The 57,671-nt window shown below is 41.4% G+C and carries 54 protein-coding genes (1 of these 54 running past the window's edge); 46 read left to right on the top strand and 8 right to left on the bottom strand.

Annotation, left to right across the window (positions count from 1 at the left end):
* From BW961_RS23170 to BW961_RS23105, 14 genes are all read left to right on the top strand, one after another.
* Positions 1 to 140, top strand: the final stretch of a protein-coding gene (locus tag BW961_RS23170; protein ID WP_068592563.1) for an HAD family hydrolase. Its footprint begins 448 nt before the window's first position; the window shows 140 of its 588 coding nt (coding positions 449-588); its start codon lies off the left edge, out of view; its stop codon occupies positions 138 to 140.
* A 72-nt stretch (positions 141 to 212) separates the two neighbouring features.
* On the top strand, positions 213 to 740 hold the full coding sequence (locus BW961_RS23165) for a nucleoside/nucleotide kinase family protein (RefSeq protein WP_244556035.1): 528 nt from the start codon (positions 213 to 215) through the stop codon (positions 738 to 740).
* A 33-nt stretch (positions 741 to 773) separates the two neighbouring features.
* The gene (locus BW961_RS23160; protein ID WP_068592567.1) at positions 774 to 962 is read left to right on the top strand and encodes a hypothetical protein; all 189 of its coding nucleotides are present in this window, start codon (positions 774 to 776) and stop codon (positions 960 to 962) included.
* 51 nt (positions 963 to 1,013) lie between these two features.
* Positions 1,014 to 1,637 carry an HAD family hydrolase gene (locus tag BW961_RS23155; protein ID WP_068592568.1) on the top strand — a complete coding sequence of 208 codons (624 nt, stop codon included), beginning with the start codon at positions 1,014 to 1,016 and terminating at the stop codon, positions 1,635 to 1,637.
* A gap of 270 nt (positions 1,638 to 1,907) precedes the next feature.
* Complete coding sequence (locus tag BW961_RS23150; protein ID WP_068592645.1) at positions 1,908 to 2,237, top strand: metal-sensitive transcriptional regulator; 330 nt, start codon at positions 1,908 to 1,910, stop codon at positions 2,235 to 2,237.
* A 220-nt stretch (positions 2,238 to 2,457) separates the two neighbouring features.
* Positions 2,458 to 4,890, top strand: coding sequence for a heavy metal translocating P-type ATPase (locus tag BW961_RS23145; protein ID WP_068592570.1), 2,433 nt, complete (start codon positions 2,458 to 2,460; stop codon positions 4,888 to 4,890).
* Between the two features lie 78 nt (positions 4,891 to 4,968).
* The gene (locus BW961_RS23140; protein WP_068592572.1) at positions 4,969 to 5,169 is read left to right on the top strand and encodes a cation transporter; all 201 of its coding nucleotides are present in this window, start codon (positions 4,969 to 4,971) and stop codon (positions 5,167 to 5,169) included.
* Between the two features lie 97 nt (positions 5,170 to 5,266).
* On the top strand, positions 5,267 to 5,899 hold the full coding sequence (locus BW961_RS23135) for a nitrite reductase (protein WP_425298703.1): 633 nt from the start codon (positions 5,267 to 5,269) through the stop codon (positions 5,897 to 5,899).
* Positions 5,900 to 6,188: 289 nt separating this feature from the next.
* Positions 6,189 to 6,758 carry a nucleotidyltransferase family protein gene (locus BW961_RS23130; protein ID WP_139331725.1) on the top strand — a complete coding sequence of 190 codons (570 nt, stop codon included), beginning with the start codon at positions 6,189 to 6,191 and terminating at the stop codon, positions 6,756 to 6,758.
* Between the two features lie 14 nt (positions 6,759 to 6,772).
* A complete protein-coding gene (locus tag BW961_RS23125; RefSeq protein WP_068592578.1) occupies positions 6,773 to 7,666 on the top strand; it encodes a TIGR01777 family oxidoreductase in 894 nt (297 codons plus the stop codon).
* Positions 7,667 to 7,773: 107 nt separating this feature from the next.
* A complete protein-coding gene (locus BW961_RS23120; protein WP_068592579.1) occupies positions 7,774 to 8,421 on the top strand; it encodes a response regulator transcription factor in 648 nt (215 codons plus the stop codon).
* Complete coding sequence (locus BW961_RS23115) at positions 8,414 to 9,799, top strand: sensor histidine kinase (protein WP_068592580.1); 1,386 nt, start codon at positions 8,414 to 8,416, stop codon at positions 9,797 to 9,799. The genes BW961_RS23120 and BW961_RS23115 overlap by 8 nt, the downstream gene beginning before the upstream one ends.
* 463 nt (positions 9,800 to 10,262) lie before the next feature.
* On the top strand, positions 10,263 to 11,408 hold the full coding sequence (locus BW961_RS23110; RefSeq protein ID WP_244556040.1) for a glycoside hydrolase family 5 protein: 1,146 nt from the start codon (positions 10,263 to 10,265) through the stop codon (positions 11,406 to 11,408).
* Positions 11,409 to 11,416: 8 nt separating this feature from the next.
* Entirely contained in the window at positions 11,417 to 12,259 is an 843-nt protein-coding gene (locus tag BW961_RS23105) for a metallophosphoesterase (protein WP_068592648.1), read from the top strand.
* A 234-nt stretch (positions 12,260 to 12,493) separates the two neighbouring features.
* Here BW961_RS23105 and BW961_RS23100 read toward each other — a convergent pair whose 3' ends face one another.
* On the bottom strand, positions 12,494 to 13,375 hold the full coding sequence (locus BW961_RS23100; protein WP_068592650.1) for a LysR family transcriptional regulator: 882 nt from the start codon (positions 13,373 to 13,375) through the stop codon (positions 12,494 to 12,496).
* Between the two features lie 188 nt (positions 13,376 to 13,563).
* Here BW961_RS23100 and BW961_RS23095 point away from each other — a divergent pair, with 188 nt between their 5' ends.
* The 6 genes from BW961_RS23095 to BW961_RS30685 all read left to right on the top strand — a co-directional run bounded on the left by BW961_RS23095 (position 13,564) and on the right by BW961_RS30685 (position 19,587).
* Positions 13,564 to 14,541: an ABC transporter ATP-binding protein gene (locus BW961_RS23095; protein WP_068592582.1), complete on the top strand. Its 978-nt coding sequence runs from the start codon at positions 13,564 to 13,566 to the stop codon at positions 14,539 to 14,541.
* A 16-nt stretch (positions 14,542 to 14,557) separates the two neighbouring features.
* Positions 14,558 to 15,631: an ABC transporter substrate-binding protein gene (locus BW961_RS23090; protein WP_068592583.1), complete on the top strand. Its 1,074-nt coding sequence runs from the start codon at positions 14,558 to 14,560 to the stop codon at positions 15,629 to 15,631.
* A 2-nt stretch (positions 15,632 to 15,633) separates the two neighbouring features.
* Entirely contained in the window at positions 15,634 to 17,310 is a 1,677-nt protein-coding gene (locus BW961_RS23085; protein WP_068592584.1) for an ABC transporter permease, read from the top strand.
* Positions 17,310 to 18,587, top strand: a complete 1,278-nt coding sequence (locus BW961_RS23080; RefSeq protein ID WP_068592586.1) for an MBL fold metallo-hydrolase — start codon at positions 17,310 to 17,312, stop codon at positions 18,585 to 18,587. The genes BW961_RS23085 and BW961_RS23080 overlap by 1 nt, the downstream gene beginning before the upstream one ends.
* A gap of 185 nt (positions 18,588 to 18,772) precedes the next feature.
* The gene (locus BW961_RS23075; RefSeq protein WP_068592588.1) at positions 18,773 to 19,381 is read left to right on the top strand and encodes a DUF4241 domain-containing protein; all 609 of its coding nucleotides are present in this window, start codon (positions 18,773 to 18,775) and stop codon (positions 19,379 to 19,381) included.
* A 56-nt stretch (positions 19,382 to 19,437) separates the two neighbouring features.
* Entirely contained in the window at positions 19,438 to 19,587 is a 150-nt protein-coding gene (locus BW961_RS30685) for a hypothetical protein (RefSeq protein ID WP_169810374.1), read from the top strand.
* An 83-nt stretch (positions 19,588 to 19,670) separates the two neighbouring features.
* Here BW961_RS30685 and BW961_RS23070 read toward each other — a convergent pair whose 3' ends face one another.
* Complete coding sequence (locus BW961_RS23070; RefSeq protein ID WP_068592590.1) at positions 19,671 to 20,420, bottom strand: SDR family NAD(P)-dependent oxidoreductase; 750 nt, start codon at positions 20,418 to 20,420, stop codon at positions 19,671 to 19,673.
* 162 nt (positions 20,421 to 20,582) lie between these two features.
* Between BW961_RS23070 and BW961_RS23065 the strand changes: the two genes are divergently transcribed.
* The 3 genes from BW961_RS23065 to BW961_RS23055 all read left to right on the top strand — a co-directional run bounded on the left by BW961_RS23065 (position 20,583) and on the right by BW961_RS23055 (position 23,436).
* Positions 20,583 to 21,500, top strand: coding sequence for a LysR family transcriptional regulator (locus BW961_RS23065; protein ID WP_068592594.1), 918 nt, complete (start codon positions 20,583 to 20,585; stop codon positions 21,498 to 21,500).
* Positions 21,501 to 21,671: 171 nt separating this feature from the next.
* On the top strand, positions 21,672 to 22,553 hold the full coding sequence (locus BW961_RS23060; protein WP_082867731.1) for a GNAT family N-acetyltransferase: 882 nt from the start codon (positions 21,672 to 21,674) through the stop codon (positions 22,551 to 22,553).
* Between the two features lie 64 nt (positions 22,554 to 22,617).
* On the top strand, positions 22,618 to 23,436 hold the full coding sequence (locus BW961_RS23055; RefSeq protein WP_068592595.1) for a GNAT family N-acetyltransferase: 819 nt from the start codon (positions 22,618 to 22,620) through the stop codon (positions 23,434 to 23,436).
* Between the two features lie 102 nt (positions 23,437 to 23,538).
* Here BW961_RS23055 and BW961_RS23050 read toward each other — a convergent pair whose 3' ends face one another.
* Entirely contained in the window at positions 23,539 to 24,324 is a 786-nt protein-coding gene (locus BW961_RS23050) for a hypothetical protein (RefSeq protein WP_082867726.1), read from the bottom strand.
* Positions 24,325 to 24,616: 292 nt separating this feature from the next.
* Here BW961_RS23050 and BW961_RS23045 point away from each other — a divergent pair, with 292 nt between their 5' ends.
* The 5 genes from BW961_RS23045 to BW961_RS23025 all read left to right on the top strand — a co-directional run bounded on the left by BW961_RS23045 (position 24,617) and on the right by BW961_RS23025 (position 28,886).
* Positions 24,617 to 25,435 carry a DUF2935 domain-containing protein gene (locus BW961_RS23045; protein WP_068592596.1) on the top strand — a complete coding sequence of 273 codons (819 nt, stop codon included), beginning with the start codon at positions 24,617 to 24,619 and terminating at the stop codon, positions 25,433 to 25,435.
* Between the two features lie 162 nt (positions 25,436 to 25,597).
* Positions 25,598 to 26,299 carry a response regulator transcription factor gene (locus BW961_RS23040; protein ID WP_068592597.1) on the top strand — a complete coding sequence of 234 codons (702 nt, stop codon included), beginning with the start codon at positions 25,598 to 25,600 and terminating at the stop codon, positions 26,297 to 26,299.
* Positions 26,292 to 27,377: a HAMP domain-containing sensor histidine kinase gene (locus BW961_RS23035; protein WP_068592599.1), complete on the top strand. Its 1,086-nt coding sequence runs from the start codon at positions 26,292 to 26,294 to the stop codon at positions 27,375 to 27,377. Before BW961_RS23040 ends, BW961_RS23035 begins: the two co-directional genes overlap by 8 nt.
* 94 nt (positions 27,378 to 27,471) lie before the next feature.
* Positions 27,472 to 28,338, top strand: a complete 867-nt coding sequence (locus BW961_RS23030) for a M15 family metallopeptidase (protein ID WP_068592601.1) — start codon at positions 27,472 to 27,474, stop codon at positions 28,336 to 28,338.
* 38 nt (positions 28,339 to 28,376) lie between these two features.
* Positions 28,377 to 28,886 (top strand): VanZ family protein, encoded by a 510-nt coding sequence (locus BW961_RS23025; RefSeq protein WP_244556034.1) that lies wholly within the window; start codon positions 28,377 to 28,379, stop codon positions 28,884 to 28,886.
* Positions 28,887 to 29,000: 114 nt separating this feature from the next.
* Here the strand turns inward: BW961_RS23025 and BW961_RS23020 are convergent, their stop codons facing one another.
* On the bottom strand, positions 29,001 to 29,576 hold the full coding sequence (locus BW961_RS23020; RefSeq protein WP_068592602.1) for a GbsR/MarR family transcriptional regulator: 576 nt from the start codon (positions 29,574 to 29,576) through the stop codon (positions 29,001 to 29,003).
* A 216-nt stretch (positions 29,577 to 29,792) separates the two neighbouring features.
* Between BW961_RS23020 and BW961_RS23015 the strand changes: the two genes are divergently transcribed.
* From BW961_RS23015 to BW961_RS22990, 6 genes are all read left to right on the top strand, one after another.
* Positions 29,793 to 30,671 carry a carbohydrate ABC transporter permease gene (locus BW961_RS23015; RefSeq protein ID WP_068592603.1) on the top strand — a complete coding sequence of 293 codons (879 nt, stop codon included), beginning with the start codon at positions 29,793 to 29,795 and terminating at the stop codon, positions 30,669 to 30,671.
* A gap of 28 nt (positions 30,672 to 30,699) precedes the next feature.
* On the top strand, positions 30,700 to 31,542 hold the full coding sequence (locus BW961_RS23010) for a carbohydrate ABC transporter permease (RefSeq protein WP_068592605.1): 843 nt from the start codon (positions 30,700 to 30,702) through the stop codon (positions 31,540 to 31,542).
* 103 nt (positions 31,543 to 31,645) lie between these two features.
* Positions 31,646 to 32,992: an ABC transporter substrate-binding protein gene (locus BW961_RS23005; RefSeq protein WP_139331724.1), complete on the top strand. Its 1,347-nt coding sequence runs from the start codon at positions 31,646 to 31,648 to the stop codon at positions 32,990 to 32,992.
* Positions 32,993 to 33,006: 14 nt separating this feature from the next.
* Complete coding sequence (locus tag BW961_RS23000; protein ID WP_068592609.1) at positions 33,007 to 33,795, top strand: HAD family hydrolase; 789 nt, start codon at positions 33,007 to 33,009, stop codon at positions 33,793 to 33,795.
* A complete protein-coding gene (locus BW961_RS22995; protein ID WP_076576997.1) occupies positions 33,792 to 34,133 on the top strand; it encodes a DMT family transporter in 342 nt (113 codons plus the stop codon). The genes BW961_RS23000 and BW961_RS22995 overlap by 4 nt, the downstream gene beginning before the upstream one ends.
* 51 nt (positions 34,134 to 34,184) lie before the next feature.
* Positions 34,185 to 35,054 carry a metallophosphoesterase family protein gene (locus BW961_RS22990; RefSeq protein WP_139331723.1) on the top strand — a complete coding sequence of 290 codons (870 nt, stop codon included), beginning with the start codon at positions 34,185 to 34,187 and terminating at the stop codon, positions 35,052 to 35,054.
* Between the two features lie 118 nt (positions 35,055 to 35,172).
* Here the strand turns inward: BW961_RS22990 and BW961_RS22985 are convergent, their stop codons facing one another.
* Positions 35,173 to 36,291 carry a GNAT family N-acetyltransferase gene (locus tag BW961_RS22985; RefSeq protein ID WP_068592610.1) on the bottom strand — a complete coding sequence of 373 codons (1,119 nt, stop codon included), beginning with the start codon at positions 36,289 to 36,291 and terminating at the stop codon, positions 35,173 to 35,175.
* A 250-nt stretch (positions 36,292 to 36,541) separates the two neighbouring features.
* Between BW961_RS22985 and BW961_RS22980 the strand changes: the two genes are divergently transcribed.
* The 7 genes from BW961_RS22980 to BW961_RS22950 all read left to right on the top strand — a co-directional run bounded on the left by BW961_RS22980 (position 36,542) and on the right by BW961_RS22950 (position 46,053).
* Positions 36,542 to 38,092, top strand: a complete 1,551-nt coding sequence (locus tag BW961_RS22980) for a sensor histidine kinase (RefSeq protein WP_068592613.1) — start codon at positions 36,542 to 36,544, stop codon at positions 38,090 to 38,092.
* Positions 38,093 to 38,350: 258 nt separating this feature from the next.
* Positions 38,351 to 38,770 carry an NUDIX hydrolase gene (locus BW961_RS22975; RefSeq protein ID WP_068592615.1) on the top strand — a complete coding sequence of 140 codons (420 nt, stop codon included), beginning with the start codon at positions 38,351 to 38,353 and terminating at the stop codon, positions 38,768 to 38,770.
* A gap of 85 nt (positions 38,771 to 38,855) precedes the next feature.
* Positions 38,856 to 39,473 carry a hypothetical protein gene (locus BW961_RS22970; RefSeq protein ID WP_068592616.1) on the top strand — a complete coding sequence of 206 codons (618 nt, stop codon included), beginning with the start codon at positions 38,856 to 38,858 and terminating at the stop codon, positions 39,471 to 39,473.
* 66 nt (positions 39,474 to 39,539) lie between these two features.
* Positions 39,540 to 40,214, top strand: coding sequence for a VOC family protein (locus BW961_RS22965; protein WP_068592617.1), 675 nt, complete (start codon positions 39,540 to 39,542; stop codon positions 40,212 to 40,214).
* Between the two features lie 162 nt (positions 40,215 to 40,376).
* The gene (locus tag BW961_RS22960; protein ID WP_068592619.1) at positions 40,377 to 41,396 is read left to right on the top strand and encodes a LacI family DNA-binding transcriptional regulator; all 1,020 of its coding nucleotides are present in this window, start codon (positions 40,377 to 40,379) and stop codon (positions 41,394 to 41,396) included.
* A gap of 83 nt (positions 41,397 to 41,479) precedes the next feature.
* Positions 41,480 to 42,820, top strand: coding sequence for a glycoside hydrolase family 30 protein (locus BW961_RS22955; RefSeq protein WP_068592620.1), 1,341 nt, complete (start codon positions 41,480 to 41,482; stop codon positions 42,818 to 42,820).
* A gap of 11 nt (positions 42,821 to 42,831) precedes the next feature.
* Positions 42,832 to 46,053, top strand: a complete 3,222-nt coding sequence (locus BW961_RS22950) for a cellobiose phosphorylase (protein ID WP_068592622.1) — start codon at positions 42,832 to 42,834, stop codon at positions 46,051 to 46,053.
* A gap of 103 nt (positions 46,054 to 46,156) precedes the next feature.
* Here the strand turns inward: BW961_RS22950 and BW961_RS22945 are convergent, their stop codons facing one another.
* A complete protein-coding gene (locus BW961_RS22945) occupies positions 46,157 to 47,818 on the bottom strand; it encodes a sensor histidine kinase (RefSeq protein WP_169810375.1) in 1,662 nt (553 codons plus the stop codon).
* A gap of 40 nt (positions 47,819 to 47,858) precedes the next feature.
* Positions 47,859 to 49,403: a response regulator gene (locus tag BW961_RS22940; RefSeq protein ID WP_068592626.1), complete on the bottom strand. Its 1,545-nt coding sequence runs from the start codon at positions 49,401 to 49,403 to the stop codon at positions 47,859 to 47,861.
* A 347-nt stretch (positions 49,404 to 49,750) separates the two neighbouring features.
* Here BW961_RS22940 and BW961_RS22935 point away from each other — a divergent pair, with 347 nt between their 5' ends.
* From BW961_RS22935 to BW961_RS22915, 5 genes are all read left to right on the top strand, one after another.
* Positions 49,751 to 51,463 carry a type 2 periplasmic-binding domain-containing protein gene (locus tag BW961_RS22935; protein WP_068592629.1) on the top strand — a complete coding sequence of 571 codons (1,713 nt, stop codon included), beginning with the start codon at positions 49,751 to 49,753 and terminating at the stop codon, positions 51,461 to 51,463.
* A 21-nt stretch (positions 51,464 to 51,484) separates the two neighbouring features.
* Complete coding sequence (locus BW961_RS22930; RefSeq protein WP_068592631.1) at positions 51,485 to 52,375, top strand: ABC transporter permease; 891 nt, start codon at positions 51,485 to 51,487, stop codon at positions 52,373 to 52,375.
* 239 nt (positions 52,376 to 52,614) lie between these two features.
* Positions 52,615 to 53,271, top strand: coding sequence for a carbohydrate ABC transporter permease (locus tag BW961_RS22925; protein WP_342190493.1), 657 nt, complete (start codon positions 52,615 to 52,617; stop codon positions 53,269 to 53,271).
* Between the two features lie 125 nt (positions 53,272 to 53,396).
* Positions 53,397 to 55,064 carry a glycoside hydrolase family 13 protein gene (locus BW961_RS22920; RefSeq protein ID WP_068592633.1) on the top strand — a complete coding sequence of 556 codons (1,668 nt, stop codon included), beginning with the start codon at positions 53,397 to 53,399 and terminating at the stop codon, positions 55,062 to 55,064.
* A 26-nt stretch (positions 55,065 to 55,090) separates the two neighbouring features.
* Positions 55,091 to 57,316 (top strand): amylo-alpha-1,6-glucosidase, encoded by a 2,226-nt coding sequence (locus BW961_RS22915; RefSeq protein WP_068592635.1) that lies wholly within the window; start codon positions 55,091 to 55,093, stop codon positions 57,314 to 57,316.
* Between the two features lie 84 nt (positions 57,317 to 57,400).
* On the opposite strand, the gene BW961_RS22910 is transcribed toward BW961_RS22915, so the two are convergent.
* Positions 57,401 to 57,671, bottom strand: a 271-nt coding sequence (locus BW961_RS22910; RefSeq protein ID WP_139331722.1) for an IS3 family transposase, incomplete at its 5' end; no start/stop codon positions are given.

The raw sequence follows: 57,671 nt of genomic DNA, 5'->3' as shown, positions 1-57,671 counted from the left end.
ACCCTATGTTACAGGTGATGTACATAGATGATCAGGACAAGAATATGAAACCTGCGAAGGAACTCTCTTGGAATACGTTAACCGCAGATATAGAGGGTAAGTGGCTGGAACAAGTAAAACAAATGTTGTATTCCAATTGAAGGATATTATGTATCTGGTGAGCGGATGAGCACCTTAGAATTTCTCGGATTTGAAAAAAGGGAGAGATAATCATGTCCAATATAATTCTAATCGGCCCAATTGGAACAGGTAAATCAACGTTAGCAGATATCATATCCACAAGACTAGAATATCCTCGATGTTGTGTGGATGATGTGCGATGGAAATTTTATGAGGAACTTGGATATAGCAAGGATAAAGAAGGAGTCATTAGAAGTAACTTTGGTTTTGATGGTGTATATAAGTATTGGAAACCATTCGAGGCGCATGCTGTTGTAAGGATTTTTCAAGAATACAAAGATCATGTCATTGATTTCGGTGGTGGACATTCTGTATATAAAGATCCAAGACTATTCTCGATCGTAGAGAATGTATTACATGATGAGAAGAACATATTCTTAATTTTACCTTCTCAAGATCAGGCTGAGTCACTAAGAATTCTAAATGAAAGAGAAAGCCTCGACATCAACACTCATTTTGTAGAGCATGAATCTAATTACATACTGGCTAAACATATTATTTATACCAAAGATAAGACTCCTCATGAGAGTGCAGAAGAAATTATTTCAATTGTCTGCTAATGATCATAATATTTGAAAAGAGGTAGTCTCGTTATGGATACTGAAAAGGAAATTGAAGAAATTAAAGATAGATTAATGGTACTAGAAATGAAAGCAAGAAGTAGTAGAAATTATTATATAAGGTTTGCTGTTATTATTCTTATATGTGTTCTTGTATATTTCGTAGTAGGGATTTATGGTATGAATTTTAAAAATGCTCCGGAGTTAAATTGGTTCTCTTAAAAAGAACATTATAATTTGGTATATAAACTAAGTCATAAGGAGAGGGTTTATATGTATAATACGATTATTTTGGATGTTGATGGAACATTAATAGACACAGAGAAAGCGGTACTCAAATCACTTCAGAAAATGCTAGCGATAGAATACAACATAACAAAGGATGTAGAGGAATTAGAATTTGTATGGGGAATTCCAGGTTCTAGTTCACTACCTTTATTAGGAATTGAAGATACTGAAAAAGGAGACATCCTTTGGAATGTGTACATGAAGGAGTTCGTGGACTCCATAAGTGTCTTTTCAGGAATTAGAGAATTGCTAAGCACACTTCATGAACGAAATATTCAAGTCGGAATTGTAACCTCTAAGACTAAGATTGAATTAGAAGATGACTTCGTGCCTTTTGGCTTGATGAAATATCTATCTTTTGTCGTGTGTGCAGATGATACTTTACTACATAAACCAAATCCTGAACCGATTCAGAAGTTTCTAGAGATCTCGGGCGCAGACCCAAGGAGTTCCATTTATATCGGAGATACGACATATGATTATCAGTGTGCTAGAGATGCCGGTGTATCGTTTGGATTAGCCGTATGGGGTGCAAAGAAAGATCATGGAATCGATGCTAAACATTTATTCAATAATCCTAATGAAGTGCTAGAATTTGTTGCTGAATGAAGTAGACATTCGGGAGAGTAATGGTGTCCATTTGCGATTGGAAACTCCCCGGTGTGGATTATTCTACTTGTAGGTATTTTGAAGGGACAGGTAGATAAGAATAACAATATTGTAGAAATCGTGATTCGCTAAAAAGTTAGTATCGGATAACAGTATCTACTCTTTTTTCTTGCATATGCATAAACAGTGATAAGTAAATTACCTAACTGGAGTTGTATAGGGTAGGGGGCTATTGTTACAATGGATATAAGAAGAGAAGGAGTGATCCGTATGGAGGAACAAATTCACGAGTCTACGTCACATGAGTCATGCGGCACCGATGGGAGAAAGAGTCACCATTCCGATAAAACAAAAAGTAATATCATTAGCAGACTTAACCGGATTGAAGGTCAAATTCGTGGCGTTAAGGGATTAATCGAAAAGGATACCTATTGCGATGACGTTCTGAATCAGATTTCTTCGGTCCAGTCGGCCTTAAATGGTGTAGGAAAGCTACTTCTTGAACACCATATGAAGAGCTGTGTCATGGATCGTATCCAAGAAGGCGACGATGAAGTGATCGATGAACTGTTGAAGACGATTAATAAACTAATGAAATAAGTGATGAATGAAGGATTCGAAAGAATCCTTTTTTTGTTTGGAATTTAATACGGTAATCGAGGAAATAATACATCTAAGTGTTGACACATTATAGGGTAGGGGGGTATACTAATATCAAGAAGTTAAACAAACGACTTTATGTATGACCTGAATACGTCGATAATGGCAATCGGCTATAGATTAATCGATCATATTCGATATAGAAAATGAGGTGTGCATCATGGAAACAGCCCAGTTGAAAACAGAGCAAACATCTTTAGATATTACAGGCATGACGTGTGCTGCTTGTGCTAATCGAATCGAAAAGGGTCTGAATAAATTGGATGGCGTAACAGAAGCAAATGTGAACTTTGCAATGGAACGCGCAACCGTAACATACGATCCAAGTAAGATCAATGTTACGCAAATGGAACAGAATGTTCAGAAGCTCGGTTACGGTGTGGCGAAAGAAGTCGTTGATTTAGATCTCGTAGGTATGTTCTGCGCCGCTTGTGCGGTTAAGATTGAAAAAGTACTGAACAAAACACCTGGTGTCACAAACGCCGTCGTTAACTTCGCGATGGAGACAGCCCGAGTGGAATACAACAAGTCGGATGTATCCATTACCGACATTCAACAGCGAGTAGAAAAGCTGGGTTACAAAGCGGTTACCAAGCAAGAAGATGGAGATCCTTCGGAACATCGAGAGAAAGCGATCAAGGAGCAAAAGCGTAAGTTAGTCATTTCCGCGATCCTCTCTCTTCCGTTATTGTGGTCTATGGTTAGTCACTTTTCCTTCTTATCTTGGATCTGGATGCCAGATTTATTCATGAATCCTTGGTTCCAGCTAGCTCTTGCGACACCTGTTCAATTCTACATCGGTAAGCAGTTCTACGTCGGGGCATTTAAATCCCTTCGTAACAAAAGCGGTAATATGGATGTACTTATCTCGCTTGGAACGTCCGCGGCCTACTTCTATAGTCTCTACTTAACCATTGAATGGGCTTTGAATGGCGGAAGTGTTCATCATGGTCCAGCGATGTACTACGAAACAAGTGCCGTGTTGATTACATTGGTCATTCTCGGCAAGTTGTTTGAGTCATTAGCCAAAGGTCGTACGTCTGAAGCGATCAAAACGCTGATGGGTCTGCAAGCGAAGACAGCGTTGGTCATCCGTGACGGGCAGGAAATAACGATCCCAGTTGAAGAAGTACTCGCAGGTGATGTGGTGGTTGTGAAACCGGGTGAGAAGATTCCGGTGGATGGTGAAGTGCTTGAAGGAACTTCAGCTGTGGATGAGTCTATGCTGACGGGTGAGAGTATTCCTGTCGATAAAAAGGCAGGAGACAACGTTATTGGCGCTACGATTAATAAGAACGGTAGATTGAAAGTAAAAGCGACCAAGGTCGGTAAGGAAACGGCGCTTGCGCAGATTATTAAAGTCGTAGAAGAAGCACAAGGCTCGAAAGCTCCTATTCAACGTGTAGCTGATGTGATTTCTGGTATATTCGTCCCAATCGTAGTAGGGATAGCAGTCTTGGCCTTCGTCGTGTGGTTCTTCTGGGTAACACCTGGTGATTTCGCAAATGCATTGGAAAAAGCGATTGCTATTCTGGTTATTGCCTGCCCATGTGCGCTTGGACTTGCAACACCTACATCCATTATGGCAGGATCGGGTCGTGCAGCTGAACTTGGGGTATTATTTAAAGGTGGGGAACATCTGGAATCTACACATAAAATCAATACAATCATTCTAGATAAAACAGGTACAGTTACCAACGGTAAGCCAGTGCTTACAGACGTAGTAGTTGAAAATAATATCGACGAAGGCACGTTCCTCCGCTTTGTTGGAGCTGCTGAGAAGGACTCAGAACATCCACTCGCAGAAGCGATTGTTTCTGGTATTGTAGCCAAAGGCATTGAGGTTCCTGCTACGGAACAATTCGAAGCCATTCCAGGGTTTGGGATCCGTGCAGTCGTTGAAGGTAAAGAAGTTCTAGCAGGGACACGCAAGCTGATGGCAAGATTCAACGTCCAAGTGGAGCACGCTTTAGAGCGTATGACGCAGATGGAGTTGGATGGGAAGACAGCGATGTTGATCGCGGTTGACGGCCAGTATGCTGGATTGGTCGCAGTTGCCGATACGATCAAAGAAACGTCCAAAGAGGCAGTTACTCGCTTGAAACAAATGGGCATCGAGGTCATTATGATTACAGGTGACAACGAACGCACAGCCATGGCGATTGCTAAAGAAGTAGGAATTGAACACGTTCGGGCCGAAGTACTTCCAGAAGGCAAGGCAGAGGAAGTGAAGAAGCTGCAAGCGCAAGGTAAGAAAGTAGCAATGGTTGGGGATGGCATCAATGATGCACCAGCACTAGCTATGGCGGATATCGGAATGGCTATCGGAACAGGAACAGATGTGGCGATGGAAGCGGCGGATGTAACCTTGATGCGTGGCGATTTGAACAGCATCCCTGATGCGATATACATGAGCCGCAAGACGATGACTAATATCCGACAGAACTTATTCTGGGCACTTGGTTATAACACTTTAGGTATTCCAATTGCAGCACTTGGGTTATTAGCACCTTGGGTTGCGGGAGCGGCTATGGCACTCAGTTCCGTATCCGTCGTACTGAATGCACTTCGTCTTCAGCGGATGAAGGTTTAGTCAATAGACCCATCAGAAGCTAATGAAATAACAACACAATTATATTAAAAATGAGAGTTCAAAAGGAGAATGATTATTATGACAAACGTAACATTAAAAGTAGAAGGTATGTCCTGTGGACACTGTGTCAATTCCGTTGAAGGTGCTATGAAAACTCTAGGTGCAGAAGGAAAAGTGGATTTGAAAGACAAGTCCGTAGCGATTTCCTATGATGAGAATAAGCTGACGCTAGAAGCGATTAAGGAAGCGATTGAAGAACAAGGATACGATGTAGTTTAACGAAACAACGAAAAACGAACCCGCATATTCATGATTCTCTTTAGAAATGATTGAACTTGTGAGCGCAAAAGGTAGTTCAATCTATATAGATGGGAGAGTGAGTCAATTGGGCTTAAAGAAATTTGCCGTAACACCTGGATTTGAGGTGGGAGGTACCTTGTTTAAACCAGAACAACTGGCCATTCTAGGTGCTGTGGTTGGTGCGGATGCCATCATTGAAATGACGACGTTCAAGCAGCTTTACGTGGAGATGCAAGAAGAGCGTTTAGCAGAAGTACAGGATGCACTTAGAAAGGTCGGACTGCAAATTCACCCAGCTGGATTTGTCACGAAAAGCTTAATCGCCTGTAACTTCTGTAGTGGTGCCGAGGACGCTGGACTAGAAATTGCTAAAGTCTTAGACGAGGCTATTGCAGGTCATGAGGTACCGCACCCCTTAAAGATTGGATATGCAGGATGCGCACTTGGGACAAGCGAGCCCTTGATTAAGGATATTGCGGTCGTTAAAATGCGGGATACATTCGATATCTATGTCGGCGGGGAATCGAAAGGCTTGAAAGCTAAATTAGCACAGCGGCTCCTGTCTGGCGTTACGGAAGAACAGCTTGTACCGATCGTTACGCAATTAATAGCAAACTTTCAAGAGTTGGGGAAAAAGAAAGAGAAGTATAGCAGATTTATTGACCGAATGACGATTGAAAAACTTCGGGAAGTAGTTACCGTGGCATAAATATTTTTTCACGAAAAATAGAAGGGGACACGCTTGCCGTGTCCTCTTTTTATATTGTAATTACGCTTATTAATCACCGCTCCTCATCAATGGGCTATCACCCTCTGGTTGTTAGAGGTATAATTATGGAAGAAGCATTAGCCAACAAGTGACCCAGCCTAGGATATGAGATATCTAAGACTGGGTTATTTCGTGTATCCACAACATGAACGAAGACTTGCTACATCAATTTCGGAAGGACTGAAATGACGATGAACATGTTAAGTACCTTTTGGTCATAAGTGATAAATTGAAAGTTTTACCGGACCTCAAATGGGCCGTTGTTGGCTCTATGGCGAGTGTTATTCAAGGTTGTCATATTAATCCTGGTGATATTGATATTTGGGTTGCGTGTGAGGCGGATGTGGAACAAGTGGTAAATTGCTTTCGAGAACAACTACCAGAAGACGCGATAATCACGACCATAGAAGAAAATTGGGTGTCATCCCTTACACAACCGACGGTTACTTTTCAAATTGATAGATCAGATTGGACACTCGGTAGAGTATATATAAATAGCGTTAAAATTGATATTGCCTATGCCGTTATACGTGAAATGGAAAGTTATATACCGGGAATGGGTCTTTGGGAGAATGGCCCGGATATAGGTGATTTGATAAAGTTCATTTCTGTAAATGAAAGTGTTATACCCGTTGTGCCTTTGGAGGTACAGCTTCAAACGAATTATTTAAGGGGAATAGAGAGTAGAATAGCTGCAATCACAGATAAGTTTAGAACGGACGGATATGATGACGCGCTTTTACGGTACTGCCTAGAGCAACACCACTATAAGAAATTTTCAGACGATTTCAAAAAATGAAATGAGTTGATCACATGAAGAAGAAGGTTGTATTAGCCGGAGGTACGGGATTTATCGGACAATACTTAGAGGAGAAGTTCAATCATCTTGGATATGAAGTGAAGATCATTTCAAGACAAGCAGGTCATATTTCTTGGAATAATAATATGGAGATCGTGGAAGCTATAAATCATTCGGAGTTGTTAATTAATCTTGCAGGAAAGTCAGTAGACTGCCGTTACAATGCCAAGAACAAACAAGAGATCATGAATTCAAGAACAGAGACAACCAACATCCTTGGCAATGCCATATTAGCATGCGATTACCCACCTTCACTATGGATCAATTCGAGTACAGCGACGATTTATAGACATGCTGAGGATCGGCCCATGACAGAGGAAAGTGGCGAGATTGGATCAGGTTTCTCGGTTGATGTAGCCAAAGCTTGGGAAAACGCACTCTTTTCCTTTGACTTACCTAACACGAGAAAAGTTGCCTTAAGAATCGCTATTGTATTAGGTGAGAATGGTGGGGTTATGACTCCGTTCAAAAACCTCGTTCGATTTGGACTGGGAGGTCCTCAAGGGCCCGGTACTCAACGATTTAGTTGGATTCATATCGAAGATATATATCAAATTATGCTCTTTATTAAAGACCACGAGGAGTTAAGCGGCGTATTCAATTGTTCTGCCCCTAATCCAGTCACCAATCGTGAGTTAATGAGTCATTTGCGACAAGTGATGAATGTGAAAGTAGGATTGCCATCTCCTAAATGGCTGCTCGAATTGGGTTCAGTCATCATTAAGACAGAAACGGAATTGATTCTGAAGAGTCGGTGGGTGATTCCAGAGAGGTTAGAAAGAGAAGGCTATAAGTTCAGATATAGTACATTGGATACAGCACTTCAACAGATATTAAAGAAATCATGAGATCCACTACTTTTGCAGTTCAGAAGAGATAAATGTATGATCATATAGGGACAGGTCAAATTGATTACAATTTGTCTGTCCCCTAATTTTTTTTTAAGGAGTACAGAATGAACATACTTATTGCAGATGACGATCCGGACATGCTTAGAATCGTGGTTGCTTATTTTAAAAAAGAAGGTTTTCAAATATTCACCGCTCAAGATGGAGAAGAAGCCCTAGATATATGTATGAATCACAAGATAGATTTGGCGATCCTCGATTGGATGATGCCTAAAGTGAGTGGTATCGAAGTATGCAGACAATTAAAGAAGCAACAATTCGCTAAAGTGTTGATGTTAACCGCAAAAAGCGAACAGGAAGATGAATTGAAGGCACTAGAGATAGGGGCTAACGATTATGTACGCAAACCTTTTGAACCTCGCATCTTGATTCTAAGAGCTAAGAAACTACTTCATATTGAGGAAGATATCACGTTCGGGGGGGTGCGAGTAAACATCCCTGGCGGAAAGATTTATAAGGACGGATTGGACCTCGAAGTTACGAATAAGGAATTCCATTTGATGAAGTGCCTACTTGAACACAAAGGGCATATTCTGAGTAGAAAAGTGTTGTTGGATCAAGTGTGGGGATTCGATTATATCGGGGAAGAAAGGACTGTTGATACGCATATTCGAAGACTTAGGGAGAAAGTGGGAGAAGGGTTTATTAAGACGTATCGAGGCAGTGGATATAGTCTGGAAATTCCTCATGAGTAAGCTGAGTCGCAAGTTGTTTTGGCGGATCGCTTGCATGATTTGTTTGGTATTTGCGGTCTCATTCTTGGTGAATACATTTTTCCTGCCCAAATATATTCTGTATCAGCAAAAGGTGAATTTAGCGCAACTGACAAATTTCATGAGTAATGAAACGGTTGAATCTCTCATCCAAACGGAAGGGGAGCTAGAACAGCAGTATAATGTGACGATCGTAAGCACAGAATTTGTGAAGAATCCGAATGTTTTGAATGATGTTATTCGAACAGAGTTGAATAGGAAAGGTATTACGCTTGCGAAATTCTGGGTCATGGAAGAGAGAATTCAGGATCTTGAACATGGGAAGACAGTCTACAATTTGTACAGTCAGAAGAAGCTTAACACCAGCTTTCTTGTCACGATCTTCCGAAAAGACAATATGGTCTTCGTCGTAGGTGATTCTATCGCACATACAGATCAATCGATTCGAGCTGTGAATAAGTTCAATTTGTATATTGCGATAGGGGCAATGTTCTTAACGCTTGGATTAGCGTGGCTGATCGCCAGACAAATCATTCGTCCTATCAAAGAGTTGGCAAATAACGCCGAAGATATCTCCAATCTGAAGTTCCGTACAACCAACATTAAGACAGGGGATGAGATCGAACTGTTAGCGGCAAGCATTAATCGGATGAGCCATAAACTGGAGGAAGCGCATCTAGCTTTGGAAGAGAAGAATCAAAACCTACGGAACTTCATTTCTGATATTTCGCATGAGTTAAAAACACCGATTGCGTTGATAAAAGCTTATTCCTCAGGAATTCGAGATGAAATGGACGACGGGACGTTCCTAAGTGTTATTGATAAGAAAACCGATGAAATGTCCCAGTTAGTGGACAAGTTACTACACTTAGCTAAGCTTCAGAATGAGATTTATGCGATGGAATATTTTGATTTCAAAGCGTTACTCGGTGATGTGCTAGATAATTTGGAAGTGGCGATACAGAAAGAACAGAAGATAATTGAGGTAGATAATAGCCAACTTCATCATCCTATTGTTCGAGGAGATCAACAGAAGATCAGGATCGTTCTGGATAATTTTATAACCAATGCACTGAAATATGCCAGTGGGCCACAGATAGATATATCACTTGTGAATGAAGGAGAACGGTTGGTATTCACCATTCGAAATGGCTTTCGGACGTTGGATGAGCAGGATGTGAATCATATATGGCAGCCTTTCTTCGTGCTAGATCATTCAAGGAATAAGAAGCTTAGTGGATCGGGGCTGGGACTGTCTATTGTGCAAGTCATCTTGGACAAACATGAGGCACCTCACGGCATTCATGCGAAAGATCAAGAGATTGCATTTTATTTCTCCTTGGCTGTGGGATCAGAATAATGAAGAGAAGGATACGCGCCCTTAGGGGACGGTGTATCCGTTTCTTTTTGAAATATAAGAAAGTATAAGTTTCACTTGATAGAATGAACTAAAGTTTGCGCTTCCCCTATTCAATCATTTCTAAAGAAATGATTGAATAGGGGGTATCGTCTTTAGTTCAATCCATATTGATACTCTATTCCTTATATTTCCGCTGAAACGGGTACCGTCTTTAAAAAGACGGTACCCGTTTCTACTTGGTTTGTCATATTGGCGTAACATAGATGGAATATGCTTGTTTTCGAGGTGATTCACAATGAACCAGTTAAGAAGAAAAGATAGATGGTCAATCATAAGAAATAGTGTACTTATATCGACTATTCTAGCACTTGTCGCAGGATGTAGTGCCAACGCATCTGTACCTTTAGAAGAAAAGGGACAGAACAGCAGCCCAATTGAGAAAGTAGATATCAATGCATGGAAGATGGATTATTGGAATGAACAGCGTAGAGGCTCTAACTTCATGAACTCCACATCGCTACCCGACAATTACGCAGCAGCTAAGGAACAGGAAATCGAGTTCATTCGGCTCGCGCCTGACAAATGGGGCAAAGATCGAGATCACTTGTTTAACGATAAACTGGATACCAAACCTAATGAAGATTTTCTGATTGGTAGTTCAGATCGTTATGAGGGCATAGTCGAAGAAGATTTTGCAAGACTCTTAGCAGATCTAGATGCAGCGGAAGCCAAAGGAATGAAGGTTATCTTAACAGTACTTAGCCTACCTGGAGATCGATGGAGGCAGTTTAACGGGCAGAAGAATGATGATCACATATGGCAAGAGCGTGACTATCATAGTCAAGCAGCCCTTTTCTGGAGGGATCTTGCCACCCGATTGAAGAATCACCCTGCTGTTATTGGCTATAATCTTATTAATGAGCCACACCCAGAGACGGCAACGGGCTTCAATGACTTCTGGACACAGGATTACACAGCTTGGTACAAGAAAGTAGAGAATACGGCAGCAGATTTAAATGTCCTCTATGATGCAATGATCAAAGGGATTAGGTCAGTTGATACGACGACACCGATTATTATTGATTCTGGACTCTATGCAACACCGTGGGCGTTCAGTTACTTGAAACCGATTGATGATCCTAACGTGCTATACGCGTTCCATATGTATGAGCCGTATGAATTAACTAGTCAAAACAAGAATAAGGGATTCACCTATTCTTATCCGGGAACGGTCAAAGTCGGAAATGATGAGAAAGAAATGAAGTTTGATAAGCAGGCTCTTAAAGAATTTGTGGAACCTGTTGCCAAGTGGGCAACCGATAATCATATTCCTGCGAATCGGATTATCGCATCAGAATTCGGAACAAACCGGATGGTCAAGGGAGCAGATCAATACATGAGTGATCTCATGTCTATATTTGATGAACAGGGTTGGCACTGGTCATTCTATGCATTTCGTGAAGATACCTGGGATGGGATGGATTACGAATTTGGGAGCGAGAAGCTGAAGTTTGAATACTGGGATGCGAGAGATAAAGGGGAGACCTTCATTCCTGAAACAACGGATAATCCGATTTGGAATGCGATCAAGAAGGGCCTTGGCAATTGATTGTGAGAATGATCCTAATTGGGTTATGTACGAACATCTTCTTGATCTTAGGAACCGGATTCTATGCCACAAAGATTGAGCCCAAGGCGCTGTCCGTGACGCGAATCGATATTGAGAATAAATACGTTCAGAAGTCATTTGACGGCAAGACGATCATTCAATTCTCGGACACGCACTTAGGTCCCGATTATTCAGTTGACCAGCTTCAGTCGTTAGTTGATCGGATGAATCTTCTGAAACCAGATATGGTGGTATTTACAGGTGATCTATTCGATAATTACGCGGAATATGGTTCTAAGAATAGGAAGTTAGCCCAAAAGGTATTAGCGAAGATAAAAGCCCCCCTTGGTAAATATGCTGTATATGGCAATCATGATAGAGGAGGGGGAGGGAGCCGAGTATACAAGGAATACATGGAGGAAGCTGGATTTATGGTACTCGTGAATGAGGTTCACACGATTACATCAGCTAACGGTGAAAGGCTAACCATAACAGGGCTTGATGATTTCTTGCTAGGGAAACCGATGATTGAACGTACACTTCAATCTCTGAGTCCTCAGGATTTCAATATACTCCTCGTTCATCAACCGGATGTTGCAGACCGATTCACCGATTATCCGGTTGACCTACAACTCTCAGGACATAGTCATGGCGGACAAGTCCGTATCCCTTTCTTGAAACCACTGGTTACAACATCATTAGGTAATAAATATATTGAAGGGTTGTACTCACTTGAAGGAAAGATTAGACCTCTGACGCTTTATGTGAATCGTGGAATCGGGACAACCCGATTACCTATACGCTTATTTGAAAAACCTGAGTTGACTGTTATTCGACTGATGAAACAATAGTGAAATCTGGAGTCCCACGTTATGCGAAGTATTGCATAATGTGGGATTTTTTGAACATATAAGAAAGTATATAATTCCGGGTGATAGGGGGTATCGTCTTTAGTTCAATCTATATTGATACTCTATTCCTTATATTTCCGCTGAAACGGGTGCCTTAAAGTGATACGAAGTATCGCTAGCATCGGAAGCATAAGCTTTTTGGAAAAGGACGGCATAGCCGTTTCTTCTACTTGATTAGAACAAATAGTTGCTGAATTGATTAATCAATGCGGAGCGATGGCGTTCTTTATTCGTCACGGCATAAACATATCGGTCTATCAGGTTTCCGGGGATAGGGCACATCTGGAGCAATCCGCGCTGGACCTCACTCTGGACGGCCATACGGGATACAAAGGATACATGCGTTCCAAGTATAACCGCTTGTTTAATAGCTTCAAGAGAATCAAGCTCCAAATAGGAGGGTAGACGCTGTCCGTGGTTTTTTAGCCATGTATCCGTCATTCTTCGGGTACTGGATTCTTTGCCATGAAGAACAAAGGATGAAGAGGTAATCAGTTCAGGGGTTACATTTTCTAGGAAGGCTAAGGGATGAGTTGGAGCATAAATGAGCACTAATTCGTCTTCACATATTGCTTCAGCAAGCAATGCAGGAGCCGCGAATGGTTCGGTTGAGATAATGCCGATATCGATTTCATGACGTGCTAGCATATCATTTACGACGGGAGCTGTTTTGACAAATAGGGAAATTTGGATTCCCGGATGCTCCTTACCGAACCGATGTAACACAGCGGGAAGTACATAAGTAGCTGGAACATAACTAGCTCCGATACGGATGCTACCCCTACGGAGTGTGTCGAACTCCAAGACGACACGCTCCGCCTCGGCGGCGAGCGCATTAATTTTGACGGCATAGTGGAGCAGGGCATAGCCCGCGTCTGTCAGAATGATTCTGCCCATTCGCGCTTCGAACAATTTGACTCCGTAATCCCGTTCCATGTTCTTCATATGAAAGGTGACGGTTGGTTGTTTTAATTCAAGGATGTCTGCGACAGTTGTAATTTTCTTGTGCTTTTCGAGCAACTCCACAATGCGTAATTTTAATAGATTCAGGTTCATCATCATAGCTCACTTTCGATGTTGTGTCTTATCTATAGATTCTATCTATGAATGTTAACAGTATTCATTGAAATAATTAATTGTACCTTTACATTCATTTAACACGGGTATTGTACTTCACAGCTAGACTAGTAAATGTAAGTAAAGATTCATTACATAAAGCCAAAGCATACAAGGATGGTAATAATATGGATTTGAACATACGAGGGCTTGGTAAAGCCTTTGGTGGAAATGTTGCCTTGCATCCAACAGATTTAACTGTACGACAGGGAAGCTTTACGACACTACTAGGTCCATCAGGCTGTGGCAAAACAACAATTTTGCGCATGATTGCAGGGCTAGAAACGCCGGATATGGGTACGATCTCGATGGGGGAAGAGGTGATCTTTTCGGGGTCAAGTAAGAGGGTGGTACCGACACACCAACGTGGCTTCGGCATGGTATTTCAAGATTTTGCATTGTGGCCGCATATGACGGTATTTGAAAATGTTGCTTTTGGTCTTCGAGCGGGTAAGCGTACTTCAAGAATACGTGAAACCGTGATGGAAGCGTTGGACAAGGTTAAGTTGACAGGGATGCATGATAGATATCCTCACCAACTGTCTGGTGGACAGCAGCAACGTGTAGCTTTTGCACGTGCCGTAGCTATAACGCCACGTCTTGTATTGTTCGATGAACCGCTAAGCGCATTGGATGCAGTACTACGTGAGGACATGCGCGTGGAGATGATGTCATTAGTTCGTGATCTGGGGCTTACAGCTCTGTATGTCACACATGATCAGATTGAGGCGATGTCCATGTCTGATGAAGTGGTGGTTATGAATAGTGGTCGAATTTTACAATCGGGAACACCGGAAGAGATTTATGGTGAACCTTCAGATGCCTTTGTTGCACGTTTTATCGGCAAATCGAACTGGCTTGTGCCAGACCACACGATGTTCCGTCCAGAGCACCTGTTATGGGATCGGACAGGAGAAGATTGCCACTCTTTTATAGTAGAGATCACACATGTCAGCTACGTAGGAGAGCGATATGAATTCAGAGTCAAAGCGGAGGGGTATGGGGAGCAATGGACTGCTTATCACCATACTCGACTGGCTGTAGGTACGAAGACAGAGGTTTATTTACCGCATCATCGCCTTCATCACTTGGCTGAATCTAAATAAAGGGAGAGATTACATTATGAATAATTTCACTACGATTAAGACTGGATGGAACAAGGGAGCGTCACTTACATTGGTTCTGGCACTAGGTTTAACGCTGGCAGGCTGTGGCACTAATTCTAATTCAACTGCCAAGGAGGCTTCGCCTTCAGCGAATAACAGTGTGACAAACACTCAAGCTGCCGATCAAAAGCTCGTTGTATATAGTGCGGGACCGGAAGGGCTCGCTAATAAGATTATTGAAGGGTTTGAAGCCCAAACAGGTGTGAAGGTCGAAATGTTCCAAGGAACAACAGGTAAAATTCTAGCTCGTATGGAGGCAGAGAAATCCAACCCAGTTGTTGACGTTGTGATTCTAGCATCACTACCTTCTGCACAAGGGTTGAAGAACGATGGGCTGACACTACCTTACCCGGAAGCCAAAAATGCAGACAAGCTTAACCCTGATTGGTCCGATAAAGAAGGGAACTATTTCAGCAGTAGTGCTTCTGCTCTAGGTATTGCTTATAACACGAAGCTTGTTACAACACCTCCGACTTCTTGGGAAGACTTAACTAAACCGGAATACAAGGGACAAATCAACATTCCTGATCCTTCGGTATCGGGTTCGGCGCTTGATTTCATAACAGGTTATCTTAGTGACAAGGGAGAGAGTGGTTGGTCCTTGTTCGAGCAACTTAATAATAACGATGTAGCTGTTGCAGGAGCTAATCAGGAAGCGCTGGATCCAGTTATCACAGGTGCTAAAAGCATGGTAGCAGCTGCAGTTGACTACATGACGTATAAGGCGAAAGCAAAGGGAGAACCGGTTGATATCGTGTATCCGAAGGAAGGTACAGTGATTAGTCCACGTCCCGCGGCGATTATGAAATCAACCAAGCATGAAGAGAACGCCAAGTCATTCATTGACTATCTACTATCAGATGAAGCGCAGAAGCTGGTATCCAATGCGGCACTCCTTCCAGGTCGTACAGATATCAAGGCTGAGAATCGTGCCAATCTAGATGAGATTCCACTACTCAAAGCTGATTGGGTATGGATGAATGAAAATGGAGCAGAAGTGACAGATAAGTTCACGAAACTATTTAAATAATCATGAGAAACTCTTCATCTTTGCGACACATTCGAGCATGGTCGATTGCCCTAGCTTTACTTGTACTGACGATAATGATTGTTGTCCCTTTGGTTGAAATATTTATTCAAAGCGTATATCGGGATGGTGAGCTGCAATGGGCAGCTCCGTTCCGTACTTTGGCCGACGCTGAGCTCATCAAAGTTCTACTTGGCTCCATCTGGCTAGGGATTTGCGTGATAGCAGGTACAACCGTACTCGCACTACCACTCGCTTGGATCATGGTGAATACCCGGCTTGCTCGGTGGCGTTGGCTGGATATCGTTTTTTTGATCCCATTCATGACTCCACCTTATATTGGGTCTATGGGCTGGATTCTGTTTATGCAAAAGAACGGGTATCTGGAGCAACTTGTACCTGGACTTTCATCGATGACACCAGCCTTCTTCACCTTTGGAGGCATGGTCATGATTATGAGTCTACATTTGTTCCCGTTTCTGTACTTGCTACTACGCGGAGCGCTTGAGCGGATAGGTGGTAGCCTTGAAGAAGCGGGAGCTGTGCTTGGCGCACCTTTCACATATCGGTTTCGGCGTATCATTGCACCGTTATTGCTCTCTGCGTACGGAATGGGAGCTATGCTCATTTTCGTTAAAACGATCGCAGAGTTCGGAACGCCCGTCACGTTCGGAAAACGTATTGGGTATGAAGTAATGACCTCGGAGATTCACAAATATATATCGAGCTGGCCGATTGATTTTGGTAAGGCGACGTCCCTAGCTTCCGTGTTACTGACGGCATGTTTACTGATTTGGTATGCGCAATCGGTTCTAAGCAGACGCTTCACTTATAGTTTAGTAGGTGGTAAGGGTATGCGTCGTTCTTCCTTGCATTCACAAGGGCGAGGGACATGGATTTATGTTCTATTTGTCGCGGTAGTGTTACTTCTATCTATTGGCGTACCCTATTTCTCAATCATTGCAGCTTCAACTATGAAGCTACGGGGAGTAGGACTTGCTTGGAACAACTTTACGCTGGGTTATTACAAGGAATTACTAACCTGGGGTTCTACCAGTATGAGATCGCTGATGAATAGTGTGCTACTGTCACTAGCGGCATCAACAATTGCCGTGATACTAGGCACTTGGTTTGCTATTGTTATTGGTCGATCACGTACTCGTATGGAGAGAACGACGGACTTATTCAGTCTATTACCGAATACGGTGCCGGGAATTGTTATGGTCGTTGGGTTGATCTTGCTGTGGAATTCGCCTTGGATGCCGATTCCGCTGTATAACACGTATGGTATGGTCATTTTGACGTATATCATTTTGTTTGTTCCATATACCGTGCAATATGTAAAAAGCGCCTTTAGCCAGATTGACCCTTCGTTGTTTCAGGCGGGACAAGTATTTGGAGGGAAACCACACTATGTCTTTCGCCGTGTATTGCTGCCCTTAATAGTACCCGGTATGATGGCTGGCTGGATGATGACGTTCACCATCGCCTCGCGGGAATTAGTGGGTTCGTTATTAATTTTGCCACCGTCCGTTCAAACCTCAGCAACGTATATATTTGCTCAATTTGAACAAGGACAAGTATCCTTGGGCATGGCAATGGCCGTCGTATCTGTAGGGCTCACCACCATGATGCTTGTAATTATTGAGAGCCTGGGCTCCAAAAGAAAGTGGAATGCTTGATGATAAAACTAAAGATTTGGGGTGGAGCGGGCGAACATGGCCGCTCCTGTTATTTCTTCTCCGGAGAACAGAACCGGATTATGTTGGACTGTGGTGTCAAAAAAGAGGGAGTAGGGATCTATCCACTTCTTGATGCCGAGGAAGTATCACAGTTAACCGCTGTTTTTTTGTCGCACGCACATGAGGATCATTCCATAGGACTTCCGTTATTATATAAACATGGATATAAGGGAGATATCTGGACCACAAGGGCAACTTCGGAACAACTCGGTAGCTATTTCGATAGTTGGTGTAGATATGTGAACAGACGTGGGGGAGAGCTTCCGTACGAAGAGAGACATATAGATGCGATGACGTACCGTTATCTTGAGGATTATGCCTTACCTGATGAATGGTTCGAACTGAGTAAGGACTTGAGAATAAAGTGGGGAAGAAGCGGGCATCTTGCTGGTTCTGTATGGTTGTTACTGGAGATGGAGGGACGTAAGGTGTTTTTCTCTGGGGACTACAGTCGTGAATCCCAACTGCTGGACGCAGATTTACCTACAAGTTCAATAGTCGATCTGTCTATTATTGATAATGCATATGGTATGGAGTCCGACCCGCAGCAAGTAAAGCTGGAGCAGCTAACACAGGCAGCAAAGCGTGTTCTTGGTGCAGGGGGACACTTACTCCTGCCGATTCCGACACTTGGCCGCGGTCAGGAATTACTCATCTGGGCGTCAGAACTATTTGTCGAATATAGAATAATAGTAGAGCAAGAGATTTGGCTTGGACTTGAGCGAATGAGAAATTGGTCAGAATGGCTCCGTGCAGGGGCTCTACAGCGGATTGAAGAATTATTGAATAGCAACAAAGTGGTTATTCCGATTGATGATCAGGAACGTAGTTGTTTGTTGGAAAGTGACGTGCCCAGCATCATATTTACCGGAGATGGGATGATGGAATCCCCACGAGCGCGTTGGTATTATGATCAATTATCACAGTCGGAGAAACATGCAGTTATTTTGACAGGTCATACGGCACGAGGTTCATTTGGAAGGGAAGTATTAAATAAAGGAACGCTACCAACGGGATGCAGCGTGCAGCACATATGCTATAAAGTTCATCAAGGCCTACCCGATGTGAGCATGATGTTGAATGAAGTGCCAAGCAGCCAAGCGGTTTTGGTACATGCACCCAAAGAAGAAACTGATCTTGTTGTCGCAAGGTTGCGGGATGAAGGTCATAAGGGTTTGCATTCATTACAACCAGGTATAGAATTGGATTTTCGATAGAAACACGCTAAACCCGCATATAAATGTGGGTTTTTTGACATATAAGAAACCGTCAGGATTTTCTTAGTATTAGAGACAACTAAACAAGGAATTGACGTATTACTACCGAATTATGAATGTACTACTTATAAGATAATAGAGAGATTTCTCTTATGGAATTAACCAAAATAGAAAGGATGACGATAATGTCGAATCTATGGCTCGAATTAGCCAAACCAGAAGGCGGAAATCTCCGCTCTGAAATATTGGAACAGATCACCATTTTTTCTGGAAGGATTGTTACATGTGATCCGCTTATATCTCATAACAATCCATTTGAACGGACGGTTCAGCCAGGTATCTATCCGGTCGTTGCCTGGTGGCACAAGGAGGAAGAACGCATTGCTGCAGCCGAACTGAAATTGTCTGAGGGGCATCCCGTTCGGTGGGAGATGGCTGTGAGACCAGGACAGAATGTGAACGAACTGAAGGATGGAAGCATATACGGCTATCCAGTTGATACGGGGCTAGGATGCTTCGCGGATGTAGAGGCGATCCATAAGCTCGAGGAAATGGAAGCTCAATTACAACGAGAACTCGGGGATGACTTTATCAGTTTATACGATAATCTTATAGAAGATGTGTTGAGTGAACATGAGGATAATTGGGGAAGTGTGATCGTGTGTGAAGATACTGGACTTAATGTAGTTATGTTCAGTACTGGTTACGGCGATGGCTTTTATGCTTCTTATTGGGGGTTTGATGCTGACGATAACGTAGTCTGTCTTGTTACGGATTTTAAAGTACTCAATTAATCGTAATACGGGTTAGTAATATACTGAATTTATAATTCAGAGGGTGGTGTATTGGAATGAGTCTATTTATTATTATTGTAATGATCATTGGAGTAGCTGGAATAATTGGCAACCAGAATTCTGGACTTAGAAGAATGGAACAATTACAAAGATCATTAGATGAGATAAATCGAAGCTTACAAGCAATGAGCAATAAAAAGGATTGAACTTACAAACACCAAAAAGGGATGCTCAAAGATTGTTTACAATCTTTCTGAGCATCCCTTTATTGATTTTCTATAGTTCATTGTTATTTAAACGAAGCAAATCCTTCATCAGCCATTACAACGCTACCGTTAATTGCGCTAGCTTCCGGTAAGGACAGCAAGTACACTGTGTCTGCCACTTGTTCAGGTTGAGTCAGTTTGTTACCCATGACTTTACTCTTCATGTCATCAATCATGCCTTTGTCTTTATATCCTTGAATGATCGGTGTATCCACAGCCCCTGGAGCAACGGCAACTACACGAATGCCATACACAGACAACTCTAGTGCTGCGGACTTGGTCATCATAATGACGGCACCTTTGGAGGCGTGATAGGCGAATGTAGCTGGGGATGCCAAGAATCCAAATACGGAAGCGGTATTAATGATGACACCTTTAATGCCAAGCTCACGCATTTTTTTACCTGCGGCGATAATACCATGAGCTACACCGTGCTGATTGACATTAATGACAGCGTGATAATCTTTCATATCTTGGTCTAGAACAGGCGTAAGGCGTCCGATTCCTGCGTTATTGAACATCACATCGATTCGACCATAGGTATCTACCGATTTCTGAACTAGCGATTCAACATCTTCATAATTGGATACATCGGTTTGGACGAATATAGCTTCGCCACCGTCTGCAATAATTTGCGCTACTGTTTCCTCACCTAATTGTTCGTTGAAATCAGCGACGACAACACGGTCACCTTTACTTGCAAATTTAAAGGCGGTTTCTTTACCGATTCCACTAGCTCCACCTGTTATTACGGCTACTCTTTTTTCTGTCATATGAGTTTCCTCCTTGTGAAATATAGTTATACTACTACTGAAAGCTGATATAGTAAGAAAGGTTATTTACTAACTTAATTACATTGTAGCATCGCCAAATATTAAGCGAAATTTAACTATATTTAATACTTGTTAAGTAATAATGAATATGGAGTGTGTTCAATGAATCTGGAGCAGATCGAGAATATTGTTGAAGTTGCAAAGATAGGCTCACTTACTAAAGCTGCACAGAACCGTCATATCACCCTTTCGGCGATTAGTCAGTCTATTACGCTATTAGAAGCGGAGCTCGATGTCATATTATTTACCCGTTCGCGTGGTCTTAAAGCTGTTCCAACAGCGGAAGGACAAGCCATTATTAACAAGGCTAATGAAGTATTAATGAAAGTGAATGAATTGAAAGTAGAGGCACAAATCCACAGTAATACGCTAAGTGGGCATTTGAGAATTGCAACGATTCCTGGACCCATGCATCTATTGGTGAAAGTCATATCGAGCTTTAAGGAAGACTTTCCGAATGTGAGAATAGAGATTTTTGAAAAGGGACCTAAAGAGATATTAGAAAACGTGCTGCATAACGAAATGGATATAGGCCTTATGGTATCGCCCGAGGGTATACCAGAGAAGCATAAGGGGATTATGTTTGAACGCTTAATGGAAGGGAAAATTGTTGTTGGTGTTCATCCAAATTCACAACTAGCCTTGCATAAGATAATTACGCCCGAGCAGTTAGTGGGACAGACGTTAGCTCTATACGATGATGATTATATATTGGATTATGTTGAGCGAAATTTATCCCAGTATGGACCGGTCAATCTTCTATTTGTAAGTAATAATACGCGAGCCATTGAGAATGCAGTTGCAGGAGGTCTAGCGATCACGATTGGACTGGATTACTCTTTTATACGAACAGCCGAGGATATGCATCCAATGATAAGAACGATTGAACTTCAATCTTCGAATACTCAACAGGAACATTTTGGTTCTGTAGTACCCGCAGGTAAACATGCTTCGCATATCGCCCGAATATTTATTAATAGGCTTAAATATGAATTTGAACAATTAGTAGATAACAATTGATTATAGTTTTATTTTACTTATGAAATAGATTATATATGTGATACCCTTATTTGTAGTTCTAGTAAAAATATACCATCGCTTCAATAGGTATGTATCGAAAGGGGTATTACTTTGGGGGAATCCGTTCAGATGTTAGGTGAGATTGAAATACGAAATTTTCAAGAAGGCGACATGCCGTTACTTGGCGAGTTGTACAACTCAGTAACTTCTAGGGAGAATGCTACCTTTTGGTGGGTAGGCGACCCGGATAATTGGGTTAATGTATTTTGTGCTTTTGAACAAGGGAAAATGGTGGCTAAGGGGCAAGTGAGTATTATCAATATTGTTCCGTCGGGTCGTTCCGCTGACAGCAAACATTTAATCTACCTTAATTTAAAGACGATACAAGAAAGGGAATCCGATCATAATCTATTAGAGTTGCTCTACCCATATCTTTATTCACGTGCCTTGGAGCTAAAAGAGTCCTTGTCCCATGAACATGGTACATTGCTTTGTGTGGGTAACGATTCGTCGGAGATTGCCAATAGTCAATTCTTCATTCAAGAGAAGGGGTACCGTCATAAGGAAAGTTTATTTACAATGGAACGCGACCTTAAACAGCCTATTCTAGAGGTACAATTAAGCGAGGGTCTTCAATGTACACCATGGGCAATGGATTCATCTCAAGAAGAATTCGAGTATTTACAGTTAGATGCAGAGATTTGGCCAGATACACCAATAGGAATGGAAAGACTCTCACAAAACAAACAAAATCCACTGTGGATATCGATAGTTGTGCGTGAAGTAGATACGATGGTAGGTAGCTTAATGGCATGGCGTGAAGAAGAAACAGGTGTTATAGAAGATGTCCTCGTACGTGAACCCTGGAGAAATCGTGGCATTGCGAAATATATGCTGACACAAGCGATGAAGTATTTAAAAGGCAATGGGTTAGAATCTGCTGAACTGATGGTATTAACTACGAATAATAACGCATTGTCACTTTATGAATCCATGGGATTTAATAGGATCAAAGAGGAAGTAAGATATTGTATAGATTTGAAAAATAATTAGAAATACTAAGATTTTTTCAATGCTCCCTTTATATGTTGGAATTAGTTTATTCGGAGGTCTACATATGATATCAGAACTTAATATACAAGACTTTTATACAATAAAACATCTCACTGATCCGTGTAACAATATTGAGGTGAGAGCTGTGGTGAATGGAAATAATCCTGGTTGGGTCTATGTAGATCATTTAACAGAGCCTAGAGCTGCATTAGTATGGATTCAAGGTCAGGAAGGTTTCCATATTGTTGGAGATGAACACAGCGAGCCCTTTCGGATAGGGTTGGAAGCATACATGACACAACATATTGAACCCAGACTACAGAAGCTTGGTGTGAACTGGGTCGAGATCAGTGGTGAAACGCAACTATGGGGTCAGACGATCCAAGAGATATTCACTTCTAGGGACATTTCTAGTGATATTCAGCATGTGTTTACTCTTAAGGGAAATATAGACACGAGTGAATACATGGTAGAAGATAAGATCATGATTCGAAGAATAGATGCGAACCTATTGAATTCTAGGAGATTGGATAACTATTCATTCTTAGAAGAGAAAATTAATCGCTTTTGGGATTCCGTAGATGCCTTCTTACAACTTGGGTTTGGCTATATTGTGGAGCATAACAATAACGTGGTGAGTGCGTGTTTCTCTGCATTTGTGGACAAAGAGACACATGCTATCGATATTGAGACGTTAGAAGGATATAAAAGAAATAAATATGGCACAACAGTAGCTAGAGCGTTTATGGAAGAATGTAAACAAAAAGGGATATCCCCGTATTGGGATTGTTCTCCGGAGAATACGGGATCTATTACGGTAGCTAAAAGTCTTGGAATGACACCTTATTGTGACTATAAGATATTCTGGTATGAATTTAAGTGAATAACATGTTGTTATAAGTAGAGATCCTTATTGCTTAACGGCGAATAAGGATCTCTATTTCTCTTATTTGTTTACCGTTGTCAGGGGAACTAACTTTCTTCATTACTTCGGTAACTTGGATTCTGCTATCACGATAGTCTGTGCAATTTTCTTCTCCCAGTCGTATTCCTTTTGTAGAGAAGAATGAATAATTACCATTTGATCATACATAAGTGTGATATCTGTAGCTGCTGTAACAGCGTCACCTTGTTTTACACCAGCTTTATAACTTTTCTCCGCTGCTGAATAGGTTTTTTTTGCTGCAGCAATCGTTTTATTCTCTGACGTAATCTGTTTTTTCAAAAGCTGCACAGGTGCTAGTGCATCCTTAACCACTTTCACTTTGCTTGCACGTTGCTTTTTGGCAGTTGAGAGTGCTGCTTTCTTGGCTTTAATATCGGCACGCGCCACGTCCACTGAAGCACGTAACTTATTGCGTTGTAGATCGAGTAGATCAGCCATCTTCTTATTCTTTTTTTCCTTGGCGGCAGTGGCCTGTTTACTTAGTCCTGTGTATTGTTCTAATAGAGGAGAGTGCTCCCGCAAGGACTGATCATATTTTATTTGCAGTTTTTTTACCCATTCGACATCTATGGCGTTGATCTTGACGTTCAAGAGCTTCAATGCATCATTATTCTTTGTATGTTGTTCTTGAATATGCTGAGTTTCTGACAGGGTTGTTCCTTTCAGCGTTGTAACATTATCGTACACGATATCGATGTGGGCCAACGCAGTATCCCAACGATCTGCTGCACTTACCTGTGGTACATTCACTTGTAACACAGTCCATATATATAAAATCATAATCAACTTACACCAATGCGTTCTTCTACTTGTATCCTTCATCATTACTTCAACCCCCATCTATAAGAATAGTAACGCACACACAAAAAAAGCACTTCACAAGAAAGGCAATTACGCCTGATCTTGCGAGGTGCTTCGCTCGCTACAACAATGTTTAATTTCCATTCAATATACTCCACAATATGTAAGTTGTCAACAATAAATAGAACATATGTTTCATTTTATGTAATGCCACTTCTTATTGCACCTGGTATACTTACCATCTAAATAGGATCTGACATTAGACCAGGCCCATCCTGCATATGTTTTAACTAATGCATAATTGGGAGGGGAACGAATGGCAGACCGATTTGTCACGCAGTCTTTAGATGAAGTCAGCTTTTGGTCCAGAATTATGAAAGAACATTCATTTTTTTTAGGGTTGGGTTTTCGTTGTGAGGATACTGTGCTTAAAAAAGAAGCCGATCATTTCTATCGCGTGTTTGATGATATTGAAAGGCGCGTTCACTGCTTCACCCTTGATGTGGATCCCAATACGATTAAAGAATTTAATAAAGAAGTACATTCCGCGGTGTGTCACATTTGGGCATTTAAAAGAAAAGTACTCGGCTTAATACTTAGTTGTAAACTGCCTGGTCAGACGAACTTCCCCCTTCTGGTCGACCATGTGAGTAGGGAAGCCAATTACTTTCGGAATCGATTAGAAGAGCTAAATCGAGGTCAATTAGAACCATTATATGATTCAATTATTGATGAGAATGTGTTCTTCTTAAGAATTATGGGCGAACATGCCCAGTTTATTGGACATCTATTAGATCCATCAGAACGCAAGCTTGTTGAGCAAGCCCGAGATTTTAGTAATGATTTTGATCAGTTACTAGTCCAAGCAAGGGATATCGACTCGATGAGGCCTCAATCTCAGACCGTTCCCATATTAGATCAGTTCCTGGATCAAAACAGAGTATCTGTTAAGTCATTAAGAGATTTCAAGAAAACTGCTCGCGATCTCATAGATCAATGTAAAATTAAGAGCATTATTCATCCCTTGCTTGCGGATCATGTGTTCCGTGAGGCAGAAAGATTCCTGGAGATTATTGATATGTTCGAGAACTCGCTAAAAGGAAAAGGGAGAACAAATGAGATTATTCATCATTAAGTCGATGTTAAAAAGACTTTCAGACCCGTGATCATAGGGCTGAAAGTCTTTTTTGGTATAGTTAGGTTATTTCTCGGTTATAACGAATGTTAATTAATATTATGGTAGGATACACGTATAGCTAAAGTTACTTGCATCTAGGAGTAGAGGAGTACGATATAAATGAAACGAATCACGATTTTAATAGCGGATGATGAAGCAGAAATTGCAGATCTCATTGCATTACATTTGGAGAAAGAAGGATACCATCTCATCAAAGTATCTGATGGGAGAGAAGCGCTTCATGTTATTCATACGCAAGCGATTGATCTAGCGATTCTAGATATTATGATGCCCGGACTTGATGGTTACGAAGTGACACGACAGATTCGGGAAAAGTATCATATGCCCATTATTTTTCTGAGTGCTAAGACCTCAGATTTGGATAAGATCACAGGACTCGTCATGGGGGCTGATGATTATATGACCAAACCATTTAACCCGATGGAATTGGTTGCCCGGGTGAATGCTCAGCTACGACGTTCTATGCAGTTGAATGTACCGACGCAAGAGGATCAATCCATATGGATACTGGAAGTCGGTGGATTAACCATCGATCCTGAACAACGAACCGTTACCTTATATGGTGAGAACATTGTATTAACGCCGAAAGAATTCGATATTCTCTACCTACTTGCAGGCCATTCGAGGAAAGTATTCAGTGCTGAGAATATATTTGAACATGTGTGGGGCGAAGCATACTTTGAAAGTGGTAATACGGTCATGGTACATATTCGTACCCTGCGAAAGAAACTTGGAGAAGATAAGACTAAAAACAAATGGATTAAAACCATTTGGGGGGTTGGATATACATTCAATGGCTAACATGATACGAAGTTTTCGATCAAAAATGATCGTGTTACTAGGGTTAAGTATGCTGTTCTCAGGTGCCATCACGTTTATTATCTATAAAGCTCTTCAGCTTTATTATGTGAAGGTTCGGTTTGAAGATCCATTAGCTCAAGTTCGCAAAGTCATATCTAACTTTGGGGATCTCAACTTCTTTTTGATCCTATTCATTCCGCTTGCGATTCTATTTTTCTTTTTTCTCACCAAGCCCTACGCAACCTATTTCAAGGAAATATCCACGGGGATTCATTGTCTTGCTAATGGTGACTTTAACAATCGTGTTCATATTGCTTCGAATGACGAGTTCAAAGATATTGCGGAAGACATTAATTTGGCTAGTGAAAAGCTGCAAGCAGCGGTTGTACGAGGGGATTTTGCAGAGAGCAGTAAGGATCGGTTAGTCTTAAATTTAGCACATGATTTACGTACGCCACTGACCTCGGTGATAGGTTATCTAGATTTGATTCTTCAAGATGATCAGTTAACAACGGAACAGGTTAAACATTATTCGACGATTGCTTTCACTAAATCTCAGCGGTTGGAGAAACTCATTGATTCACTATTTGAGATCACGAGAATGAATTACGGTATGATTACCATTGATAAGCAATCCATCGATCTAAGCGAGCTGCTCAACCAATTGAACGAAGAATTATATCCTGTCTTTGAGAAAAATAATCTAATTGCTAGATTGAATGTGACTCCAAATGTAAATATTTCGGGTGATGGGGAGCTGTTGGCACGTGTATTTGAGAATCTGCTGACCAATGCCACTCGGTATGGTAAAGACGGACAGTTCGTAGATATGAACTGCCATCTTGTTGAAGAAGAAGTCGTGGTTCAAGTGATTAATTACGGTGATTGTATTCCAGAGAAAGATTTACCTCATATCTTTGAAATGTTTTACACCGGTGATCAGGCTAGAACACATCAAGAAGGTGGTACAGGTCTGGGATTGCTCATTGCGAAGAATATTGTGGAGCAGCATAACGGAAAGATAACTGTGCAAAGTGATGTGATTCGTACGATTTTTGAAGTGAGATTACCCCATTGATGACACAAATTTAAGAAAAACTTAATATTTGCCCGACTTCTTTTTAAAGAAGTTCCTCTATTCTTAATGAATGAAAGGTTAGGAGGAACTAAAGATGAAGAAGTGGGCTTTTTTGCTTGTTATTGTATTTTTACTATTTGGCTTTGAAGTTATGAAACAGGAGCCTGAAGTCGCGAGTAACAAACTATCCATAGAAGACTATCTTGCTCAAGATAAGATAGATCAAGATAACAACCATTCGATAGAAGTTGGAATGGATCGGATCTACCAGGGCGATCTCTTGTTAGTGAACAATCAGTATCCTGTACATCCAGCGGGTGTAACTCCTGATGTGGTGAATTTGTTTCAGAATAAGGAACTCGTACGAGGATACGGGTTGTTAGATAACACGATTCAATTGTCGCGACGTGTGGTGCAACAATTCAAAGTGATGATCGATAAGGCTGCTCGAGATGGCGTACGTCATTTTTTGATAAGTAGTGGTTATCGAGATGAAGAAGATCAGAATCGGCTATATAAAGAAATGGGTTCAGATTATGCTTTGCCGGCGGGCTATAGCGAACATAACGTAGGATTATCCCTTGATATAGGATCTACTGAAATGGCAATGAATCAAGCGGATGAAGGACAATGGTTACAGAAACACGCCTCTACATATGGGTTTATTTTACGATATCCCAAGGACAAATCAGACATTACAGGCATTCAGTATGAACCTTGGCATTATCGCTATGTGGGATTACCACACAGTATGATTATGCAGGAGAAGAATTTCACGTTGGAACAATATTTGGATTTCCTGAAAGAACAAAAAACCTATACCACGAGTATAGATCATAAAGAATACGAGATATCCTATTATCCTATTGTCAACAATACGATGATACTCATGCCGACGGATCGTCGTTATGAGGTATCGGGTAACAATATAGATGGCGTCATTGTAACGTTGTATCCCTAATGGGTATGGACACATCTCAAGAAGGGAGAGGATACGGTATGAAACGAATGAAATTAATGAATGGTATCATCGTACCGATACTATTTGCCGTGTATATGTATGTATTAATCAAAGTCATTTTATTTAAATTTGGTACAATTGATGTGACTTTTCTGCAGGGTCAAATGCAGAGAAATCTACGAAACCCAGAGAATATAATAGAACGATTGCAATCGGGTAATTTAAGTCCGTTGAAGGAAATATTAGGAAATATGTATCATTTATCGGGCCATGGTCTAATCAATTTGGTTGGAAATATCGCTATATTCATACCGTTTGGTATCTTCCTTCTACTCATGTCTAGAAATCATAAAATGTCATTCATAAGCGTATTTATTCTATCGCTTGGTTTAAGTTTAAGCTTGGAGTGTGCACAGGTTCTATTTCAAATAGGAACTTTTGATGTGGATGATCTCATATTAAATGTTTCGGGTGGGTTAATTGGTTTTGTTATTTTTAAAATTTGCGTTATGTTTAAACGGAATGAATCAAAGGTTACTCAAGGGTAGGGACATGTAGTGAATATGATTAGAAGTGAAGACTCAGCAATCCTATAATTAGGATTTGCTGAGTTTTTGTATTTAGTTTTCTTAGTTAGTAATAGCTAATACACTCTTTCTCCCCTACTTTGTAAATGGCTTAAATTCATTTGGTAAATTTCCGAAGAAATCTCCTTTCTGAAGCTCATCGACAAATTGCTGTAGCCAATTATAGTATTGAACGGCATGCTGTAGCTTGCTTAGGTCCTTAAGACAGTGTTCTCGATCCTCTTCAGAAGTGTTCGAAGCCTTGGTGAATTCCTCGAACTCAGGTATTACGGCTTCTAGCGTTTCCATCATCACATCAATTTCCCGTTGTAACTTTAAAGTGAAAAAGTTCTTAAAGGCTTGGAAGAAATCTGTCTCAGCAGCATATAGATCTTTTCGTTCACGCTTTTCGTCAAGTTTCGTGACCATTTTAGAAGAGATTAATGAGCGGACGCCATAACTCATATTACTTTTACTCATATTCATAATATTCTTCATTTCCTCGAGAGTCATCGGTCTGTCCTCAAATAACATAATCCCATAGAGTTGCCCAAAGGAATAATTCGATCCGTATAAGTCCATCGTCTGGGCAATGGCATCAATCATCGGACGTAGTAACTGCTCCCGTGGAGATAAGTCTGGTCTTTCTTCGCCAAAAGCTACCTGTTTCAAAAGATGAACCTCCAGTTCAACTAGATTCTATCATTCTATATTACACAAAATAGAAGATAGTCTTCGCTACTTTTTGGATTTTACATAATTAATAATTGATGTTTACACACGCTTGACCCAATTGTAATCAGATGAGTGTACAATTTTATTTGAACAGAGGAGTTCTCTTTTATATTATACCGCACACGACAGAAGAGGGAATGGGGGGCAAAAAGGATGACACGCTCGAAATTTATAAGTGGATTGAAACCAGTACTCTTTACGCTACCAGCGATGATTCCGTTTGTTGTATTCTGGCTAGCACCACTGTTGTATGTATTTTATCTAAGCTTTACGGAATGGGATTTCATGAGTCCTGAGAAAACATTTGTCGGATTAAATAATTATAACGAGCTCTTTCATAATCCAGCCTTTTATAAAGCGCTCAAAGTAACCGTGTTGTTTTGTGCGGGAAGCGTGCTGCCAGTTATTCTGATCGGATTAGGTCTAGCTCTTCTGATGAGTAGCAAGCTGAAAGGATCTACCTTTTATCAGGCGTTGTTGTTCTCTCCTTGGGTTACGCCAACTGTAGCTATTTCCATCGTCTGGTCCTGGATTTATGAACCTGATATGGGTCTTGCTAATACGGTGCTTAACTTTCTGGGCTTGGAGAAGATTGGCTGGCTTCATGATCCTAAGTGGGCACTTGTTGGGGTACTCATCGTGACCATATGGAAATCCGTGGGTTGGGCTATGATATTTTACTTAGTGGCATTACGCAACGTACCTGCGGACCTATTGGAAGCTGCTGATCTTGATGGGGCAAACCCTGTACAGAAATTTATACGTATCACAATGCCGTTAATATCGCCAACCACACTATTTTTATTTGTAGTTCAGATGATTCAAGCGCTTCAGGCTTACGACCAGATTAATGTGCTTACACAGGGAGGACCTTCTGGATCTACTCGTACTTTGTTGTATATGTATTATCAGTCTGCCTTCGAATCATTCCAGATCGGGGAGGCATCTACTGTCGCAATGGTTCTTGTGTTCATGTGCATGTTACTATCTTTGTTCTCACTTGGGGTCAGTAATCGAAGCACGCATTATTAGTACAATCTACAGTATAGGAGGCTCTTGAATGAGTAAGATCACAAGATTGGGAAGCGTGCTACGCCATTTATTTTTCGCCGTATTTGCTCTGATGATGGCCTTTCCTTTTTATTGGATGGTAACCAGCGCATTGAAAACGAACGATGAAATTTGGCGCTCACCCCCTACGCTCTGGCCGGAGACACCTCTATGGGGGAACTTTGTAGAAGCATGGAACCAGGCACCGTTCTTCAGATACATGGGTAACAGTATATTCGTTGCCATCTCTATTGTTATTTTCCAAGTTATTAATTCGGGGATGATGGCATATGCGCTTACACATATGAAATTTCGCTTGAAGGGGCTATTCGCAGGCGTGATCTTATTCGGCTATATGGTTCCAGCTACAGCGGTCTATTTACCCGGGTATCTCATTCTGTCCGAATTACATTTGTTAAATTCGTATGCCGGACTGATTCTGTCTAACTGCGTAAGTGTATTCTCTATCTTTCTAATCAGACAAGCGTTCCTTCAGGTTCCTCATGAACTGGTGGAGGCCGGAGAAGTCGATGGATCATCACATATGCGTATTTTATGGACCATTATTGTTCCAATTACACGATCCTCCTTCGCTGTGCTGGCTCTTATCACCTTCATTGATCAATATAACAATTATTTCTGGCCGATGCTGATTACAAAAGACCCCAACTTACAGCTGGTATCCGCCGGTCTTCGTAGCTTCTTCGTTGAAGGAGGTGCTTACGGATTGAAATGGCCGCTAATCATGGCCGCGAGTGCATTCACCATTGCCCCATTACTACTTGTATTTGTACTGACTCAGAAAACAATTATGCAAAGTGTTAATATGACCGCAGGTTCCACTAAAGGGTGAATTTAGGAATTAAATCAGTGTGAGAGCAATGTCGGAATATTTCCAATTCATTGAGAATGTTGTTATATAAATTGTTCATTAATGAACAAAGAGGAGAATGATGATGAGCGTATTTAAGAGGTTATCGGCTTTGTCTTTAATTGCTACATTCACACTATTAACGGCATGTGGTGAGAATGCAGGTACAGGAAATATTACGGCTGCAAACGGGGAAACCAAGACGCCTTCTGTGGAGGCAGCACCTGTACAAAGCGATCCTGTAACGATTGAATTCTGGTATGGACTCGGTGGGAAACTTGGCGAAAATATGGAGAAACTTATTCAGAAGTTCAATGCCTCGCAGCAGGAAGTCATTGTAAAGGGTATTGTGCAGGCTGACTATACCGAAACAGAGCAGAAACTGCAAGCCGCTATAGCCACAGGACAAGTTCCTGCTGCGGTGCTCTCTTCTAATGTGGATTGGGCGCGTAAGGGATACTTTGCTCCAATCGACGAGCTTATGGCTCAGCAGTCTGATTTCAATAAGGATGATTTTATCCAGACATTTCTAAATCAGGGACAGGTGGACGGTAAGCAATACTTCTTACCGATGTATGGAACGACACAAATTATGTACTACCGCAAGGATGCTTTCGAGAAGAATGGTATTAAGGCAGACGACCTGAAGACATGGGAGGACTTAGCAGCGGCTGCTAAGAAAATGACGGTTAAAAATGGTGATAAAACAAGCGTGTTCGGATGGGAGCCAATGTGGGGAGCCGCCAACATGATTGATGCCTCACTGAGTAAAGGCGGTAGTATTCTTAGTGAGGATGGTAAAGAAGTCATGATCGACTCCCCAGAGTGGATTCAGACTTGGGATTTCTTTCGTAAGTTGATTCATGAGGATAAGACCATGAGGATTCATTCTGGAGGTCAAGGTTGGGAATATTGGTACAAAACAATTGATGATGTGATGAAGGGTCAGGCCGCAGGTTATACGGGTTCAAGTGGGGATCAGGGCGATCTAGACTTTAGCATCATATCTGCAATGGAGCAACCGGGTTGGGCAGGTGTCGGCGAAGGTAAGCCAACAGCTGAGGCTTTAATGGCCGGTATTCCGTCTAAGGCAAGTGATATTGATAAGAAAGCAGCTATGAAGTGGCTCACCTACTTTACGAATTCAGAGAATACAGCCTTCTGGTCAATTAACACAGGATATATTTCCGTTCGTCAATCTGCTTCGAAGGATCCAGCTTTCATCTCGTTTAGTGAGAGTAATCCGCAGATCGAAATTCCGCTTCAACAGGCGTCCCATGCTTCTGCGCCTTTCTTGGACCCTACCGGTGGTAAGATCAGTGATGCACTGAAAATCGCAGCAGATAAAGTACAGATCGAGAATGTACCGGCAGCAGAGGCACTTCGAGAAGCGAAAGAAACGGCGCAGGCCGCGCTCGACAAATTGAAATAAAGGTGGACTACACAATGTCTAAGCTCATGACTCCACAAGGGAGCTACTCCGTATCCGCGATCTTGTTCGACAAAGACGGAACACTTCTTGAGTTCGTATCCCTATGGGGAAGCTGGAGTGAATATTTTCTGGCCACATATATCAAGTCTTTAGAAGAGAGAGGGCTCATGATGCTTGGAACACAGCTGTCTTCATTATTGGGAACCGTGCATAATGTCCATGGTAGCATTACGGATTATGACCGCAATGGCCCACTCGCGATGGGAACGATGGAGGATCTCTGTGCCATTCTTTCATGGCAAGGATATCAACTTGGATTATCTTGGGCAGAGTCCATGGAGCTTGTTCATAACTGCCGACACGTAGCGGATGCCGTGTTGGAACAGAACAGGCCTGTTCTTCCCCTTAGTGGTCTTCAGTATTTTCTTGACGATTGTGTAAAACATGGGATCAAGCTGGCTGTTGTGACCGCTGATGAGACTGCAGCGGCGGAGAAGCACTTGAGCTGGATGGGTTTGCGGCACTATTTCACTGCGGTCATAGGAACAGATCTTGTTAGTCGAGGTAAACCATTTCCGGACATGGCTCATCTTGCCTGTAAGGCATTATCTGTTGATCCATCTCAGGTAGTGGTGATCGGTGATACTAATGGAGATATGCGGATGGCTAAAGCAGCTGGTGCAGGAGTAGCTATTGGAATTACGGGAACTTCAAATAATACAGAAATATACAGAATTTTTCCAGATGCAGATATTATCGTACAATCTTATGAGCAGCTACGAATTGGAGCGAACCCCCAGTGAAGATTGAAGGTGCGTGGGCTTGGATTTTTCTAGCTATGGCCATTCTGTTTGAACTCTCAGGTACGGTCTCTATGAAAATATCCCACGGCTTCACTCGTCTGTGGCCATCTCTACTCATGTTCCTGTTCTATGGAATCAGTTTCACTTCGTTAAATTATGCCCTCACCTCTATTAAGGTGGGCGTTGCTTATGCGATATGGTCGGGCGCAGGAATTATTCTTATTTCCTTGGTTGGCGTGGTGTATTTCGAGGAGAAAATGTCGTTATCCTCTTTACTTTGGGTCTTAGTCATTGTCGCAGGTATTATAGGATTAAATATTAGCGCTAAGACTCACTAAGGTCCGACGCGAAAGTGAATTTATCAGTGCATAACTGGGGGGATTCTACGAATGAGCATGAACAAGCAAACAGCAGAACAACCGATTGAGACTTTTCAAATTATCACCGATACTCACATTACTGATGACCCGAATCATGAGTATAATCTCAACTTTGAGGGCGCGCTCCGGGATATTGCAACTCAATGTGAAGGAAGTAGTGGCATCATGCATATTGGAGATGTTACCAATCACGGATTTCCTAAGGAATACGAAGAAATGCTTCGCATTGTAAATATGTACAAAGAGCAACTACCAGAAATCACTTTCACTTTAGGAAATCATGATGTGGGTCTTGGAGATTGGGTATCTCGGTTGGCATTGTATGAATCCCAGACAGGAATGACGGGTCCATATCATGATCGCTGGGTTAATGGCTATCATTATATCTTTCTGGGAACAGAGAAGGGTCTGCGGACGTTCTGCGATCTTTCGAATGATCAGCTTCAGTGGCTGGATCACAAGCTTGCAGAGCAATCATCACCAGATAAGCCGATATTCCTCTTCTTACACCAACCGCTCAAGAACACAGTGGCTGGATCACTGGAGTCACAGGAGTGGTACGGAGTAACACAGGATGATGAATTAAAAGCGATCTTATCGAAATATCCTCAAGTTCTTCTATTTACCGGACATACCCATTGGGAGCTTGAAGTAGATAATACCATGTTTGCCGATCAAGGTAACACTGCCACGATGTTCAATTCGGCTTCGGTTGCCTATCTATGGACGAATGAGGATAAGCATAAATCAGGTAGTCAAGGTTATTATGTAGAAATATACAGCGATAAGGTTCTAGTTCGTGGTCGAGATTTCAAGACAGGAACTTGGATTGAATCCGCTCAGTATGAAGTAGCCTTTCCTCCTATCCAAAAGTCCTGATCATGGCATTGGATGGATACAAATCAAATCTTGATTATATCTGAGCGTGTATCACGAAGAGGTAGCCCCATGACTGAGGCTACCTCTTCGTTCTTCGTTTTGTAGGCTTTACATAAATTTAGATGAAATATAAACCATACATATAAGGTAATGCTATCGTCTGTAGCTTGGCATCTACTGGTTGCTCTATCGTTGATTCCGGATCGAAGAAGAGCGATACTAGCTCGGGATTACCACCAATAACGGATGATGATCCATGTGGTGTGTGTAACTCATAACGTCCATCTGGCAGAACGGAGATCGTGATGTTGTTGGCATCAGACTTATCATAGCCAGATTGGGCAATCAATGCTTCCCCATCAATAACAAGAACCGTTCCTTCATTACTTTGTCGCTCTACAGAGGTATCGACAGCTTCAAGCTGGTTGGCAAGTTCTACATCTTGCCAAGGTAATGTTACGCTCAAGGAAGTCAGTTCGAACTGTGTGAGAGCATTAGACAGAAGTGCTGCAACAGCAGAGGGTGAGCCTGCCTGTTCTATAAGCATGCCAACGCGATCAGAAGAGTCGTTTCTCGGTACAGCGAATACAGCAACACCAACGATCTCTTGTTCTGATGTTCTTGCTATGTGGATATGCTGATCCATACGGTGAATATTGGCCATCGGACTTGCACCAATGAATTGGGCAATATCGGAAAGCCCCCATTGAATGCCAGCGGACTTATGTATCATTAAGGAATGGACGGCGAACATATCCTTGGGTTCCATTTCAGAGAATGACCAATGAGATGATTCCACTTTAAGTTGTTCTGCAGTCTGTGCTTCAAGTATATATTTATTGGATTTGCCAAACGCTACACTACCGGCTCTAGTGTATAAAGAGCGACCTCCAGAGATGAACATCAATGAAGCACCGGATGCTTTGGCATGTTGCTGACAAAGCGTAAATAACTCTCCTGCAAGCCCTTGTCCCCGATATGCTGGGTCTGTACAGACCGCACCGATCGAATAGGCATGTAGATGTACTTTACCAGATTGAATAATGAAGGGAACCATTCCGATAAAAGATACAATCTTTCCTTGATCATTGAAGGCGGCATACGAATGACTTACACCCGGTCGAAATAAGGTTGGGAAGGAGATTTCCATAAAACGCTCTCCGTTTGTACAAAATACTTCTTCTGCTAAAAGCGCGGCATCTTTCAGTTCTGCTTCTTTAATGAGTCTGAATTCCATGACTAATTTCCTCCTGTTGCATAACAAGATACAAATCATCCGTTCTATGGAACCGGATATGGTATTTAGTATAACTCTTTATTCTTCGTTATGGAATTGAATGGTAGTCGTTATGTTGTTGAAATATAGGAGTAAATTCATTGTTTATGATGGAATTAAATGTTGTAAATACTAGTAATATAGGAGACAATTGTATTTGAATAATACTATGTAAAAGACGATATCAACCGTCAACGAGGTGTGATTGCATTTGACCATCAATATGATCAAGCTCCTATATGTACCCTTGATCTGCGTTCTTATTATTGTATCTTCTGTAATTATGGGTAAGACGCCGAACGTGATTTTGACAGTGATAACAGCGTTACTGCTAATTCTAAGTGTAATGTTGGATCGCAAATATACTTGGCTTAAATATATTCAATTTATACCATTAGGAGCATTCCATTATTCGAGCCACTTAAATTGGTGCATTTTATTGTATTACATTACGACTATAAATGTGATAGAGCATAAGACAAGACATCGAGATACCACTCTGATTGCGCTCTTATTGATCCTCCAGTACACGTTCATAAGGCTTTCCTATGTTCCACTTACGACCTACAATATGTTAGTTTCTATTTTCGATGTGATCACGGCATTAGTCACTGTTCTATTCTTCCATGTCATCTTGCGTAGTGAATCCGAGAAGAGACGATTGAAAGTGAAGAACGAATATCTCACCAACTATGATGCCCTTACAGGGTTTAATAACTACTCTGGGTATATCAAAACAGTACAACATCATATTGAACTTAACAGAGGGTTTCAGTTTGTTCTGTTTGATATTAGTAATGTTGCAACTAAAAATTTCGAAGATATCCTAGTAAGTTTCTCTCGTAAGTTGATAGAGCATTTCCCGAATCACCTTGGTGCATGCCGATATGCTGGAGATAACTTTGGGATCATGTTATCGCCTAGGGAACAAATGGACGTTCTAGAGATATGCGAGAACTCAGGGATTAAGGTAACGAGCAGCATCACACACTTCCCTGAGGAAGGAAGTGATTTCCAAGATTTAATCCATATAGGCGAAGAAAGAATTCTTGAAATGAAGCAAGGGAATCGGAATAAACGGCAGGAAGAACAGTTACGTTCAGAAAAAATGCAGATGGTTGGGCAATTAGCAGCTGGTATGGCACACGAAATCCGTAATCCGTTAACATCCATTCAAGGGTTTATCCAGTTATCGAAGAAATCGGGATATAATATTGAGCCATGGTATGACGTTATTATGAGCGAAATCACAAGGGTTGGTGAACTAACGGTAGAGTTCTTACAATTCTCAAAGCCTCATGAAAGCCACATGAAGGCTGAAGTGATGGCTAAATGCATGGCAAAAGTGTATTCATTGTGCGAATCGGAGGTTACATCCTACGGTCATATCCTTGAAATGGAGTCTTCAGACGAAGATATTATGGTAATAATGGATCGGGACAAGATCATACAAGTATTAATCAATTTGATTCGTAACGCCTTTCAGGCTATGGAACAAGCAGGTCATATCCATTTCATATTGAGTAGAGAAGGGGAGATGGCCGTAATTCAAGTCTGTGATAACGGAAAGGGCATCCCACAAAGTGAAATTAGCAAGATATTTGACCCCTTTTATACAACGAAGGAAGAAGGAACGGGCTTAGGACTATCCTTATGCAGTAAAATTATTGAAGACCATGATGGTTACATATCGGTAGAAAGTGAAGTTGGTTCGGGAACGGTGTTTACCGTTAAATTACCGATGTATCCGGCTAACAGTTGATCCGTGGAGGTTAGGTTATGATGAATTCATACATATTACGTCCGTCCTTTTGGGGTAGAGAAGTAAAACATAGATATATTTGCAACGAGTCGTCATCATTAGTCGTTATTTTTCCTGGGAAGGGTTAGAAGTGGGAACGGTTAGAGGTTCGTTAAGTATAATGAATGCGATCGTGGACATAAATGATACCTTTTTTCAGAGTAAATGATAGCAAGAGTAACAGATTAGACGTACTTATGAATATTAAGGGAGATCACGATGAAGAAATATACCCATCTAGGCGTTTACGGTATTCTTATCCATGACGATCAAATATTACTTATCAAGAAATCAAGAGGACCACATAAAGGAAAATGGGATTTACCAGGTGGTACGATAGAGTTCGGTGAAGAACCTTATGACACACTAATGAGAGAATTCTATGAAGAGACTGGAATCGTTGAATTAGACGGAAAATTGAGAACAGCAATATCCTATACGTTAGTCTATCCATTGAAAGAAAATGAATTAGAGGAATTACATCATATCGGAATCATCTATGACGTCAAATTAACGAGTAGTCAGTACATATTAAAGACAGATGGCGACGGAGAGGATTCCTTAGGTGCCAGTTGGATTCAAATGGATAAGATAGATAGTATTGAAACAACACCTTTTGTAAGAGGCGTATTGTCATAGATATAGTACTAATAGGTGGTACTGGTATGATTCTGTAGCAACATTTAACTATCCATTTCGTCTTAAATGGCAGGGGGTGTTGAATGTGAAAAAGGGAATAGTGCTCGCGTTAGTATCGATCCTTATTGTATTAATGATCAGCCCAACAACTACGCATGCTCTGAAATGTGTAGAAATGCCAACGGGTGAGCAAGGTTATGAGGAATATGACGGGATCATCGTTGGTCACGTGGAAGATGTCGTTCGTAAGAAAGATAACAATATGATTAAATTGAAAGTCAGCAAGAGCTTTAAAAAGATATCCGAAGAACAGATATTAGTGAAAGAAAATATCACATGGGGATCGTTACGGGGACCTAGTGAAATAGGTGAGGAATACCTCTATTATCTAAGAGAAAGTGAGTCCGGATGGGAGAATCCACTATGTTCTCCAACGATGAAGGTAGCTGAAGCCGCGAATGAATTAACTTTTCTGCAAGATAAAGAAATTGTTATTAATAGAATTTCTACGCCAACGCAATCACCCTCAGATGATAACGAGGTTTCAGAATTAAGCTCTGATGAAAAGACTAATCATGTTAGTAATGCCACTGGGTCCATTTCGAAGTATTTTTCCTCCAACTCGACAGAAATTGTAATTAGCGTAGGTGTGTTGGGTGGAATCCTGTACGCTCTGTGGTGTCTGTGGCGTGCAAGGAAGTAGACTCTTTTCCAAGTCCAATGTTACTATTTCACAGCATGATAAACATAACATGAAGGAGTAATACAAATGAAAATTGTAGAGATTAGATTATGCGCTGAACGTTTAGATACCTTGAAAGATTTCTATTCCGTCCAGTTAGGGTTGCCTATTATCGAGTCTTCGAATACATCGATTACCTTTTCAGTAGGATCCTCTCGACTGACATTCTTACAGGGTGATAGTGTGGCTAATCCCTTTTACCATTTTGCCTTTAACATCGTAGAGAATAAGAACGAATTAGCAATCGAGTGGTTAAAAAGCAAAGGAATTAACATTAATCAAGTCGATGACCATGATGAAAGTTATTTTGAGTCTTGGAATTCTCATTCCACCTATTTCTATGATCCTGCAGGCAACATCGTAGAGTTCATTGCAAGACATAATCAAGAATATGAATCAGATTCCGAATTTACCGCGAAAGATGTGATGAATATCAGTGAAATTGGCCTTCCTTCGGATGATGTCATAGAACTCTCAATACGCATTCAAGAAGAGTATAACGAGCAGATTTATATCTCAGGAAGTCCTACATTTACACCTATCGGAGATGAAGAAGGTTTATTGATATTATCTTCTCTTCATCGTATGTGGTTAGGATCCAATAAGGAATCTGAGATATTCCCTGTAGAGATTGTGATTCATAAAGGGAAGTCTGGAACAAAGCAATTATTAGGATATCCATACAGAGTAACAACAATATAGAGCTCCAATCGCGTAGCCATCACAAAGGATATAGCCACAATGTGAAGGCTACACATAAGCAATGAAACCGCTTTTTTCTCATTGACGTCCATACGATAAAAGATTAGAATGCAATGTAAGAACGTGACTTACGCTATTTGCAACAGGAGTGAATTCTAAAGAATGATCACGATTTATGATATTGCTAAGAAGACGGGGTATTCACCCACCACAGTCTCGAAAGTATTCAATAACTACACAGATGTAAAAGAACAGACGCGTCAGACGATTTTGCAAGCAGCCAAAGAACTCGGTTATTTGCCTAATGCGCATGCACGCACATTGACAACGAAGAAGTCTTGGACCATTGGTGTGTTATTTGTTGAATCCTCTGGCATTGGTATGCAGCACCCTTTCTTTAGTGCAGTTATCGAGAGTTTTAAGCAAGTTGCGGTATCCAAAGGGTATGCGCTGATGTTTATTTCTAAAGATGTAGGTGGTAAGCAGAGCGGGTATCTGGAGAATTGCAAAATTCGTGGTGTCGACGGGGTAGTCGTCATTCTATCGGATTATGAAGATCCTTATTTCAAAGAACTTCTGGATAGTGACATTCCGTGCGTCGTCCTCGATTATGAAACATCGCAAGCTCATACCTTGTATTCAGACAACCTTGAAGGTAGCCTTCTAGCAGTGGAGTACTTATATTCACTTGGACACCGCAAGATCGCTCATATTTCTGGTGGAATAAACACATTTGCTGGTTCTAAGCGCGTGCAAGGATATGAATTGGCAATGACCCGTCTGAATCTGGAGACAAAAGAGTCTTATATCGTTGATAGCGCGTATTATTCCATTGAGAGTGGATACGCCGCAATGGTGCAGATTTTGGATCTGCAAGATCGTCCGACTGCTGTGTTTGTAGCGGGAGACCATTTAGCACTTGGCGCTATGAGAGCCGCTAGGGAACGAGGACTTCGTATTCCTAACGACCTGTCTATTGTAGGATTTGATAATATTGAGCTATCTCAATATATTACACCTGCTTTAACAACCATTGCACAAGATACAGCGCTTATGGGGAGTAAAGCCGCAGACATATTGATTCATTCTATTGATAATCCTTCACAGGTTCTAGAATCAGCGGTATTACCTGTAAGGTTGATCGTTAGGGATTCATGTAGCAGTGTGACTAACGCACCATGAGAATCAACAGATAGAGCTGATTTCTTTTTTTACCTCATTACGAAACCGGTTTCGAACTATACCAAATAAGGAGTTGTTCACAAATGAAACAAGTTAAAATGATCGTCACAGCTAAGGATTCAGGAGAACGTTTAAGCGATAAGGGGAGCCTAGCTGTTCTAACTCGGGATGCCGGTGTTGTGGCAGATGTGGAACTTGATCCAAGCACAACTTATCAAAGTATCGTTGGATTTGGAGGAGCATTCACGGAAGCTGCTGCATACACCTTGTCTCGTGTAAGTGATGAGAAACGAGCAGAGGTCATTCGTAGTTATTTCGATCCTACTGAAGGATTGGGCTATAACATCGGGAGAGTACATATTCATAGCTGCGATTTCGCTCTTGGTAACTATACGTATGTGGAAGATAACGATACAGAATTAACTACATTTGATATAGCGCATGATCATCAGTGGGTGTTACCGCTAATTAAGGATGCGATGAAGGTGAAGGGGGGCGAGATCACCATGCTAGCTTCGCCTTGGAGTCCTCCGGCTTGGATGAAGACGAATGGGGAAATGAATAACGGTGGCCAATTGAAACCAGAATACGCAGCAGTATGGGCACGTTATTACACTAAATTCATCGAAGCTTATGGCAAGGAAGGCGTTCCAATCTGGGGGATTACCGTTCAGAATGAGCCAGCTGCCGTACAAGTATGGGATTCCTGTATTTATAGTGCAGAAGAAGAACGTGATTTCATTAAAGATCATTTGGGTCCAATCATGCATCAAGAGGGTCACGAAGATGTAAAAATTCTAATCTGGGATCATAATCGTGACATCATCGTAGAAAGAGCATCCGTTGTACTATCTGATCCAGAAGCAGCTAAGTACGTGTGGGGTACAGGAGTACACTGGTACGTAAGTGAAGAATTTGAGAAGGTGGGTCAGGTGCATGATTTGTTCCCTGATAAACATCTACTATTCACAGAGGGATGCCAAGAAGGTGGCGTAAAGTTGGGTGAATGGTTCACAGGTGAAAGATACGGTAGAAATATGATTGGGGATTTGAATAACTGGATCGAGGGTTACTTAGATTGGAATATCGTACTGGACGAGACAGGTGGACCTAACCATGTAGGTAACTTATGCGATGCCCCAATCATAGCGGATACGTTGACAGACACGATTCACTACAATAGCTCTTATTATTACATTGGACATTTCAGTAAGTATATTGCGCAAGGGGCTGTACGTATTGGACAGAACTCCAAAGTAGATAGCTTACTCTCTACAGCGTTCTTAAATCCTGACGGTACGATCGTACTGGTTGTCCAGAATGAGACGGATGATGTGCAAAAGGCAACCATCGGCCTAGGAGATTGTATGTTGGAAGCTGAGTTAAAAGCGCATTCTATCGTCACTTACATTATGTCTAAGTAGGAGTGAATATCATGTCAAAGTACTATTACGAGAACAATACGTTTGTTATTGAGCAATTCGACCAAGCCAAACCATTCTCAAGCTTCCTACCAGGTATGGCGGGATTGAAGGGGATTCCGATGTGGACGTTCTACGTCAATCGTGGCCAAGGGGTATGTAGCTTCGGGATTCGGGATAAGAATTCAGCGATCATGGAATTCTCACCTGCTAGTATTACTTACAAGAACGTTGCAGCTAATGGATTTCGAACGTTTGTCAAAATCCAAGGACAAGACAGCATCTACGAGCCGTTTCAAACGGCTCGTCCTGATACACAAGCTTCTCGCGTGATGAGGATTTCACCGAATGGACTCACCATCGAAGAGACACATGAAGCGCATGGACTGAAGACGGTGGTAAATTATTTTAATCTACCGAATGATGATTATGCCGCGTTGGTCCGTCAGGTAGAAATTATTAATATTAGTAATAAATCTATTTCATTAGAATTGCTAGATGGAATGCCAGAAATTCTTCCGTACGGCGTGGAGAACGGTGGGTTCAAAGAGATTGGTAACCTCCTACGCAGTTGGATGGAAGTCTATAATCTAGAGAATGGTATTCCGTTCTATCATGTACGGTCTAGTACTGCAGATGAGGCACAAGTTAGCCAAGTCACGAGTGGACATTTCTATTTATCCTTTACAGGAGAAGGAAAGAGAATTGCTCCAATTGTAGACTTTGAAGTTGTATTTGGTGGGAATACATCCTTGATGTATCCGGATAACTTCGCTTCTGCTTCTCTCGCTGAGATTAACCAACAGCCACAATATCCGGTCAATAAAGTACCGTGTGGCTTCAGCGGGGTAACGAAGAACCTTGCTCCTAACGAGAGTCTAACCGTGAACACCATTATCGGCCATGTGAATGATATCGAGAAAATCAATGCCAAGGCAGATATGATATGTACGGCTGAGTATATTGCTCGTAAGCGAGAAGAAGCGAGTAGCTTAGTTGAAGATTTGACGTCAGACATTGCAACATATACATCATCCGAACTATTTGATGCCTACGCGAAGCAGTCTTATATGGATAATTTCCTCCGTGGAGGCTATCCGTTTATTTTGGATAATGAGGGAGAGGGCTTTGTTGTACATCTCTATTCTCGTAAGCATGGCGACTTGGAACGGGATTACAATTTCTTCTCACTCGCTCCTGAATATTACTCTCAAGGTAATGGTAACTTCCGGGATATGAATCAGAACCGTCGTAATGATGTGTTCTTTAACCCGAAGGTGGGTACGTTTAACATCAAAATGTTCTTCAGTCTGATGCAGGCGGACGGATATAATCCGCTCAGCGTACAGGGATGTAGCTTTAATGTCGTGTCTGAGAATGAAAGTAAGCTTAAGGAATTGCTCAGTAGTACAGTTGCAGATCATCATGAGGAATTAAGGGGGTTGTGTAGCGGGAAATTCACGCCAGGGAAAGTTATTAATTACTTAGCTGATCATGCTGTACAGCTTCATGTAAGCGAAGAACGTTTGCTAAGTGGCATACTGGCTCTTTCACAGCAGAATATCGAAGCCGGTTTCGGTGAAGGATTCTGGTCCGACCATTGGACTTACAATATGGACTTAGTGGACGGCTACCTCGACATATTCCCGGATAAGAAGGAAGAACTTCTCTTCGGAGATGAGACCTATGCTTTTTACGATAGTGCTGCTTATGTTCAACCAAGGTCTAAGAAATATGTTGTGCTTCATGATCAAGTTCGGCAGTATGATGCGCTGATCGAGGATGAGGATAAGCTAGAGCGTCTTGGACGGAAAATGAATGATACCAATTGGTTACAAACAGAGGGTGGCAAGGGCAAGATTTATCAGACAAATCTGTTTAGCAAAATCGTATCGTTAGCCTTAAATAAATTCGCTACGTTAGATCCATATGGTATGGGTGTGGAAATGGAAGCTAACAAGCCAGGATGGAATGATGCAATGAATGGTCTTCCAGGGTTGTTTGGCTCAGGTATGAGCGAGACATTTGAATTGAAGCGTATGGTGACTTTCTTGTTAGTAAGTGCGAAGCAATTCGGAGAGAAGTCTATTCGCTTACCTGAAGAAATAGCTGATTTGTTCCATGCGGTTCATCGTGCAGTCGTTAGCTATCAAGACGATCAGCTAGATTCATTCACTTATTGGGATAGCGTAGCGTCCCTTCGGGAAGCTTATCGTGATCGGATTCGGTATGGCATTACTGGAGTCGAGCAGGAGGTATCCTTGAACGTGATCGAAGAAGGATTCTCCGCATTGCTAGTTAAACTAGATGAAGGCATTGCGAAAGCAATAGCACTAGGTGATGGACTTACGCCTACGTATTTCCGGTTTGAAGCTACGGAATTTGAAAGAATCGTAGACGAGAATGGACAACCGGATTTGAATAGTAACGGGCTTCCTAGAGCCAGAGTACTGCATTTTGAAGTGTCCGCATTACCACATTTCCTCGAAGGCCCAACACGTTGGATGAAGACGTTGAGTGATCCACAACAGGCCCAAGAACTATATGACCGCATTAAGAAGACAGAGCTGTATGATAAGAAGACCCAAATGTATCAAACGTCCGTTAGTCTAGACTCAGAAGGTCATGAAATTGGACGCATGCGTGCATTCACACCGGGTTGGTTAGAGCGAGAATCCAATTTCCTTCATATGACTTATAAATATTTGTTAGGCTTATTGAAAGCGGGCCTTTACGAACAGTACTTCGGGGAATTGAAGACATCACTAGTTCCTTTCCTTGATCCGGCTGTGTATGGACGTAGCACGTTGGAGAACTCCTCATTTATTGCTACGGGTGGGAATCCAGATCCTGCGGTACATGGAAGGGGATTTGTAGCTAGATTGAGTGGATCTACAGCAGAATTCCTAAGTATGTGGAGAATGATGATGGCGGGCTCGAAGGTTTTCACTGTGAGTGATGGCGAATTAACACTTACGCTAACTCCAGCATTGCCAGGTTGGTTATTTGATGAGTCAGGGAAGGTATCCTTTACTTTCTTAGGAAACACACAAGTGAGATATTACAATGCTCGTCGAGTAGATACATTCGGTACGAATGCTGCCAAGATAAGTAAGATGAAGCTGCTTAAACGTGACGGTAGCACAGTCGAATACGATGGAGCTGTCATAAGAGGCGTAGAGGCGTTAGCCGTACGTGATGGTGAAGTCGAAGCGATAGAAATCTTCATGGATTAGTATGTAATCAGCAGATCTAGCCGAGGTGCTAAGGTCACTGACAAATAAGGCGACTTACCATTCGTTTCAGAATGAGAAGTCGCCTTTATTTATATTCTAGTATTTATTTCTCCATAGGAAACCTAAGCATGACCTGCGTTCCTTCTTCTATAATACTGCTTAAGATTAACCCATATTGTTCTCCGTACATCAATTTTGCGCGATCATTCACATTCTTGAGCCCATAACCTTTGGACTGGGATTCAAGCAAGAGACTAAGCCGTTCTTGCGGAATTCCGATGCCATTGTCCTTTACCTCAAAAATAATGCACTCATTCTCCAATTTTCCTGAAAGCATGATTGTTCCGCCTTCTTCTCGGTTCTCAATACCGTGAAGGATAGCATTTTCAATCAAGGGTTGAAGCATCAAGTTTGGCATATGGTAGATGAGAATCGCGTCATCGATTTGATATTCTACATCGAAGCTGTTGCTGTGCATAATAAGCTGGATTTTCATATAAGATTGAACATTAAGAATTTCGTCCGAGACTAGAATCATATTGTCGCCTTTATTGAGCGTAGTACGATAAAATGTCGATAACAACTGAGCCATTTCACTAATATCCGTCGCGCGAATTCGCAGTGCCCGCCAATTGATAAGCGAGAGCGAGTTGTACAAGAAATGAGGGTTGATCTGAGCCTGTAACGCTTTCATCTCATACTCTTTGCGGGCGATTTCCTTCACATATACGCTATTAATCAGTTCTTTCGTTTTCTCGACCATGTTCCCAAATCCTCTAATTAAGTCACCAATTTCATCTTTCGAATCGCTAGAGATGTTAACTTCCAATTGTCCCTCTTCCACCGTCCTCATGTTATTACGCAAACGTTCAATTCGTGTAATGAATTTACGGGAAAATAGGCTGCTAGCCACAGCTACAGCTACAATGCAAGCTACAATAATGAGCAGGATGGTTAAGACAATCGCCCAAGCTGAATCTGTTATTAAGTTCGTAGGTTTATATAAAATAACGTTCCATCCCGCAGTGGCGATATTGGATTGTAGTACAGTCTCCTTGGTGCCCCTCCAATACATTTCATCAACAGGTTTATCTGTGATTTGGGACAAGGTGTCCCCTTGCATATCATCCGTGGCATAAATTACTTGTCCGGAAGAATCCGTTATGAGGATCTCCGCACCTTGCGATTGTAAAGTCTCAAAGGGTTGAAATAAACTGTCTTTATTGATGTGTGCGAGCAAAACATTATCTTTGGGATCTATTTGTTTGGTGTCGATGATGCGTCGAACACTGTACATATTATGGTTATCGGATACCCACTGGACATCGGTCGATTTCATGACACCAGGATACCAATCCATGTCTATAATCTCATCGATGGGCAACACGGTTTGTCCATGTTGATGTAGGTTACTCCCCGTGTATAATGTAATGCGTTCAACGCCCACATTCAAAGAACGAGCTGTATAGAAATTTTGATCAATGACATTGACCAACTGGTCGTACATTTCAAAGGTACTGGTATACGTATGATTGGCAGCATTCACAATCTCCTGGTCGAAGCTGAGGTAATTCATTATCTTATTGTAACCTTCAAGTTGGCTATTTAATGTCAGAGCACTTTGTTGTAGCGCAGCATTTAAATCAGATTTGGACTGCTCAATCAGGAGTGATCTGGTTTGTGAGTAACAAAATCCCCCCAATACGACGACAGGAATCATGCTAATGAGTAAAAAAGCTAACTTGATTTTAGTTTGAAATTTCATGTTATGAATGTATTCCTTAAAAGTCTGCCAGGTTCGCATATTAATTCTCTCCATAATCAAGGGACTTCTGGTTAGACTGTCGGAATTTCTCGGGAGTATGTCCGTAGAAATCCCTGAAATTCTGGCAGAAGTAAGAAATGTTACGATAACCGACGGCACTACATATATCTGATATTTTCAGATGCGTATTGGTCAGCATTTCCTTCGCTTTTTGCATCCGCACGTTTTTAATATATTTATTTAACCCGCATCCGGTTTGCCTCTTGAACATCGAACTCAGATAATGGGGAGACAAATACACTTTGGTAGCAAGAAGTTCCAGACTGAGATCATCGGCATAATTTTCTTCAATATATTGTTTAGTGGCTGAGATATCATGATTATGAGCGGGCTCCATTTGGTTGGAATCCTGTTCAAGTCGAGTGATGCCTTCTATAATAATAGCCTTGATATCTCTCAAATCTTCAGACATGTATATTCGTTCAATGCCTCTGTTTAAATCCATTTCAGAAGCGGTTGTAGTAAATCTCATCACTTCTTGATAAACGGTAGAAAACGTATGTTTCACATATAATTGAGAAAACTGTACCTGTCTAACATATTTTTGATAAAGAAGTTCTGTATTGGCTCTGAGACTGAAATGATCTCGCTCTTTCAGACTACTCCGTATCTGTTCTAATATGTGGTTGTCTGCTAGATTGGGGAACCCTTGATCAGAGAAAATCAATTCATTCTTAGCATCGAATACGAAAGTATCTGGTAAAAAGAATCGATATTCCATCCACTTCTCCAATTGGGGTAGTATGCCAGCTAGATCTTGTATCGCAGTGAGTTCCTCGTTAATCGCGAGGTAACAATTCACTCTATATTTAATCAGAATATGATCGTGTATACACGTCGCTAATTCACGATAAGAAATAGGTGAGATCATATCGTGCCCAGGAAATAGTAGAAGACTCTGACATCCATTCAAATTCAAATAATCGGCTGGGCATCCCAATAGGGACAGTAGAAAGTCTTCAAATTCCGGACCCACATTTTCAAAGAAGTCTTTCTCGAATTCAAGTAACATTACTGTATGATAATGAGTTGGCAATCCGAGCGAGAACCCTTTGATAGAGGGTTGTTCTCCGATACCATTAACCAGGGTGAATAGAATATGTTTCTTCACTAAGGCTTGTTTCATTTGGGATGCTTCGTCTTTATGCTGTCGTTCCGTTAACTCCCCGATAACTCGTTCCATCGTATTGCGAAATGCTTCCACATTGACTGGCTTAAGAAGATAGTCGGAGACACCTAGAGCAATTGCTGTCTTAGCGTATTCAAATTCTGCGAAGCCGCTGAACAAGATTACCTTCATATTAGGGTGTAGCTTTAGAACCTCTGTAGTTAGTTGCAATCCATCCATCAATGGCATTCGCACATCGGTAAATAGGATATCAACGGATTGCTGTTCTAAGTAATCAAGCGCTTTACGACCGTTTTCTGCCGTCTCCAACTTGAGGGGGAAACCGAGTTCTTGAATAAGGAAGGAGATCCCTTCCCGTTCTTCCTCATGATCGTCTACTATCAACATTGTTAACATTTATGTTTTCCTCCCAAGCTGCTATAGAGGTTGTTCAAAAAGTCATCTTGTGATCACGAAGTATAACAAGAAGCGTATTCGACATCTGACTTTTTGAGATCGCACTAGTAGTATTCTATTATATCACTTACAGAAGGAGCAATTTCACTTCGTAAAAGTGAGTATTATTTGGTATAAAACGCAATTTATTGGTGTTTACGATCCCTAGGGTAGAATCTTAAAATATAGAAGTAAACTATATTTCAGAAGAGATAGTGTAATGGTTTCTTCTTGGGTTAAAGGCAAGCCGGCGCTTTGAACCCACTATCTATTACAATCCAAGTTATTACATCAGGGAGGTTCTTGTTATGTTACTAAAAACAAAGCGCACATGCTCCGTTGTTCTAGCATCATTATTAGCGATATCCATTGTCGGTTGTTCGAGCGCTGACAATACCAATAACAATACGGCAGTTACAAATTCGGATGATCCAGCATGGGTGGAAGCAAAGACGACTCCATTTGGCGCATATCCTGATACGGTTACGTATTCCGTGGGACAGATGGCAACCAAATTTACGCAGCTTTCTGGATCACCATATGAGAAGGACAATGCTACAAACAATGCATGGACAAGATATTTCAAGGATAAACTCAACGTGCAAAACACAACGAAATTCGAAGCAAATGATGGGACGGACTATAATCAAAAGGTTTCGATGGCCATTGTAAGTGGTGATATTCCGGATCTTATGGTTGTTCCTGATTATGCAACTTTGCAACAACTTTATGAAAACGATCTCATTGCTGATCTTACCGACGCCTATAAGAACACTGCCAGTGACCGAATCAAGGAAATTTATGATTCTTACGGTGGCCGTGTTATCGATAATGCAACATTTGATGGAAAAATCATGGCGATTCCTACGACAGAAATCTCGCACGGTCCTGGTATCCTTTGGTTGCGTAAAGACTGGATGGACAAATTAGGTCTTGAGGATCCCAAATCTATGCAGGATGTTGAGCATATTATTGCGCAGTTCGTAGAAAAAGATCCAGGTGGAAATGGCGCTGGAAAAACGATTGGTCTTGTTGTTGATAATGAGAATGTTGCCGGAGTCTCTGGTGGACAGTACTCATTGAATAACATCTTCTCGTTGTATGGCGCATACCCGAAACAGTGGATTGATAATGGAAGCGGACAAGCCGTATACGGATCCGTTCAACCTGAAATGAAGCCTGCGATTACGAAGATCGCGGATATGTATAAGAAGGGCTTGATCGATCGTCAATTAGCTGTACGTACAGGTGATGATCGCAAAGCACTACTTACTAGCGGAAAAAGTGGATCGTTCCTTGATAACTGGTGGGGTAGTTGGACTGTAGCGGACTCTATTAAATTGAATCCGGATGCGAAGTGGGTTTCTTATGTTGCACCACAATCAGAGGATGGATCTGTAACTATGTTCACAGGTAATCCTTCAAGTAGTTACCTTGTTGTTCGCAAAGGATTTGCCAATCCTGAACTTGCTGCTAAAATCGTGAGTCTTCAATATGATTATCAACGATATCAGGAAAAAGACCCAGCAACGTTAAAAACATTTGCGGATTATAGCTCACTTAATGTAGCAGGATCTCCAATATCGATTAACATCGATTATTACGATGCCTTTTACCGTAATGTTGACATTATGAAAGAAGCGTTAGCAACGGGAGATACAAGTAAATTAACGATGAATAATGATATAAGCGCGTATAACTCATACAAGAAATATCTTGAAGATGAGAAAAATGGCGTGAAGATGGATTCAAACGCATGGGCTGGTTATGAGTCCAGTATTACGACCGCAAGCTTGGTTAAAGAATCAAACATCAAAGAAGTAAGTCCGGTATTCTTCGGAAGTACGCGTTCCATGCCATTGAAATGGCCAACATTAACAAAAATGGAGCTTGAAATGTATTTGAAGATCATTACTGGAGATCAGACTCCTGACGCATTCGATCAATTTGTGGCTAGCTGGAACAAAACGGGCGGAGAAGTCATCACGAAGGAAGTTAATGAAGCAATTACATCCAAATGACGTTGAAAGAGTTGATCCTAAATGAAAAATAAAAAAGATCAGAGAGCGTTCCACCTCATGCTCGCACCGGGTATGATATTCCTAATTATTTTCTCATTTATTCCGATGTTTGGTATCGTGATGGCATTTCAGAACTACATTCCCGCTAAAGGAATTAGCGGTTCGTCATGGGTAGGGCTTGATAACTTTAAGTTCATGCTCCAGATTCCAGACAGCAAGCAGATATTTGCTAATACAATCGTCATTGCTGTATGGAAAATCGTTGTAGGTACTATTGTGTCCATCGTGTTCGCCTTACTATTGAATGAGATTCGTGTTAAGACCGCCAAGAAATTCATGCAGACCGTTGTTTATCTGCCGAATTTCTTATCATGGGCCATATTGGCTACCGTCGTGATGAATATATTCTCATACGAAGGTCCAGTAAATGCAGTATTAGGATGGTTTGGTATCGATCCTGTCTTATTTATGGCTAGCAATGACTGGTTCAGATCTATGCTAGTATTCACTGATGTATGGAAGGGCTTCGGATATGGTTCAATTATATATCTGGCATCTCTAACATCTGTAGACCCAGGGCTGTATGAGGCGGCTTCCATTGATGGAGCCAATCGATTTAAACAGCTGTGGTATATCACACTACCTGGACTAATGCCTACGATTTTACTTGTTACGACTTTAAACTTACCTAACGTATTGAATGCCGGATTTGACCAGATTTTCAATCTGTATAATCCGCTTGTGTACGAAACAGCCGATATCATTGATACCTATGTTTATCGTGTCGGACTCGTAGAGAGACAATATAGTTTGGGAACGGCAGTTGGACTATTACGTTCAGTAGTCGGAATTATTTTGATTCTTTCCGCCAATAAGTTGGCTCAAAAACTTACAGATTATCGTATTTTCTGAAAAAGGGGGTGGCCCTCATTACCGCTGAAAAATTAAAGAGCCGCATTGCGGATTGTATTATCTGGACAATGCTGCTGGCATTTACCTTGTCCTGTCTTATTCCCTTAGTCAACTTGTTAGCTATTTCATTCAGTGACAACGCGGCGGCTTCCGCAAACCTTGTTAGTATTTTTCCTGTTAATTTTACATTCAGCTCATATGAAAAACTGTTGTCGGACACCCAATTTTGGCGTTCTTTTATGATATCAGTAGAACGGGTATTCTTGGGTATCATCGTCAATATGTCATTAATGATTCTTACCGCCTATCCGTTATCTAAAAGTTCAAAAGTATTTCATGGACAGAAAATTTACATGAATCTCGTTATTTTCGCAATGTTATTCTCGGGTGGTCTGATTCCTACATTTATGGTAGTGAAAGAGCTTCATCTGTTGGATTCCATTTGGTCGCTAATCTTACCAGGGGCCGTGCCGATAGGAAATGTCATTTTGCTTATGAATGCATTCCGTGCGGTGCCGAAGCCTTTGGAGGAAGCTGCAACGATAGACGGAGCTTCACAGTGGACCATATTGCTTCGTATTTATATTCCAGTGGTTATGCCTACGCTTGCTACGGTTATGCTGTTTACAATCGTTGGGCATTGGAATGATTATTTCGGAGCTTTGGTGTATATTAATCAAGCTGCCAATTATCCTTTGCAAACCTATATCCAGCAGCTTAGCGTAGAAGTTCAGAATGTAACCGATCCTGCTAAATTGATGGAATTGGCCAAAATTTCTGATAAGACTTTGAATGCTGCCAAAATTGTTGTTTCCACATTGCCTCTGCTTATTATTTATCCTTTTATGCAGAAGTATTTTGTATCAGGGATCGTAGTTGGCTCAGTTAAAGAATAAGCTAATGACGAAAGAATAGAACATATTTATAGGGCCGCTATGAAAGTTCATAGCGGCCTCGTATTTAAAATGAACATAAATTTTATGCAGATATAATCGCAGATGAGAAAGGTTTGAGAGAGACAATGAAAAAGACATGGTGGAAAGAAGCGATAGGTTATCAAGTGTATCCAAGAAGTTTTATGGATTCGAACGGAGACGGAATCGGCGATATTCAAGGGATGATATCGAAGCTGGATTATATTAAAGATCTAGGCATTGACGTTATTTGGATTTGTCCAATGTATAAATCCCCGAATGATGATAATGGATATGACATTAGTGACTATCAAGACATCATGGATGAGTTCGGAACGATGGAAGATTTCAATTCTTTACTATCGGAAGTCCATAAGAGAGGCATGAAGTTAATTATCGACCTTGTCATCAATCATACGAGCGATGAGCATCCTTGGTTTGTTGAATCTCGCTCTTCGAAGGATAATCCAAAGCGGGATTGGTATATCTGGAAAGATGGTAAACAAGGTGAGGAACCTAACAATTGGGAAAGTATTTTCAGCGGTTCGGCTTGGAAGCATGATGAAGTGACCGATCAATATTATCTTCATATTTTCTCTGAGAAACAGCCTGATCTGAACTGGAGCAATCAAGAAGTTCGACAATCGATTCACCAAATGATTAATTGGTGGTTAGATAAAGGAATTGATGGATTCCGTGTAGATGCGATCAGCCATATTCATAAAGAAGAGGGCTTGATGGACATGAACAATCCAGAAGGTCTGAAATACGTTGCCTCTTTTGATAAACATATGAACGTGAAGGGGATCCAACGCTATTTACAAGAACTGAAAGAAGAAACATTTTCTAAATACGATATTATGACGGTTGGGGAAGCCAACGGCGTGAGTACGGAGGATCCTGAAGACTTGATCGATTGGATTTGTGAGGATAAAGGCAAGTTCAATATGGTATTCCAATTCGAGCACATGGGGTTATGGAACCATACAAGCGAAGGTAGAAACCTAGATATTCTAGGGTTGAAGAGAACATTAACGAAGTGGCAGAAATCGCTTGAAGGCATTGGTTGGAATGCGTTGTTTATTGAGAATCATGACCAAGCTAGAAGAGTCTCCGTATGGGGAAATGACGATGAGTATTGGTATGAAAGTGCGACAGCTCTTGCCGCCATGTATTTCTTTATGCAAGGTACTCCGTTTATTTATCAAGGTCAGGAACTTGGGATGACGAACGTTCAATTCCAAACGATTGAAGAATACGATGATGTCGCTGATCGGAATATGTACCGTTTGAAGAGAGAAGAGGGCATTCCTCACGAAGAAATCATGAAGATCATTTGGGCCTCAAGTCGAGATAATTCAAGAACACCTATGCAGTGGTCTTTAGAAGAAAATGGAGGATTTACGACAGGTAAACCTTGGATGGGAGTAAATCCAAACTATAAACACATTAATGTTCAGGATCAGCTTCAAGATGAAGGTTCCGTTCTGAATTTCTATAAGAAGATGATTAAGATGAAGAAAGACAATGATATTTTCACATATGGTATCTATGATCTTCTGTTGCCGGAACATCCAACAGTATATGCTTACACACGTACATTAAACGATGAACAGGTGCTGATAATCACGAATTTGTCTGACAATACGGTGGAACTGAGTGAGAAAGATTGTAATCTAGCGGATGCGTTGTTAACTCTCGCTAACTATGTGGATTGCGAGAATAGCTTATCCCTGCGTCCTTATGAAGCAAGAGTATATCAAATGAAATCATAGAATTGTTAAATGGGAGGTTAATACGAATGAATAATCAGATGAATACATCTATTTTGGATGAAATGAAAATATTCGTACCCAGCGAAGCTAATCGCGCAGTCTCTTTCACGAATAAGGAGGCAGCATATTACTTCACGCAATCTCATGAGACCAATCATGTGGAGCATGCTTTCTTTGAGGGAATGAATATTGCTAAGAATAGAATTTTCGGTGGGTACACACTATTTACAGGCGAGGCTATGCTGGATAATCGAAATTCTGAAGTCTGGGTATATCCATATAAGATGATTCGTACGCATAAAGATCTGACGGAAGAGCTTTGGATGTTTGATTATAAGAATATCATAGAAGTGAATCTTGCAGGTGCAGAGCAAGCTATTGGTATTTCCTTAAAGGGAGACCATGTTGAATATTTGAACCAACAAGATGATATTGCCTTTTTCCGCTCCATGGGGGGAGATTGGATTATCGCTGTAAGTGCAAAGAATAGCCAACCCTTACAGCTTGAACAGCAAATTGTGTATACCTCTGTAGATGCTGGTGGATTCTATATCGCTGTAGGCAAGACGTCCGATGAAGCAGCGGCCTTGATTCATGATACGAGAGACAATAGTGTTAATCTGAAGAATGAACGGTTTAAGCGCATGGAGGATTTCTTGAATCATAATGCCTATTTAACAAGCGATAATGACACGCTTACCATGGCTTTGAATTGGATGAGTATCACGATGGACCAATTGGTCACTAGACAACAAGGTGATGGTATTTATGCTGGTTTGCCTTGGTTTAATGAATACTGGGGTCGTGATCAATTTATTTCAGTTCCGGGAGGAACGTTAGTGACGGGACAATTCGAGACCGCTAGAAATATCTTGCTGTCATTTGCAGTATTTCAGAACACGGACGAGAACTCTAAATATTTTGGTAGAGTGCCCAATATCCTTGCCCCTGAGAATATTGACTACCACACGACGGATGGTACACCACGTTTTATTATTCAATTGCAGGATTACGTTAAATACTCAGGAGACACGGCCATCATCAAAGAGCTATACTCCGCTGTACGCAACAGTATAGAAGGAGCCATTAGGTACTGGGTTGATGATAAGGGATACCTGATGCACGCAGATAATGAAACTTGGATGGATGCTCGGGATATCAATCTGGAATCGTACTCTCCAAGAGACACTCGTGCTAATGACATTCAAGCGCTTTGGTATAATCAGCTACGGGCGGGTGTATACTTTGCTGAATATATGAATGATACGGTTCATGTTGATAAATGGAACGGTATTGCTGACAAGTTGAAGGGTAATTTCGACTTGGATTTCCGAGATGATACACATACCTATTTGGCAGATCGTTTGGATGCAGAAGATCAACCGGAATTCTCATTGCGTCCGAATCAATTGTTTGCTTTTGAAATGTTTGAAGATACTGAATTTAAATGTAAAGCAACTCGTACGGCATGGGAAGAACTCGTATTTCCATGGGGCGTTGCTTCTCTAGATAGACATCATCCTTATTTCCATCCGTTTCATTTAACACATCATTACCCAAAAGACGAAGCGTATCATAACGGCACGGTCTGGACCTGGCTGAATGGCATTGCCATGCAGCGCATGATTGAAGTTGGGCAAATTGAAACGGCATATACACTTTTCAAGAACATGAACTGGCAAGCCTTGAATCTTGGAGTCGTTGGTGGACTTCCCGAGAACATGGATGCGTATCCTCAAGACGGTCAGACGTGGGCGAAACTTACAGGTGCGTATCTACAAGCTTGGTCTAATGCCGAGCAGTTACGTGTGTGGTATCAGTACTTTTTAGGCATCCGGCCTGATTTGATTAATCATACCCTGACGATTGCTCCTCGAATTCCTGAAGAGTTACAAGTGTTGGATTATCATGTGAAGGTTGGAAAGGGACACATTGAGGCGCACTTCACCCGTAACGTTGAACACACATACCGTTATTCCTTTATTGATATTGAGATTCAGGCTGTGATCGACATATCACCGTTCGAGGTTGTGCAGATTCACGTTGAATCTAATTCGGAATTAACGGTATGTCAGACAGAAGATTGCTTAACGGTTATACTGCGGGATGCGAATCATAACGTAGTGAAGGAGACCCAAGTATCCAAATCTGCATCACGTGCCGAGCAAGATGAGCGGAACAATCAATTGCTACAAGATGTCAAGTTCGCAACACCATTAGGCTTAGAGAATCATCCTGTTATTAAGTTATAAATAAGAAGAAACCGATAAAGGCGACTTTCCATTCAGAGTGAACTGTGACCGTATTTGTGGAAAGTTTGAAAAAGAAGACCTTCCTTAGGCAGTGAGCAGATGACTTCTGAATTCATCAGGAGTCATCTTTTTTAATGCCCATTGATATCGTTCAGAGTTATAGTAAGTGATATAGTCATCGACTTGTGCTCGTAACTCCGTGAGGGTCATACATGACCTATACTCTAAATCATCCTTCATATGGCCGAAGAATGTCTCCATGGAGGCGTTATCCCAGCAGTTACCTTTACGGGACATGGACTGTGTAAATCCTGCTTTACGGACGAGAAGACGGAATTTGGGGTGTGTATAGTGC

Origin of the sequence: Paenibacillus macquariensis (assembly GCF_900156375.1) — a bacterium.
GTDB classification, from domain to species: domain Bacteria; phylum Bacillota; class Bacilli; order Paenibacillales; family Paenibacillaceae; genus Paenibacillus_AQ; species Paenibacillus_AQ macquariensis.
The sequence above is the reverse complement of the archived record's forward strand: the minus strand, read 5'-3'. Positions and strand labels throughout refer to the sequence as shown.

Bases quoted from the DNA above. Each gene is read 5' to 3' on its own strand.
- BW961_RS23165 (WP_244556035.1), top strand. From the start codon at position 213: ATGTCCAATATAATTCTAATCGGCCCAATTGGAACAGGTAAATCAACG.
- BW961_RS23160 (WP_068592567.1), top strand. From the start codon at position 774: ATGGATACTGAAAAGGAAATTGAAGAAATTAAAGATAGATTAATGGTA.
- BW961_RS23155 (WP_068592568.1), top strand. From the start codon at position 1,014: ATGTATAATACGATTATTTTGGATGTTGATGGAACATTAATAGACACA.
- BW961_RS23150 (WP_068592645.1), top strand. From the start codon at position 1,908: ATGGAGGAACAAATTCACGAGTCTACGTCACATGAGTCATGCGGCACC.
- BW961_RS23145 (WP_068592570.1), top strand. From the start codon at position 2,458: ATGGAAACAGCCCAGTTGAAAACAGAGCAAACATCTTTAGATATTACA.
- BW961_RS23140 (WP_068592572.1), top strand. From the start codon at position 4,969: ATGACAAACGTAACATTAAAAGTAGAAGGTATGTCCTGTGGACACTGT.
- BW961_RS23125 (WP_068592578.1), top strand. From the start codon at position 6,773: ATGAAGAAGAAGGTTGTATTAGCCGGAGGTACGGGATTTATCGGACAA.
- BW961_RS23120 (WP_068592579.1), top strand. From the start codon at position 7,774: ATGAACATACTTATTGCAGATGACGATCCGGACATGCTTAGAATCGTG.
- BW961_RS23115 (WP_068592580.1), top strand. From the start codon at position 8,414: ATGAGTAAGCTGAGTCGCAAGTTGTTTTGGCGGATCGCTTGCATGATT.
- BW961_RS23110 (WP_244556040.1), top strand. From the start codon at position 10,263: ATGGATTATTGGAATGAACAGCGTAGAGGCTCTAACTTCATGAACTCC.
- BW961_RS23105 (WP_068592648.1), top strand. From the start codon at position 11,417: ATGATCCTAATTGGGTTATGTACGAACATCTTCTTGATCTTAGGAACC.
- BW961_RS23100 (WP_068592650.1), bottom strand. From the start codon at position 13,375: ATGAACCTGAATCTATTAAAATTACGCATTGTGGAGTTGCTCGAAAAG.
- BW961_RS23095 (WP_068592582.1), top strand. From the start codon at position 13,564: ATGGATTTGAACATACGAGGGCTTGGTAAAGCCTTTGGTGGAAATGTT.
- BW961_RS23090 (WP_068592583.1), top strand. From the start codon at position 14,558: ATGAATAATTTCACTACGATTAAGACTGGATGGAACAAGGGAGCGTCA.
- BW961_RS23085 (WP_068592584.1), top strand. From the start codon at position 15,634: ATGAGAAACTCTTCATCTTTGCGACACATTCGAGCATGGTCGATTGCC.
- BW961_RS23080 (WP_068592586.1), top strand. From the start codon at position 17,310: ATGATAAAACTAAAGATTTGGGGTGGAGCGGGCGAACATGGCCGCTCC.
- BW961_RS23075 (WP_068592588.1), top strand. From the start codon at position 18,773: ATGTCGAATCTATGGCTCGAATTAGCCAAACCAGAAGGCGGAAATCTC.
- BW961_RS30685 (WP_169810374.1), top strand. From the start codon at position 19,438: ATGAGTCTATTTATTATTATTGTAATGATCATTGGAGTAGCTGGAATA.
- BW961_RS23070 (WP_068592590.1), bottom strand. From the start codon at position 20,420: ATGACAGAAAAAAGAGTAGCCGTAATAACAGGTGGAGCTAGTGGAATC.
- BW961_RS23065 (WP_068592594.1), top strand. From the start codon at position 20,583: ATGAATCTGGAGCAGATCGAGAATATTGTTGAAGTTGCAAAGATAGGC.
- BW961_RS23060 (WP_082867731.1), top strand. From the start codon at position 21,672: ATGCCGTTACTTGGCGAGTTGTACAACTCAGTAACTTCTAGGGAGAAT.
- BW961_RS23055 (WP_068592595.1), top strand. From the start codon at position 22,618: ATGATATCAGAACTTAATATACAAGACTTTTATACAATAAAACATCTC.
- BW961_RS23050 (WP_082867726.1), bottom strand. From the start codon at position 24,324: ATGATGAAGGATACAAGTAGAAGAACGCATTGGTGTAAGTTGATTATG.
- BW961_RS23045 (WP_068592596.1), top strand. From the start codon at position 24,617: ATGGCAGACCGATTTGTCACGCAGTCTTTAGATGAAGTCAGCTTTTGG.
- BW961_RS23040 (WP_068592597.1), top strand. From the start codon at position 25,598: ATGAAACGAATCACGATTTTAATAGCGGATGATGAAGCAGAAATTGCA.
- BW961_RS23035 (WP_068592599.1), top strand. From the start codon at position 26,292: ATGGCTAACATGATACGAAGTTTTCGATCAAAAATGATCGTGTTACTA.
- BW961_RS23030 (WP_068592601.1), top strand. From the start codon at position 27,472: ATGAAGAAGTGGGCTTTTTTGCTTGTTATTGTATTTTTACTATTTGGC.
- BW961_RS23025 (WP_244556034.1), top strand. From the start codon at position 28,377: ATGAAACGAATGAAATTAATGAATGGTATCATCGTACCGATACTATTT.
- BW961_RS23015 (WP_068592603.1), top strand. From the start codon at position 29,793: ATGACACGCTCGAAATTTATAAGTGGATTGAAACCAGTACTCTTTACG.
- BW961_RS23010 (WP_068592605.1), top strand. From the start codon at position 30,700: ATGAGTAAGATCACAAGATTGGGAAGCGTGCTACGCCATTTATTTTTC.
- BW961_RS23005 (WP_139331724.1), top strand. From the start codon at position 31,646: ATGAGCGTATTTAAGAGGTTATCGGCTTTGTCTTTAATTGCTACATTC.
- BW961_RS23000 (WP_068592609.1), top strand. From the start codon at position 33,007: ATGTCTAAGCTCATGACTCCACAAGGGAGCTACTCCGTATCCGCGATC.
- BW961_RS22990 (WP_139331723.1), top strand. From the start codon at position 34,185: ATGAGCATGAACAAGCAAACAGCAGAACAACCGATTGAGACTTTTCAA.
- BW961_RS22985 (WP_068592610.1), bottom strand. From the start codon at position 36,291: ATGGAATTCAGACTCATTAAAGAAGCAGAACTGAAAGATGCCGCGCTT.
- BW961_RS22975 (WP_068592615.1), top strand. From the start codon at position 38,351: ATGAAGAAATATACCCATCTAGGCGTTTACGGTATTCTTATCCATGAC.
- BW961_RS22965 (WP_068592617.1), top strand. From the start codon at position 39,540: ATGAAAATTGTAGAGATTAGATTATGCGCTGAACGTTTAGATACCTTG.
- BW961_RS22960 (WP_068592619.1), top strand. From the start codon at position 40,377: ATGATCACGATTTATGATATTGCTAAGAAGACGGGGTATTCACCCACC.
- BW961_RS22955 (WP_068592620.1), top strand. From the start codon at position 41,480: ATGAAACAAGTTAAAATGATCGTCACAGCTAAGGATTCAGGAGAACGT.
- BW961_RS22950 (WP_068592622.1), top strand. From the start codon at position 42,832: ATGTCAAAGTACTATTACGAGAACAATACGTTTGTTATTGAGCAATTC.
- BW961_RS22945 (WP_169810375.1), bottom strand. From the start codon at position 47,818: ATGAAATTTCAAACTAAAATCAAGTTAGCTTTTTTACTCATTAGCATG.
- BW961_RS22940 (WP_068592626.1), bottom strand. From the start codon at position 49,403: ATGTTAACAATGTTGATAGTAGACGATCATGAGGAAGAACGGGAAGGG.
- BW961_RS22935 (WP_068592629.1), top strand. From the start codon at position 49,751: ATGTTACTAAAAACAAAGCGCACATGCTCCGTTGTTCTAGCATCATTA.
- BW961_RS22930 (WP_068592631.1), top strand. From the start codon at position 51,485: ATGAAAAATAAAAAAGATCAGAGAGCGTTCCACCTCATGCTCGCACCG.
- BW961_RS22925 (WP_342190493.1), top strand. From the start codon at position 52,615: ATGATATCAGTAGAACGGGTATTCTTGGGTATCATCGTCAATATGTCA.
- BW961_RS22920 (WP_068592633.1), top strand. From the start codon at position 53,397: ATGAAAAAGACATGGTGGAAAGAAGCGATAGGTTATCAAGTGTATCCA.
- BW961_RS22915 (WP_068592635.1), top strand. From the start codon at position 55,091: ATGAATAATCAGATGAATACATCTATTTTGGATGAAATGAAAATATTC.